The sequence below is a fragment of the Thiohalorhabdus sp. Cl-TMA genome (genome assembly GCF_041821045.1).
Lineage (GTDB): Bacteria > Pseudomonadota > Gammaproteobacteria > Thiohalorhabdales > Thiohalorhabdaceae > Thiohalorhabdus > Thiohalorhabdus methylotropha.
The window spans coordinates 55,214-112,884 of the sequence record NZ_JBGUAW010000005.1 but is presented as its reverse complement, the minus strand read 5'-3'; the positions used below and the strand labels follow the sequence as shown (position 1 = coordinate 112,884).

The window sequence follows — 57,671 nt, the reverse complement described above, 5'->3', positions numbered from 1 at the left end:
CCGGTGAACAGGCGCTCCACCTGCGGCCAGCTCACGATGTGCGCGGTATTGGCCGAGAACACCCCGTCCGCGGCGGCGACGGGCCAGTCCGTCTGACCGAGGTCCAGCACCAGCGGCTCCCGCACATTGGCCACGCCCGCCTCCGCCAGCCAGGCCCGGATACCCGGCAGGTTCTCCGCGACGTCCGTGGGCTGCCAGGTGAGATGCGGCAGGTGGCGGCCGAAATGGACGGCGTGCTGCCCGGTGCCGCTACCGATCTCCAGGATGGTGCCCGGCTCACGGAATACCTCGGCGAGCACCTCCAGAATGGGCGCCTTGTTGTTTTCGCAGGCCTGCGAGAACGGCTTGGCCATGGGCTGTTTTTCCTCCGATGGATGAATTCGGGAGCCCTGGTAGGGAATCCACGCGGCAGCGGCTTCCCGCGAGCGCCCCGCTAGCCGCCCGTTCCCAGTATGAAAGCGCCCAGCAGGTACAGGGAGAGCACCACAACGCTCTCCAGACCGATACGCCCCGGCCCTACCCGCTCCCGCCGGAGCAGACCGAGCACCAGAACACCGGCCATGAGCAGCGTCAGGGCGGCCAGCGCCGGCTCCAGGGGGCTCATGGCGTGGTAGATGGAACCTTCGGGATAGGCCATGTCCGCGACGGCGGCAAAGAGCGTATCAAAGGCGTTGCCCCCCAGCACGCCGCCCACCGCCAGGGTCAGGGCACCGCGCCGCACGGCCGCCACGGAAGTCACCAGCTCCGGCAGGCTGGTGACCACCGCCACCATCAGCGCACCCACGAAGCTCTGGCTCAGCCCCGTCTGCATGGCGAGGGACTCCCCGGCCCGGGTCACGCCCCACCCGGCCACGGACACAGCCAGCGCCGAGGCGGCGAATCCCGCCCACAGAAAGGCGAGCGAGCCCCGTTTGACGGTCTCGGGGTCCGGCTGGTCCGTGCGGGTCGCCGCGGTGCGCCGGGGGTGCCACATGGGCTCCTCCCGGCTTTCCGCCACCAGCCGGGCCCCGTAGCCATAGGCGATCAGCAGCAGGGGACTGATGGGGTGCACGCCCAGGAAGGTCACCTCCGGAGCCTGGGAGGCCAGAAGCAGGCCCCCGAGCAGGATTACCAGGAGCACGCCCCACATCATGTTCGGCAGGGAGGCGGCGGCATGCTCCAGGTTGGCCCGGCGATAGGCGATATCCGCAATGGCGAGGAAAGCGGTCTGAACCGCGATGCCGCCCAGGGCGTTGGACATCGCCAGCGACGGATGGCCGTTCCAGGCGGCGGTCACGGAGGCGATGATCCCGGGCAGGGAAGTACTCGCCCCCAGGAACACCGCGCCCACGAAGGCCTCGCCGAGGCCGGTCCGGTCGGCCAGCCGATCGGCCAGGCTGGCCAGGCGCACCCCGACGAAGGCGATCACCAGGGCGCCGAGGACGAAGACGGCCACACTGGGGCCCACGGGCCAGATCTGATCGGTCACGCGTAACTCCGGTTCGGGAAGCCGGCGGCAGGCGACGCTTTTTGCCGAGAACGGGCGACTTCCAGGCTCATGATGGAAGGTTTATGCTGGCCGGGGACCTCGGCGGCGGCTGGATGGTCCCCGGACGGCCGCCAGGACCAGGAGCCGGTTTCACGGGCACCACACCCGTCAGCCGGGGCGGGTCGATTCAAGGCACGCCCTTTCCATGATCGATGTTCGCTCAGGAGCCCTCCAGCGTGATCACCATCGCCACCTTCGACAACCAGGCGCTCGCCCATATCGCCAAGGGCCGGCTGGAGGCGGAAGGCATTCCGGCGCGTCTGGCGGATGACCACCTGGTACAGACCGACTGGCTCTACGGCGCCGCCCTGGGCGGCATCAAGATCCAGGTACCCGAGGCCCATGCGGCCCGTGCCCGCTCCATACTCGCCGAGGATCATTCCGGCGAGCTGGATCTCGACCGGGAGGAGCCGGAGCCCGTGGTCGAATCCCCAGGGCAGGGTACCTCCTCCGCCCCCATAAGGCGGGTGGACGTGGCCAAATGGGCCGCGCTGGTCCATTTGGCCGCCTTTGCCGGCCTCCTCATCCCCCTGGGCCACCTCCTGGGGCCATTGCTGGCCTGGCTCGGCCGCCGCGCCACGGACCCACGAGTGGACCGGGAAGGACGGGAGGCTGTCAACTTCCAGCTGAGCGTCACCCTCTACGCCCTCGCAGCCCTGGCAATGGCCAGCCCCGCCCTCGCCTATCCGGCCATCCTGGCCCTGTTCGTGGCGGACACCCTCCTGGTGCTCTACGCCGCCTTGCGCGCCAACCGCAACCAGCCCTTCCGCTACCCCCTCACTATCCGCGTCCTCTCCTGAAATCCGGGCGCCTCCGGCGTCGCCCCGCAGCAATGGGCCGACCGGATTGATCAGGATCATGGAAGGCCCCGGAAGTTGCATCCAGGATACCCCTAAACAATTTCCACGGGAGCGCGCGCCATGTCCTGGTCTTCCATGGCCGGACCCCGCCCGAGCCGGCGGGACCGGCGCCTTTCGGGAGGGGATATCCATGAGTGAGGCATTCACCAAGTCCATGGCCCGGAACATCTTCTACGGGGGCAGCCTGTTCTTCATCCTCCTGTTCCTGGCCCTGACCGTCGACACCCATACCGCCGTCCCCGAGCGGTCCAACGCGGACCAGCTAACGCCCAAGGTGGCCAAGGGCAAGGAGGTCTGGGAGGAGCACGACTGCATCGGCTGCCACACCCTGCTCGGCGAGGGCGCCTATTACGCGCCGGAGCTGGGCAACGTATACACCAGGCGCGGCCCCGCATTCATCAAGAGCTGGATCAAGACCCAGCCAACCGGGGCTCCGGGACGCCGGCAGATGCCCCACTTCGACCTCACGGAGGCGGAGCTGGACGCCCTGGTGGCCTTCCTGAAATGGACGGACGAAATCGACACCGCCGAATGGCCGCCGAACGTGGAGGGGTAAGACACCATGCAGTACGCCTCGCAATCCGTAGCCAAGCCCTACTTCATCGCCGCCATCGGGCTGTTCCTGGTGCAGATCCTGTTCGGCCTGATCATGGGCCTGCAATACGTGGTGGGGGATTTCCTGTTCCCCGCGATCCCTTTCAACGTCGCCCGTCTGGTCCATACCAACGCCCTGATCGTCTGGCTGCTGTTCGGCTTCATGGGCGCCTCCTACTACCTGGTTCCCGAGGAGTCGGAAACCGAGCTCCACAGCCCCCGGCTCGCCATCGGGCTGTTCTGGACCTTCCTGGGGGCGGTTCTCCTGACGGTTCTGGGCTACCTGCTGCTGCGCTACTCCACCCTGGCCGAGATCACCGGCAATCACCTATGGCCCACCATGGGCCGGGAGTTCCTGGAGCAGCCCACCATCATCAAGGCCGGGCTCGTCGTCATCATCCTGGGCTTCATCTACAACCTGGCCATGACCGTGCTCAAGGGCCGCAAGACGGTGGTTTCCTCGGTACTGCTCATCGGCCTGGTGGGGCTCGCCGGCCTGTTCCTGTTCGCCTTCTTCAATCCCGCCAACCTGGTGCTGGACAAGTTCTACTGGTGGTGGGTGGTCCACCTCTGGGTTGAAGGCGTCTGGGAGCTGATCATGGCCTCCATCCTCGCCTTCGTGCTGATCAAGATCACCGGTGTGGACCGCGAGGTGATCGAGAAGTGGCTCTACGTGATCATCGCCGTGACGCTCATCACCGGGATCATCGGCACCGGCCACCACTACTTCTGGATCGGTGCCCCCGATTACTGGCAGTGGTGGGGCTCCATCTTCTCGGCCCTGGAACCGATCCCGTTCTTCATGATGGTGGTGTTCGCTTTCAACATGGTGAACCGGCGGCGGCGCGACCATCCCAACCAGGCGGCCACGCTGTGGGCGCTGGGAACCGCGGTTATGGCCTTCCTGGGGGCCGGCGTCTGGGGCTTCATGCACACCCTGGCCCCCGTCAACTACTACACCCACGGCACCCAGATCACCGCCGCCCACGGCCACCTGGCCTTCTTCGGAGCCTACGTGCTGGTGGTGCTGACCATGATCTCCTACGCCATGCCGCACCTGCGCGGCCAGGGCGAGGCGGCCAGCAACAGGGCGCAGGTGCTGGAGATGTGGTCCTTCTGGCTCATGAGCGTGTCCATGGCCTTCATCGTGCTGTTCCTGACCGCCGCCGGCATCCTGCAGGTATGGCTCCAGCGCTACAGCGCCGATCCGCAGCCCTTCATGCTCGTGCAGGACAAGATCGCCCTGTTCTACTGGGCCCGGGAGCTCGCCGGCGTGGTCTTCCTGACGGGCGCGGTGGTCTACGTCTGGAGCTTCTTCGCCAAGGGCGCCACGGTAAAGGACAAAGCCGCCGCCGAAGCCGCGGCCTGAGCACCGACAAGCCGGAAGCGGGGCTCCGTCCCCGCCCGGCTCCATCATGGCTGGCTTACCGCAGGGAAGCGGGAACCTCGGGGGCACCCCGCTAGACCGGAGAACCCGTATCCCCGCCGGCTCTGCGGCAAGCCCGCCTCCCACTGGGGGACCCATGCACGCCACTACGGAAACCGAAACGGGGCCTTCGGATCTCCGGAGCCAGCCGCCGGGGGACCTGGCCATGTGGGTGTTCATTCTCGCCGAGCTGCTGGTTTTCGGCATCTTTTTCGCCGCCTACGCCTTCGCCCGGGCCCAGAATCCGGCGCTTTTCGACCACTACCAGCAGACCCTGAGCCGCGCTTCGGGGCTGCTCAATACGGTCGTGCTGATAACGGCCAGCTATTTCGCGGTCCGCGCGCTGGACGCCATCCGGGCCGGAAGCCGGGACCGCTGCGTCCGGTGGCTGGCCGCGGCCCTGGGCATGGGCGGGGTGTTCCTGGCGGTGAAGGGGGGCGAATTCGTCCACCACTTCGGGGAAGGGGTGCGGCTGTCCTCCAATACCTTCTATATGTTCTATCTGTCCCTGACCTTCTTCCATTTCATGCACGTGATCATGGGAATGGTGATCCTGGCCGCCGTGGCCGCGAAGGCCCGGGCCGGGGCCTACTCCGTGGACGAGCACACCGGCGTGGAGACGGGCACCGCCTACTGGCACATGGTGGACCTGGTGTGGCTGATCCTGTTCCCGCTCGTCTATGTCATGCACTGAGAATGTCCGGCATCCCCGCTCAGGAGACCCGCCATGCACGCAGGAACCTCCGCCACCCGGATCTGGCTGCTCCTCCTGGCCCTCACCGGGATCACCTTCGCCGCCGGGAAAGCACACCTGGAAGGTCCCGCCCTGGTCCTGTCCGTGCTGGGCATCGCCCTCTACAAGGGCCGTCTGGTGGCGTGGCACTTCATGGAGCTGCAACGGGTCCGGCCCCTGTGGCGCGGGATCCTGGGCGGTTACCTGGCCATGGTGGGACTGCTTGTCGCCGTTGCCTTTCTGATCACCACCGCTTGAGGTAGGCCCATGAAGCCGAGCGCCGTATCCGCCGACAATCTCCCGCAAGCCCCCTACTACCTACCGCAGGGCCGGGAGGTGGAGCTCTTCCGGCACGCCCACCACAACCAGCTTCCGGTGCTCCTCAAGGGGCCCACGGGCTGCGGCAAGACCCGCTTTATCGAGCACATGGCCGCCGTCCTGGACCGCCCGCTGTACACGGTGGCCTGCCACGACGATCTGTCGGCCTCCGACCTCGTGGGACGCCACCTGATCGGCGACGGGGCCACCTACTGGTCGGACGGCCCGCTCACCCGGGCGGTGCGGGAAGGGGGCATCTGCTACCTGGATGAGGTGGTGGAAGCCCGCAAGGACACCACCGTGGTCCTCCACCCGCTCTCCGACGACCGGCGCATGCTGCCCATCGAGCGCACCGGGGAAACGCTGCAGGCGCCGCCGGAGTTCATGCTGGTGGTGTCCTACAACCCCGGCTACCAAAACCTCCTCAAGGGCATGAAGACCAGCACCCGGCAGCGTTTCGTGGGCCTGCGCTTCGACTTCCCCGATCCGGAGCGGGAGCGGGCGATCGTGGCGGCGGAAAGCGGTCTCGACGACGAGCGGGTCGGCCCGCTGGTGGAGCTGGCGCGCGACCTGCGCAACCTCAAGGACCACGACCTGGAGGAGGCCCCCTCCACCCGGCTGGTGGTCCATGCGGCGGTGCTGGTCCGGGACGGCTTCCGGCCCGCGGAGGCCGCGCGCTCCGCGCTGGTGGAACCGCTCACCGACGATGAGGAAACGGCGATGGCGTTGATGGAGGTGGTGGATGCCGTACTCGGCCAGTAAAAGCATGCGGGACCCCGCTCCCGACCGGAATATCGCGATCGCCGCGGAGTCCCTCTACCTGATCAATCTGCTGCCCGCGCCGTTGGTCGGCTTCCTGGTGCTGCTCTGGCTGTACCGGAGGCACCACGCAGGCGCCTCGCCGGTGACGCGCTGTCATTTGCGCCAGACCCTGGTGGTGAGCATCTGGGCGGGAATCCTGATCGCCCTGGCTGCCGGGGCGATCCTGGTGCTGGGCGGGCTGGACAATCCCGCCACCTGGGTCCTGATGATCCTCTACGTGGTCTGTGTCCACTCCGCCTTCATCCTGTTCGGCGTGGTGGCCCTGAGCCGGGCGCAGGCCGGCCTGCCCTACCGGTATCCGCTCGTGGGACCTCGGTGCGAGGCGGGTTGACGGGGATCCATCCTTAGCACGAGGGGGAGTCCGGACATGACCAAGCTGCAGGACAAACGCTTCCTCATCCGGCTGGGCTTCTTCGCCCTGTTCGTTCTGGCTCCGCCCCTGGACATTTTCCGCATCGACCTGACCCTAGGACACCCGATCCTGTTCGGGCGGGACTGGACGCTGGGCCTGACGCCGTTCCTTCAGGGCGAGGCCGGGGTCCTCGACGCCGCCTGGAACCTGTTGTGGCGGGGATTCCTTCCCCTCTTCGGCGGAGCCGCCCTGTTCCTTCTGGTGGCCTGGCGGTGGGGACGGCTATACTGCGGCTGGCTGTGCCCGCATTTTTCCGTGGTGGAGACCATCAACGGCCTCATGGAGCGCACCATCGGCAAGCCGAGCCTGTGGGAGCGCAGCCCCCTCCCCGCCCGCAGGGCGGACGGCAGCCTGCGCCGCACGACGGGCGCCTGTGGCCTCTGACCCTGGCCGCTGTCGCCTTCTTCGCCTTCCTGTGGGCGGTGGTGCTGCTGACCTACCTGCTGCCGCCGGCCACGGTCTACGGCAACCTGCTCGGCGGCTCGCTCACCCGCAACCAGGGCATCTTCCTCGCCGCCGCCACCGCCGTATTCCTGGTGGAGTTCCTGGCCGCCCGCCACCTGTTCTGCCGCTACGGCTGCGCGGTGGGTCTGTTCCAGAGCCTGGTGTGGATGGCCAACCGCCGGGCCATGGTGGTGGGCTTCGACCGCACGCGCGCGGCTGCCTGCGCCTCCTGCAACGCGGCCTGCGACAACGCCTGCCCCATGCGCCTCAAGCCGCGCACCATGAAGCGGCACATGTTCGCCTGCACCCAATGCGGCCAATGCGTATCCGCCTGCGAGACCGTTCAATCGAACAATCCGGAAGGCTCGCTGCTGCGGTGGGTGGCCGGGGACTGCGCTCTGGACGTATCCGCCCACGATTTCGGCCGCAAGCCCGAGGTCCCGGCGGGCTGCTTCACCCGGGGCGGCAAGGTGCGGAAGGCCCCTCGGATCGTGGTGCAGGAATGAGGTATCCGAATCCGGATGCCCCGCTCGGGCCGGGCCAGCGGTCCCCACTCCGCACGCCAGCGGAAGCCCAGGAACCACCGCCCAGGAAGAGCAAGCAATGGATCCGGAAGAGCACGTAGGCAAGGCCTGGGACCGCCTCATACGGCGGGCGGCCCGTAACGACCACCCGGAGGCCGCCGTGGCCCTGGACGAGATGCGGCCCCGCCTGGGACCGCTGTTCCGGGCCCTGGGCGGCGACGATGGGCTGCGCATCGAGCCCGCCCCCGCCCTCCCGCACGGCGCCCGGCGGACCCTGCTCCAGAGTATCGCCGGCAGCCACCGCCGCGCCGAGCTGGCCTGGACGGACACCCAGGCCCTGTACCTACCGGGCCGGTTGGCGCTGTTCCCGGAAACCGCCCTTAACCGGGATCTCTACCTGTGGCTCGCCGCCCTGGCAGCCCTTGGGGACGCCTTGCCCGCCGGCTCCTCCTGGCTGGCCCGCGGTCCGGAGCTGGCCCATCGGGCCCTCCGGCGGCTACCCGGAATGCGGCCCCGCTACGAGCGTCTGGTCTCCGCCTATCTGCCCCTGCGCCCCGACCCCGGCAAGCTTCCAGCCGGGGAGGCCGCGGCGGAGCAAACCGTCCGCGCCGCCCTGACGGACCCCGGGACCGCCGTTTCCATCCCCGCGGCCAAGCGTCCCCCCGCCCCGGTGGCCCTCTGGCTGCACCCCAGCCCGCCCGAGGAGCAGGCCCCGGTTGCAGCAAGCGATGCCGGGGAGGGCGCCGAGCCGTCCAGCGAAGGGGAAACCCGGGACCTGGAGGACCGGAGACGCCGGCGGGGTGAACGGGTGGCCATGCCGGAGCGGGACAAGGGCCTGCTGCTTTTCCGCAACGCGGAGAGCATCTGGAGCTGGTCGGAGTTCGTCAACGTGGATCGGCCCACCGAGGAGGACGAGGACCTGGAGGCCGCCGCCGACGCCGCGGACGACCTGGACCTGCTCAGCCTCTCGCGGGACAACAAGCGCACCGCCAGCCGCCTGCGCTTCGACCTGGATCTACCCTCCGAGGCCAACGACGACACCCCCCTGGGCGGCGGCATCCTGCTTCCGGAGTGGGATTACCGACGGGACGCCCTGCGGCCCGATTTCTGCCGGCTGCAGCCCATGGTGGCCGAGGACGCCCCGCCCGCCGAGCTCCCCGAGGGCCTGCGCTCCACCGCCCGCCGCCTGCGCGGCCAATTCCGGCAGCTTACGCCCACCCGAACCTGGCTCGCGGGCCAGCCGGAGGGCACCGAGGTGGACCTGGACGCCTACCAGCACTTCGTGGCGGAGCGCGCGGCGGGCGCCGCAACGGAGGATCCGGCCCTGTACCGGGACCTGCGCCCGGGGGACCGCGACATCGCCTCGCTGCTGCTCGCGGATCTTTCACTGTCCACGGATACCTGGGTCAACAGCCGAGCCCGGGTCATCGACGTGATCCGCGACAGCCTCTATCTGTTTTCCGAGGCCCTTACCGCCACGGGCGACCGCTTCGCCATATACGGCTTCTCGTCCCGCAAGCGGGAGCATGTGCGCTACCACGTCCTCAAGGAGTTCGGGGAGCGGTACGGGGGACGGGTACGGGGCCGGCTGGCTGCGCTCAAGCCCGGATTCTACACCCGGATGGGCGCCGCCATCCGGCAATCCATCCGGCTACTGGCCGGACAGCCGGCGAGCCACCGCCTTCTACTGCTGCTCACCGACGGCAAGCCCAACGACATGGACCGCTACGAGGGCCGCTACGGCGTGGAGGATACGCGCATGGCCGTCCGTGAGGCCCGCCGCATGGGCCTCCAGCCGTTCTGCGTGACCATCGACCGGGACGCGGAGGACTACCTTCCCCATCTGTTCGGCAGCAGGGGGTACGTGGTAATCCGGACCCCCGAGGAGCTGCCCCGGCGCCTGCCCCACCTCTACGCGCAGCTCACCCGCTAGCCCGTTTCCCGGTGCACCTCCCGATCCCAGTAGGGCCGCCCACCGAAGGTCTCCGCCAGGAAATCCACGAACGCCCGCACCTTCACCGGCAGGTGGCGCCGCTCCGGGTAGACCACGTAGATGGACAGCTCACGCGTCCGGTAGCCGGGCAGGAGCGCCCGCAGCCGGCCGTGGCACAGGTCCTCGCCGACGATAAAGGTGGGCAGCAGGGCGATGCCCAGCCCCGAGACCGCCGCGGAGCGTAGCGCGTCGCCGTGATTGACCTGCAGGTTGCCGGCCACACGTACCGTTTCCGGGCCGTTCGGCCCGTCGAAGGGCCACTCGGGTCCGTGGCTGGCATAGGCGTAGGTCAGGCAGTTGTGCCGGACCAGATCCGCGGGACTGCGCGGCTCGCCTTGCCGCTCCAGGTACTCCGGGGCGGCGCAGACCACGTGGCGCGCCGGGGCAAGCCGCCGCGCGACCAGGCTCGACTCGGGCAGCTCGGCGATGCGCACGGCCACGTCGAAGCCGGCCTCCACCAGGTCCACCACCCGGTCATCCACGGTCATGTCCACGTGCACGTCCGGATGGAGAGCGAGAAAGCGGGATATGGCGGGCGCCAGATGGAGGCTGCCGAAGGAGACGGGGGCATTCACCTTGAGCACCCCCCGCGGCTCTTCCTGGAGCCGGGTGACCTCCTCCTCGCCGGCCTGGGCGGCCTCCAGGGCTTGCCGGCAGTAGCCGTAGAAGGTACGCCCCGCCTCGGAAAGGCTCAGCCGACGGGTGGTCCGGTGCAGCAGGCGCACCCCCAGCCGCTCCTCCAGGCGGCTGATCCCCTTGCTCACCGCGGACTTGGACATGCCCAGTTCCCGGGCGGCGGTGGAGAAGCTCTGGGCCTCCACCACCCGGGCGAACAGTACCATGTCGTCCAGCCGCGGCAGGCCGTTTCCGGAGTTCGTTTCCATAAGTAAACAGAGTTTTTATTTTTACCCGGATTGTCAACCGAAGTATCCGGCCCCATTATTTTCCCCGACGCATTTCGAGCAAACAGCGAGGAGAATGCCGGATGGCGACCAAGGTTCTGGTTTTGTACTACAGCATGTACGGTCACGTGGAAACCATGGCGGATGCCGTGGCGGAAGGCGCCCGAGAGCAGCCGGGCGCCGAGGTGACGGTCAAGCGGGTTCCGGAGACGATACCCGCGGAGCAGCTGCGGGAGATGGGCGCCGAGCGGGAGCAGGTCCATTCCGTGGCCACCGTGGACGAGCTGTCCGAATACGACGCCGTCATCTTCGGTACGCCCACGCGCTTCGGCAACATGGCCGGCCAGATGCGCACCTTCCTGGACCAGACCGGAGGACACTGGGCCAACGGCAACCTCATCGGCAAGGTGGGCAGCGTGTTCACCAGCACCGCTTCCCAGCACGGCGGCCAGGAGACCACGCTCACCTCCTTCCACACCACGCTCCTGCATCACGGCATGGTGGTGGTGGGCGTGCCCTACTCCGCCGCGGAGCTGGTCAACATGAACGAGATCACCGGCGGCACCCCCTACGGCGCCAGCACCCTCACGGGCGGCGACGGCAGCCGCCTGCCCTCGGAGAACGAGCTGGCCATCGCCCGCTTCCAGGGCCGCCATGTGGCGGAGGTGGCCGGGCGCTTGCGGGCCGCCTAATCCGGCCGGGCTAATCTCCCCGCCGAGGTTGATCGCCATAGCCGGGCTTCCCCCGAACGGAGCCTGGCCTCATGGCGATCAGGCCGGTGGAAGCAGGTTGACGATAGGGACGGATGCCCTGAAGGAAACGCCCTGGAGGGGGCAAATAACATTCAAGGGAGTCGCAAGCGAATCTATATTCGGTAGCGTGTGATTACAAAGCCGTTACCTTCAGTCCGACAACCAGCCGAACCGACCTCCTTCCTCATCCTCCCCATCGTCGTCCCGGCTCCACCACCACGGCCAGTGGGAACCGGGGTCTTCTTCCTTTTCCTCCACTTTCAAGTAACCGGGTGCCACATCGGTTACCTGCCACGTTCCGTCATAGATACGGGCGACTATGCGGTATTTCCCCGGCTCCATGTCGGGGATGCGCCACATATGGAGGTCACCACGATGGTCACGGTCCTCGGGAATGCCGCTGGCGATCACCGTCTCTCCTTCGTCACTACCCATGGACCGATAAGCCAGTTCGATCCGGGCATTGCTATCGGCATCTAGGTCCCGCCACCGGATAATCAGGCGCTCACCCGGCTTCTTTTCCCGTTCCCCGCGCGGGGCGCGCATCCGGATATGGGGCTGGCCGCCGCCGTCGCCGATGACCACGGCATTGGGGGCATAGACGGTCTCCCGAGAATTACCGTCGGTAATAACCGCATGCGGGTAGTAAACGCCGGCGCCCAGTCCGGAGAGGTCCCAGATGTGCCAGTCTTCGCGGCCATCCGGATCCTCTTTCAGATTCCGGGCAATCACTGTGCGGCCGGTACCGTTGCGATCCCGATCGTACTGCAGAGTGATATCGGCCCTGCTGTCGGGGTCGCGGTCGTACCAGTGGATTAGGGCGCGGGAGGGAGCATCGCGCCAATGGCTCCGGCCGCGGGTCCTGTCATCCATGCCGTCATCGCGGCCGGAGTGGTCCCGGTCCCAGTGCACGCGGCCGAAGCGGCGGTCGTGGTCGCCCTCGTCTTCGTCACGGAGCCGATCCCAGACCCGCCACAGGGTCGGGGGCAGGCGGTAGACCACCCGATCCATACGCAGCACCGGCGGATCGTTGAGGCCGTCGGCGTCGGCGTAGAAGACCACCAGGTTCATCCACCCGGAGGCCTTGCCGTGCTCGTCCACGGCCCGGGCCCGCCAGTAGAACCAGCCGCTCTCGGCCATCTCGGAGGATACGGTCCAGCTCTCGTTATCCGACTGCCCGGCGGCCACCCTACGACCCATTGCGCCTTCGTCGCCCGGGGCGTAGACCTCGAACTCGTAATGCAGGGCGTCGCGGTCCACGTCGGAGGCGGGGTTCACGGCCAGGGTGGGCTGCAGCGTCCCCATCCAGGCGCCCTGCCCCGGGTTCGCGGCGGTGGGCGTGGTAGGGGCGTCGTTGAAGCGGTTGACGAAGAAGCTGCCGCCGACCCAGGCACTGTCGGCGCGGCCGTCGGTGGCCTTGGCCCGCCAGAAGTACTCAGTGTTGTCGGCCAGGCCGTCCACCGCCCAGGCGGTGGTCTCCCCGGCGCCTTCGGTAAGCTCGCCGGATTCGCGCCGGTCGGGGGTGTCGAAGGTGGCGACGCGGTCGAGCTGGAAGACGTAGCTGACCGGCTCGGCCTCGGGATCGGTGGCGTTGGTCACCGTCAGGCCGGCACTCAGGGCGGGGATCTCCGCGCCGTCAGCAGGGGCCGACAGGACGGGCTGGGTCGGGGCGTCGTTGCGGGTGTTGACGAAGAAGCGCCCTGCCGGGCCGTCGGTGGCCAGACCGTGCTCGTCCACGGCGGTGGCCCGCCAGTGGTACCAGGTGTTCTCGGCGAGCTCGGTGGGCACGGTCCAGCGGGTGGTGCCCTGGGCGCCTTCGGCGATACCCGTGGTAGCGACCACCTCGTCGGTGAGGGCGACATCACGGTAGACGCCAAAGTCGTAGGCCACGGCATCCTCGTCCACATCAGTGCTGTTGGTCACCTCCAGCACCGGGGTGAAGGTGTCAACGAACACGTTGTCGCCCGGGCGGCTGATGGCCGGGGCGACGGGAGCCTCGTTGGCGGTGTTGACGAAGAAGGCGCCGGTGACCCACTCGCTCTTCTGCCCGGCCCCGGCCGCGCGCGCCCGCCAGTGGTACCAGGTGTTGTCGGCCAGGGCCGGGTCCACGGTCCAGGCGGTGGTGTCGGGGGTCTCGGGGATATCCAGCCCGTGAGCGACGCGCTCGGTCATGCCGGCGTCGGCGTAGACCTCGAATTCGTAGGTGACCTCGTAGAGGTCGGAATGCTCGGCGTTGGTCAGCGTCAGCGCGGGGGTCAGGCTGGCCGCCTCGCCGCCGTCGGCCGGGGCCTCCGGCACGGGCTCGCTGGGCCCGGGCGGCCGGGTGGGATCCATGCCGCGCTTGTATTCCTCGAGGTCGGAGATCCCGTCGTTGTCGTAATCTCCCGTGCCGTCGCGGTCGAGGGTGCCGAAGTGCTCCATCTCCCAGTCGTCCTTCATGCCGTCGCCGTCGCGGTCGTGGATCCAGCGCACCGTGACGCCCACGGAGAGGGAGCTGGTGAGATTGCCGTCGGAGGCCTGGAACCGGATGGCGTAGTCGCCCTTCTGCCCCTGGACCGGGGGCCATTCGAAGGTGCCGGTGCCGTCGCCGTGGTCGGTGAAGCTGGCCCCGGCGGGCAGACTGGCGGCGGCCAGGGTGATGGGATCGCCGTTGGCGTCGGCGGCCTGCACGGTGAAGGCCAACGGCTCGGTTTCCACCGTGACCTGGTCGGGAATGGGGACGATCTTGGGCGCAACCGGCTCCCGGTCGGGGGCCTTCATGATCACGGTGTAGGTGCCGGTGGTGTTGGCGTCGAACAGGTTGAGGTGGTAGTTCCAGCCCTGGCTATCGTTGCGCCTCTGGGACAGCCAGGCGTTGCGGGCGCTGATCTTCTTGCCGTCGGAGCGGTAGACCGCCTTGATGGCCTTTTCGCCCAGATAGGGATCGTCCACCCGGGCATAGACGAACCCGGGCTGGGCGGGGAAGGTCAGTCGGTGGTGGGCGATGTCGCCGTCCGTTTGAGTCCGCTCGATGGCGGTATCGGCGGAGAGGTCGGTCACCTCGTTGTCGTTGCCGTTGGACTCGAAGACCTTGAGAAAGTCGCCATCCCGGGCCAGGAAGTCGCGCACCCGGTCGCGGCCGGGCTGGGCCACGCGCACGTCGCGCACCAGCAGATGGGTGTCGATGGTGTCGATGATGGAGGTGGCGGCGCCGCCCAGCTCATCGGCGTGACTGAAGGAGGCTGAGAAATTGGTGAAGCGCCCGGAGAGGTCGGTGACCATGCGCCAGCGGCCCACCTTGGCCGCCCCGGCGTCGATGGTGCCGAAATTCAGCAGCAGGCTGGGCTTGGCCGGCTGGGCCTGCACAAAGCTCTCCAGGATGCGGAAGCTGATGTCCAGGCCCTGTTCGCTGGCAACGATCTCGGGCTGGGCGGAGTCGATGCTGACATCCCCGGCCGGACCGTTGCCGTTGTTGCGGATGCGCACGCCCAGGGTAAACGGCCGCGCTGGCTCCTTTTCGTCGGTGAAGGGGTCGTCGGCGTAGACCTGGCGCTTGAGGAAGTAGTCCAGGGACAGCAGAGGCAGGGGCCGGACGGTGATGGAGTCGGGGGCGACGTCCGTCTCGTGGTGCTCGCCGGCAAGGTCGTACGCCAGGGTGGCGCCGACGAAGTACAGCTTGCCGCCGCTCACCTGCCCCGCCGCTCCGGGCGAGGGAATGATGCGCCAGTGGATGTCGGCGGCGGAGGACGGCATGACCGTTCCCGAGCCGTCCACGGCGTCGATGCCGTCCATGGAGGCGGTACGGAGGAAGAAGGTGGCGTCTTCGTCGTCGGGATCGGAGGTAGCCACCACCCCGTTGCCGTCCTTATCGGTGAAGCGGACGGTGACGGCCACGTTCTCCAGGGGATCGGTGTCCAAGCCATTCTTGATGCGCATGTGCGCATCGAAGCCCTGGCGCTCCAAGGTCAGTTCCTGCTCGATCTGGATCTTGACCTGGGCGCAGAGGGATTCCTGGGCTTGGGCATTACCCATCTGGGCGAGGAGGCCCAGAAAGCAAGCAAGCGAAATGGCTACCGTTTTGGGAATCATCAACCCCCCTACCCCGGGAAACTGACCGAAAAGCTAAAAACCGTCCAAACCGATCAAAAATTACAAGACCAGACCGGGAAATCCGCTCCACTTATCGGGCTACCGGCGGCAGATGTGGTGCGGGATGCGGGAATCCATCCGCAACCACCCGGGCCAATCTAGCCATGGACCAAGCTCCGATCCCGGATAGCGGGAATTAAGTGAGGCATCCCCGGAATACACCTTCTACAGACTTCCCTTGCCTCCACCACCTTTTTTAAAAAACTCATAAGGATCAAAACATATTCCATTCAAAAGGAAATACCTGCCATCCTTTAATGAAATCTTATAATTTCTCCTGTTGCCCGTGAATTCATATCCACTTAACAAAGTAAAATAATAACGCCAGGAGGCAATCCGAAATTCTTCAATACAATCTACATCATTAATATTTATATAATATAAAGGGAAAAAGTACCTTATAACCCAAACCTCCTCTCCATCCTTAATAAGCTTTCTTGCGACCCACATTCCCTCTAGCGCTCTAACAAAAGCAGACAAAAGCATATAAATAAAAAGAAAAGATCCAAATAACAAAAAAGAAAATTTCCCAAATTCCTGCAGGCTTGGGTTTTCTATAAAAATTATAAAAGTATCCACCAAATCACTAACAGCCACAACAAATCCAAGCATAGGAACAGGGAACGCCCAATTAATCCAGGCCATAAACCCACTTGGCCCCCAGGTTTTATCCTCCTGCACATCCAGGTTACTTTTTGAAAAAGTATCCAACGACATACCTCTTATTCCCCCACATCCTGCCCTATTGCCGCGGCGGTCAAATCAAATTTAATGGTGACTGCCCCTAACAGGCTGATGAAAAACTCCGGTTTTGGCACCATGCCGCCGTACCCACAAACCTGAAGGAGGCCCGGCGTGCGGGGCATCGAGGATCCGCAGGACAACCTGTTCAGCTACGTTTCTCTGGAAGACCGGATTCCCGCGGACCATCCGCTCCGTCCCATTCGCCGGATGGTGGACGATGCTTTGGAGCGCCTCTCCGAGCGGTTGGATGCCCTCTACGCCGGAGAGGGGCGCCCCTCGATCCCGCCGGAGCGGCTGCTCCGGGCCTCCCTGCTCCAGATCCTGTATTCCGTCCGCAGCGAGAAGCTGCTGATGGAACAGCTTCAGTACAACCTGCTGTTCCGGTGGTTCGTGGGCCTCGGCATCGACGATCCGGTCTGGAACCCCTCCACCTTTTCCAAGAACCGGGACCGGCTCCTCGATGCCGAGCTGTCCCAGGAGCTGCTGCAGGCGGTACTGGCGCCCGCCCGGGATCAGAATCTGCTGTCCACGGACCACTTCAGCGTCGACGGCACCCTGGTGGAGAGCTGGGCTTCCATGAAGAGCTTCCAGCCCGTGGACACCGACGACGAGGACGACAGCGGTTCCGGCGGCGGCCGCAATACAACCCGCAACTTCCGGGGCGAGCGCCGCACCAACGAGACCCATCGCTCCACCACGGACCCGGGCGCCAAGCTCTACAAGAAGGCGCCCGGCCAGCCGGCCCGGCTGGCCTACATCGGCTGCCCATCGCCGTCGAGAACCGCCATGGCCTGGTGGTGGCCACCGAACTAACCGAGGCCAGCGGCACCGCCGAGCGCGCGGCTGCCCTGGCCATGCTGGAGCGCATCCCCGGTCGCCACCGCATCACCGTGGCCGCGGACCGGGGGTATGACGCCCGGGATTTCGTCGAGACCCTGCGCCGGGAATTCAACGCCACGCCCCACGTGGCGCAGAACAACACCAATCGGCGCTCGGCCATCGATGCCCGGACCACCCGACATTCCGGCTATGCCGCCAGCCAGAAGCTCCGCAAGCGCGTGGAGGAGCCCTTCGGCTGGAGCAAGGCTGCCGGCTTGCTCCGCCGCCCCATGCTCAGAGGCACCAAGGCCCTGGCGGGCTGGTTCAACCTCCATGCGGTGGCCTACAACCTGATCCGGCTGCGCAAGCTGATGGCGCCGGATCCGGCCTGAGGCCGGCCCGGGGCCCGTGTGTCGAGCCCCCAGGCAGACCCCCCGGTGACGGGGCGGAAACGCCCGGTCGCCGGAGGTAAAAAGCAGGATTCCTGCCCCCTTTGAACGCTTTTTCGGCCTTCAAAGGGGCAATGGGGCCGATGGAGGCCCGTTTTTCATCGTCCTGTTAATGGCGTGATCCGGATACTGGTGGTATGGCAGTGCGAGGGATAAACCATGGCTCAATCGGTCATGCGAATGGCGACCGAATCCTGCTCGGTCTGGTAGAAGGATTGGGTGGTAAACCCCGGGCTCCGGGTCTCGCCGGGTAATAGGAGACGGAAGGCTATGTAGCCGGGGATGCCTTCTTCCAAGCGTTCGTTAACCGGGTCTGTTATCCAGAAGCTCTTGCCAGGCCAAACCATGGCCCAGTTGTGGAAGCCCTCAGGGTGCAGGACCTGGCTTTGGGTAGTGGGGAACCCGGCAACGCCGAGTGCTGGTATCTCATTGGCCCGAAGCAACGCCAGAACCAAGCTCATTGCCTCGGTGCAATCTCCAGTTCCCTGGTCGAGCGCGTACAGGGCGCCCCGGTCTTCAGCGAGGTAGCCCTGGTAGGCAATGTTGTTCACCGCCCATCGCTGGGTGCCGCGAAGGGTTTCAATCGAACTGGACCCGGCCAGCCTTTGTGCCAACTTCATTAACCGAGGATGATCAGCGGGAGCCAGAGGCGAGGGCTTTAGGAGATCCTCACGCCCTGCGAGCTTTTCCATCCGGTTGGGCTTTTCCGATAACCGCAAATGGACCGTAATGCGGACAATTACCTGGCCATTGGGCGGAATATCCTTAAGCCTGAAGCGCAGGATTCGGTTGCCCAGGGAATCCGTTTTCACCTTGTAGGGATGTGAGGCTTCCAGACCGACCAGCTTCTGGGTGGGCGTCAGTTTGACGGGTGCATAAGTGCGGAACCGCGCCACTTCCAGGGGACGGGATTTGGTGTTCTCGACGGTGAACCCGTAACGGATGGTGCGCTCAAGGGGGTAGCCCGGTTGGGCCAGCCCGGACAGTCCCAGGACATACAGCCCGACCCCGGACGTCCCCAGGATGGCCAGTAGTGCAAGGATGCCGAATGCCCGTCTATTCATGCGGGAGTTTCGGCAGCAGCCGGGTCAAACCGAGGGGGTTTGCTCGACGGATCGGCCCGGGAAAGGAATTCAGCCCAGGAGTAAGGGCTGCATGGGATTCGGGGAGTGCAGGTGCAGACGGATAGTGGGATCCGAAGCAGGTTCCAGGCCCACCGGGAGGGATCAGCCCGCTGATAGCGCGGACAAGTTGTGAGCAACGGGCAATCCGAAGCGGACATTTGCCCCGTGGCTTTTTGCCAGATCCAGGAATATGGCGCTGGCAGCCGGCGGCATCCAGCCGCTTCTGGAATGTCCAGAAACGTGTAGACATATTTGTCCTACCCCCTTTGGCGTATTTCCTGCCACGGGGGATAAATGCCTGTCAAACAATCTTTTGGATCAAAAATGCCCGGGAGTGGGTGCTTAAGGTTGGGAGACAGAGGGTTTCTTGAGGTGCGATTTTTTTGGGAAGGCCATTGCGGCGAGGACGCCGCTCCTACGGGATAGTGATTTGAGGGTAAAAGGGGAGCACCCTTTGGATCCTGGATAGCCGTGGGGCTATACAGGAAGGGTATAGGGTATCAACCCCCCTCCACCAATTCGGCGCCCTCTTCCACCGAAACGGACACCATCCGGCTCACCCCCGGCTCGGCCATGGTGACGCCCACCAGCTGGTCCGAGGCCTGCATGGTGATCTTGTTGTGGGAGATGACGATGAACTGGGTGCTCTCCGCCATCTCCTGCAGGAGCTCCCCGTAGCGGCCCACGTTGGCGTCGTCCAGGGGCGCGTCCACCTCGTCGAGCACGCAGAAAGGCGCGGGGTTAAGCTGGAACATGGCGAAGGTGAGGGCAACGGCGGTGAGTGCCTTCTCCCCGCCGGATAGCAGGTTGATGGAGCGCACCTTCTTCCCCGGAGGCTGCGCCATGACGTCGATGCCGGCATAGAGGGGATCCGCCTCGGCCTCCGATTCCTCCGCCTCGGATTCCTCTCCGCCCCGGCTGGATCGGGTATCGGTCATGGCGAGATAGGCCCGGCCCCCGCCGAACAACCGGGGGAACAGGCTCCGGAAATTGGCGTCCACGGCCTCGAAGGTTTCCCGGAAGAGGTTGCGGGTCTCCGCGTCGATGCGCTGGATCGCCGATTCCAGGGTCCCCAGGGCCTCCTCCAGGTCCGCGGCCTGCTCGTCCAGGTGCGTCTTGCGCTGGCTCACCTCTTCGAATTCCTCGATGGCGGCCAGGTTGACGGTTCCCAGGGCGTCGATGCTTTTCTGCAGCTCGCCCCGGCGCCGCTCCAAGGCCTTGGCATCCGCGTCGTCGGCGAGGTAGGCCAGGCATTCCCGGGGCGTGGTGCCCGCCTCCTGGATACGGGATTCCACCTCCTCCAGCCGCACCTCGGCCTTGTTGAGGTTCTGGCGCTCCTCCTCAAGCGCGGTCCGGCGGCTCTCCACCTCCGCCTCGGCCTCGGTGCGGCGCTGCTGCGCTTCGCTCAGCGCCGCCTGGACCTCCTCGGCAGCCTTGCGGCGCTCGCCGAGCTCCTGCTCCGCCTCGGTGCGCGCTTCCAGGGCGGCCTGCAAGCGCTCGCGGACATCCTCGGTGGGCTCGCCGCGCTCCGCCAGGCGCTCCTCCAGCTCCCGGTGGCGCTGGCGGCGCTTTTCCAGCTCCTCGGTGGCCCACTGGGTATGGCGCTCCGCCTCGGCGCGGGCCGCCTCCAGGCTCTGTAGGCGGGACCGGGCCTGACCAAGCTCCTCGCGGGCTTCCCGCTCCCGGGTCTCCGCTTCGGCGGCGGCCGCCTGGGCCTCGCTGCGCTCCCGCTGGTACTGCTCCAGGGAGCCGCCCAGCTCGCGCTCGCGCTCCCGGGCCGCGGCCGCCGATTCGGCGGCCTCCTCCTTGGCCAGCCGCTCGTTCTCCGCTTCCTCGGCCAGCTGCTTCAGCTCGCTGCGCAGGTGCCCATCGCGCTCGGCCAGGCGGTCGGCCTCGGCTTGTTGGCGGCTTTCGGCGTCCCGGGCCGCTCGCACAGTCTCCTCGGCCTCCTGGAGCTCGGCACGGGCGCTTTCCAGGTGCTCGCGGGCACCCTCGTAAGCACCCCGGGCCTCCTCCAGCCGCTCCTCGGCCTCCGTGGTGCGGGCCTCCTCGCCGGCCAGCCGCTCCTCCAGGCCCTCGATCTCCCGGCGCCGCTGCAGCCAGGAGGTGCTGGCGTCGCTCTCGCCACGGTGCACCACCACCCAGTCGCGGCCCACCCGGTCGCCGGCCGGTGTGACGAAGTATTCCCCGGCATCCAGCGTACTCGCCTGCTCCAGGGCAGTATCCAGATCGTCGGCGGCATGGACACCGGCCAGCCACTCCGCCACCACCGGGCGCAGCTCGGGCACACACCCCACCAGCTCCATGAGGGAGCCGACGGCCCCGGAGGCGCTATCCCGGCCTTCGCTTGGACGCACCGCCGGGAAGCGCCCGCCCTCCCGCTCGCGCATCCAGCCCAGCAGGTCGTCCCATTCGGCGCCCTGCGCCACCAGGGCATTGAGACGCTCCGCCAGCACCTCTTCCACCGCGGTTTCCCAGCCCGGCGCCACGCGCAAGCGGCCCCCGAGCAGCTGATCGCGGTCGTGATTCACCCGCTCGAGCAGCTCTCGGGCGGCCGCATCGAGATCCTCGCCGCGGCGCTCCAGGGCCCGCAGCGATTCCAGCTGCGCGGCGGTCCGCTCGCGCTGGTGGCGTTCCTCGCTCACCGCCTCGGCCACCTCGTCGCGCTCCCGCTCCCGGTCCCGCAGGGCCGTTTCGGCCGCCTCCACGCGCTCCCGGAGGGCATCGCGGCGCTCCTCGGTGGCCTCACGTTCGCTGGCAGCGCTCTCGGTATCCACCTCGGCCGCTCGGGACTCCAGCTCGGCCAGCTCCCGCTCGCGCGCGGCCCGGCGCTCCGAGACGGCCTCCAGGCGACGTTCCGCCTGCTGCATGCGCTCTTCCTGGAGACTCGCTTCCCGGGCGGGCTCCTGCACCGCCTCCCGGGCCTGCTGCTCGGTCTCTTCGGCGGTGCGCTGCCGCTCCCGGGCCGCCTCCAGGGCCTCCGACGCCTGCTCATGGCGCTCGACGAGGCGCTCCACTTCCTCGTTGAGCCCCTCCTGCTCGCCGGCGGAATCCTCGATCCGGGTCTGGTGCTCGGCGAGGCGCTCCTCCAGCTCGGCGATCTCCGCGGCGGCGGCGTCCCGCTCCTCCTCCAGGCGCTGCTGCTCGCGCCGGGCGTGCTCCTGCTCGCGCTCCAGGGCGGCGATCTCCGATTCACGGGCGTAATAGCGGCCCTGGGCCTCGTTCACCGCCTCGCTGGCCTCCTCGTAGGCCAGCCGCTGGCGCTCAACCTCGCCTTCGGCCTCCGTAACCTTGCGGCGGGCCGCCTCCAGCTCCGTCTCCAGGTGGCGCACCTCGCCCTGCTTGGTCTCCAGGGCCCGCTGCTGGTCGCGGTAGCGCGCGCCCAGCAGCTGGTGGTCAACCTCGCGCTGCTCCTGCTTGAGCGCCTTGTACTTCTTGGCCACCTCCGCCTGCTCGCCGAGCTTCTCCAGGCGATCCCCCAGCTCGCCGCGCAGATCCTCCACGCGGTCCAGGTTCTCGCGGGTCTGCTCGATGCGGCGGACCGTCTCCTTGCGCCGCTCCTTGTAGCGCGTCACGCCCGCCGCCTCCTCGAGCATGAAACGGCGGTCCTCGGGGCGGGCCTCCACGGTCCGGGCGATCATGCCCTGCTCGATGATGGCGTAGGCCCGCGGACCCAGCCCCGTGCCCAGGAACAGGTCGGTGATGTCCTTGCGCCGGCAGCGGCTGCCGTTCAGGTAGTACTCGGAATTGCCGTCCCGATCCACCGCCCGCTTGACGCTGATCTCGTCGTAGGCGGCGTAGGGGCCGCCCATGGTCCCCTCGCGGTTATCGAAGACCAGCTCCGCCACCGCCCGGCTCACCGGGGCGCGGTTGTCGGAGCCGTTGAAGATGAAATCGGTCATGTGGCCGCCGCGCAGGTGCTTGGCGGAGCCTTCGCCGAGCACCCAGCGCACCGCGTCGACGATGTTGGACTTCCCGCAGCCGTTGGGCCCCACCACCGAGGTGATGCGGGACGGCAGGGGAATGGTGGTGGGGTCCACGAAGGACTTGAAGCCGGAAAGCTTGATGCGCCGCAGCTTCATGAGCGGGGACGGTCCTCCCTTTTCGGATACGGATTGCGCATGCCGGCCCCGTTGGGGCTTCCTTCAGCCGGCCATACGCCCATGGGCCGCGTTACCGGATGCAGCGAACATTGCCCGCCGAGGCTACCGCCGAAAGGCGGGCACGGACGGGGCACGCCCTGCGCCTCAATCCTCCCCTTCTTCCGGCGGCTCCCCGTATTCGATGCGATGCAGCTCCTCGTCGTCGAAGCCGAGGTAATGGCCGAGCTCGTGGATCAGGGTATTGCGAATGCAGTCGGCCACCTCCAGGGCGTTGTCCCGGGAATAGAGGAGAATGGCCCGGCGGTAGAGGAAGACCTGGTCGGGCTCGGCTCCGGCGTAGTGGCTGCCCCGATAAGGAAGCGGCAGTCCCCGGTACAGGCCCAACAGCTCCAGCGGATGGCCGAGCGCTATCTCCCGGCACGTTTCCCGGTCGGCTTCCTCTTCCACGAGGATGGCCACGTTCTCCACGGCCGCGCGGAGCTCGGGGGGAAGCTCGCCGATGGCAGCTTCCACCTGCTCCGCGAACCAGTCCATGTCACTGCCCTTTTCGACCATCCCGGATGGTAGACTCCTTGTCCCGATTACGGAATCCCGCCCACTCCCGGAGGAGTCATGGCCCCCGCGTCCCGCCCCGAGCCCCGCGTTTCCCTGCTGCGCCGCCTGGCGGCGGCACTCTACGATGCCCTGGTCTGCGCAGCCATCGTGCTCGGAGCGGGCATTCTGTTCACGCTGCTCATGGGGGGCGCCACCAGCGATCTGCACGGCCCCGGTCCCGCCGGGCGAGCCCTCCTGCTAACCGCATCGGCGGTCCTGCCGCTGGGCTATTTCCTGCTTTCCTGGTCCCGGGGCGGCCAGACTATCGGCATGCGCTCGTGGCGGATCCGCCTGGTAAGCGACGACGGCGCCCCCGTTTCGCCGCGAGCAGCCTTCATCCGCACCATTTCGGCCCTGCTCTCCTGGCTTCCCGTCGGCCTGGGATTCTGGTGGTCCCTGGCGGATCCCCGGGGTCGCGCCTGGCACGACCGGATCTCGGCCACGCACCTGGAGCGCGTCGCGAAAGCGCCTCAGCGCGCCCGATAGAGCAGCACGCCGCCTGCGGTGCCGAACACCAGGATGGGCAGCCAAGCGGCCGCCGCCGGCGGTAGGGAGCCGGCGGTGCTGAGCTGGCCCGTAAGCACGTTGCTGGCGTGGAAGGCGAATCCCAGGGCGATGCCGGCGAGCAGACGACCCACCCTCCCGCCGCCCCGCGAATTCAGCGTCACGAAAGGAGCCGCCACCAGCACCATGATCATGCAGGCCAGCGGCATGGTGACCTTCTGCCACAGGCTGAAGGCAAGCCCCCGCACCGGCTGTCCCTGGTCCTTCAGCTTGCCCACATAGTCCCAGAGCCGGGCGAAGGACATGCGCTCCGGACTCTTGCCGAGGTCGGCGAGCACCGAGGGCTGGATGCGGAAAGGTACCGCCAGATCCCGCTCCTCGCGGGGGACCAGCTCTTCGGTGGAAATGCCCTGGACCTTCCGGAGCCGCCAACCACCCCCTTCGTACACCATGCGCTCGGCCTCCACCATCTCCCGCAGCATACCCGACTCGCCGCGGCGGAAGAGCCGAACGCCGCGCAGCTCGCTTCCGGAGCTCGCCACCCGCGTGGCGGAGACCACCCACTGGCCGTCCTGGAACCAGATCCCGCCCCCGGGAAGCCAGCGGCCCTGCTGCCGTCCCTTGACCTGCTGCTCGAGGTAACGGTCGGCGATATAGCTGAGCTGACCCGCCACGCTGTCGTTCAGGATGAAGGTAAGGGCGGTTACCACCAGCCCGCCCAGCAGCAGCGGCCGGGCCACCCGGGGCAGGCTCATGCCACCCGCCCGCAAGGCGGTAAGCTCGGCATGGCGAGCCAGCTCGCCCAGGAGCACCAGGGTGCCCAGGAGGGCGCCGAACGGCGCCATCTCCACGAGGATGCCGGGCACCCGCATGGCCAGATAGAACAGCAGCTCCACGAAGCCGAAGCCGCCCTCGCCCAGCTTACCGCTGTAGTTCAGGGTCTCCGAAAGCAGGTAGATCCCGGTCAGGAGGAACAGCATGAGCGCTGAGCGGGCGAAAAAGCCGCCGATCAGGAAACGGTCTACGGTCTTCACGACTGCGGGGCCCCTGCCCGCCTGCCGCCCCGGCGTCCCGCGCGGGGGTGGGGCAGAATGGGCTTGGAATGGACGCGCTGACGCAGGAAGTAGGCGGCGAGCAGCAGTGCGGGCACCGGCATGGCCCATAACAGCCAGTGGGGAGGCACCGCCCCGCGTCCCGCCCATTCCTCCACCACGATCAGGCCGTTGTGGTAGGCGAGCACCAGAAGGGCCCCCCAAAGAACCCCGAAAGAGCGGCCCTGCCGACGGTTCTCCATCCCCAGGGGAAGCGCCAGGAGCATGAGAATCGGCAAGCTGAGCGGCAGGGCCAGCCGACGATAAAGCTCCGTGCGGAACTTGCCCGCCTCCTTCCGCCCCCAGGAAGCGGCGATCAGTCTAGGGGTGGGCAGGGCCTCCCGGCCCAGCTCCCCACTCTCCACCTCCCCGAGTGATTTCCGCACCCGGTAGCGCTCGAAATGCATGAGCCTCCCGTATTGCTCACCCGCGAAACTGGCCTGAAAGCGGACGCCGTCATGGAACACCGCCTCCACCTGACCCTCCTTGTTCTGGCGCAGCTCCCCCTTCTCGGCGGTCACCGTGGCGGCCGGCTCCGATCCGGAATCGTAGAAGAAGACCGGGCGCATGTGGCCGTTCCGGCCACGGTGATCGAAATACAGCACCCGGCCGCCCGGAAACTCGTTGAACTCCTGGGGCCGAACCAGGCTGGTGAGGGCCTGGCGCTGGAAATCGGCCGTAGCCCGCTCCAGCTTCGCCTGTCCCGCCGGCTCCGCCCACAGGGTGAGTCCGGTTTCCAGCACGGCGCCCGCCGCGGCGATCACCGCCACCATCGGCAATAGATTGTAGAGCCCCACGCCGGCGGCGCCGAGTGCATCCATCTCGCTGTCCATGCAGAGCCGGGAGATGGTGGTCAGCAGGCCGAAGAAAAGCGCCAGCGGCAGGGCCAGGCTGAGGATCTTGGGTACCGCCAGGCCCAGCAGCGCCACCACCGCCTCCCCAGGCAGCTCGCCCTGGGCCATGTCCTTGAGGAATTCCAGCCCTTTGGCCAGCAGCATCAGGAGGGTGACGAGGGCCAGGATCAGGAAGGCGCGCCCGATGACCTCCAGCCCGACATAGCGATGCAGGACCTTCACGAAAGCCCTCCCCGGCTGCTCTTTTTCCGCGCCCCGCCCTTCCCATTACCTTGATTCCCAGGCCCCTTGCTCTCCGGCGAACCGGAAGAAAAGTGCCTGGGAATAGCCCTTAGGAGCTTAGGGCGAAGGACTGAAAATGGATGCTCGGCTAGATTCAAGGGGCGACCCGTCGGATTACTGAACAGAATTTAAAAAAGCCGGGCTTTACCGCGATGCTACGGAAAGATAAACTGAATCCCCAATTTTCCCCCAAAAGTCCCGTCCTACCCGGAGGCGGGAAAGGAAACTCCTTGCCTTCCTTCCGGGCCAGCGGAGGAGCCAGGCGATGGAAGTCTTCATTAAGAGCGGAAGCCCCGAAAAACAGCGAACTGCATGCGTGGTGGTAGGCGTTTTCGAGCCCCGGCGCTTATCCCCGGCGGCCCGCGACATCGACCGGGCCACCGACGGCTACCTGACCAAGCTGCTTCGCCGCGGAGACCTGGAAGGACGCCAGGGGCAGTTCCTGATGCTGCACAACCTGCCCAATATCCTACCGGATCGCGTCCTGCTCGTGGGCATGGGCAAAGAACGGGACCTGGACGACAAGCGCTACCGGGAAACGGTGGAGTCGCTGGTCAAGCACCTGGACGGCACCGGCTCCATGGAGGCGGTGGTCTATTTCCCCGAGCTCCACGTCAAGGGCCGGGAGATCGAGTGGAAGGTACGCGCCGCCACGGAATCCGGAGCCCTGGCCCTCTACCGCTTCGACCAGTACAAGTCCAAGACGGAAAAGCCCCGCCGACCGCTGCGTCGTCTGACCTTCTGTGTCCCCCGCCGAAGCGACCTCCGCGAGGGGCAGGCCGCCGTGGACCGGGGGCTCGCCTACGCCAACGGGGTGACGCTCGCCCGGGACCTTGCCAACCAGCCGCCCAATGTGGCCACCCCGGTCTACATGGCCGAGCAGGCAGAGGCCCTCGCCAACGAGTGGAACCTGGGCCTGACCGTGCTGGACGAGAAGCAGATGCAAGAGCAAGGAATGGGTGCCTTCCTGGCCGTGGGTCAGGGCTCTGTGAACCCGCCCCGGCTGATGGCCATGGAGTACCAGGGCGGTGCCAAGGGCGACAAGCCCTACGTACTGGTGGGCAAGGGCATCTCCTTCGATTCGGGCGGCATCTCCATCAAGCCGGCGGCGGCCATGGACGAGATGAAGTATGATATGTGCGGCGCCGCGGGAGTATTCGGTATCATGCGCGCCGTGGCCGAGCTGCAGCTCCCCATCAACGTGGTGGGCGTGGCCGCCGCGGCGGAGAACCTGCCGGACGCCAACGCCTACCGGCCCGGCGACATTTTGACCTCCATGTCGGGGCAGACCATCGAGGTCATCAACACCGACGCCGAGGGCCGCTTGGTACTCGCGGACGCCCTGAGCTGGATCCAGCGCTACGACCCCCGGGTGGTGATCGACATGGCCACGCTCACCGGCGCCTGTGTGGTGGCGCTCGGCAAGAACGCCGCCGGCCTGATGGGCAACAACGACCGGCTGGTACGCGAGCTCATGGACGCCGGGGACGAGTCCGGGGAGCGGGGCTGGCAGCTGCCCCTCTGGGACGACTACCAGGAACAGCTCAAGAGCAATTTCGCCGACATGAAGAACGTGGGCGGCCGCGAGGCCGGAACCATCACCGCCGGCTGCTTCCTGTCCCGGTTCACCGAAGATTACGAGTGGGCCCACGTGGATATCGCCGGCGTGGCCTGGAAGAGCGGTGACAACAAGACCGCCACCGGCCATCCCGTGCGCATGATCAGCCAGTACCTGGTGGAGCGCGCGACTGGATGAGCCCGCGGGTGGATTTCTTCCGCATCCAAGGGGACGGGGAAACCGCCGTCCTGCAGGCTGCCTGCATGGTGGCGGGCAAGGCCTACGGATCCGGGTACCGAGTACTGCTGTTCGCGGCTTCCGAGGCCCTTCTCGATGACCTGGATAACCGCCTGTGGACCTATCGGGCCGGCAGCTTCGTGCCCCATGCGCGCCGGGAGCGCCTCGACGCGGCGGCTCCCGAGCCCGTGGTCCTGTCCCGGGACTGCGCCGAAAGCGGCGATGCCGAGGTTCTGGTCTGCGTCAGTCCGCCGCCGCCGGATTGCCTCTCCGGATTCCAGCGGGTGGCGGAGTTCGTTCCCACGGAACAGGCCGGACGGGATGCGGCCCGGCGGCGATACAGCGAGTACCGGCAGGCCGGCTACGAGCTCCACACCCACGATTTGCGCGTCAATTGACAGGCGGCACGAGCCGACCCGATACTGAACGGCCAATTTCCCGGACCGCGGCGCCAAGGGACCAAGCATGGCGGAACAAGAGCGCAACCAATCCGCTTCCTCCGAAAGCCTGAGCCCCCAGGGCAACGGCTCGGATGTGAGCATGGACGAGATCCTGACCAGTCTCCGCAACATCCTCGAAGAGGATCAGGAGGAGACGGAGGCCGCGAGCCAGGCGGGCAGCTCGGAGCCCGGCGATCAGGCGGGCCCTTCCTCCGACGACGAGCTGCTCCTGACCGAGGTGGTCGAGGAGGGAAGCACCACGGACAACGATTCCGATAGTACCGCGGAATCCAGTCCCCCGACATCCGGCACCCCAGAATCCGACACCCCGGAAACGGGAGCGGAAACCGCCGAGGTGCCCGGGCACTTCGCGGTAGACGATTTCAACCTCGACGAGGACGAGACCGCCGGCATTCCCGCGGAGGCCTCCGAGTTCGACGCCCTGTTCGGCCGTTGGGAGCGCGAGGAGGCCGAGCGGGACATCCTGGAAGGCGCGGAGCCTGAGGAAGACTCCGCCGCCCCCGCCGGCGGGGAGGAGAACGGCCCCGCACCGGAGCCGCCCGAGGAGGCGACCGCCTCCCATGCTGAGCCGGCCCCCGAGCCGGAAGCCGCGCCCGCCCCGGAGTCCGGGCCCGAAGCCTCCGAGCCCGAAACGCAGGAGCCAGCGCCGGAAGCCTCCGATTTCGAGCCCGACCCGGCGCCTGCCGCAGCCGAGGAAGCCGCCCCAGCGGTCCCGGAGCCATCCGCGGTCCCCGGCCCCGAGCCGGCCCCGGAGCATGCCGTTCAGCAGGAAGAGGACACGGCGGAGGAGGCGACCGAAACCACGGAGCCGGCGCCCTCGGAACAGCCCGCCCCCGCCGCGGCGCCGGAGGTGGACGAGGAGGCTCTGAGAAGCACCGTCCAGGAGACCGTCAGTGAGCAGGTGGCCAAGGCCACCGCCGACCTGGATTCCGCCTTGGCGGCCGCCCTCGAGCCCAAAATCCGGGAAGCTCTGCAAGGATACCTGGAAGAGCGGCTGCCCGAGCTGCTCCGCGAGCTGGCCGAGGCGGAGATCGAGCGCATCAAGAAGGGGGAGTGACCGGGCCCGACCCGCCCTCCGCCACATCGCCTTCCGAGCCCCTTGATCCGCTGGGTCGGGGGGTTTTTTGGTTTTTCCCGCCGGGGTTCGCGGCCGCTCCAGCCCTTCCCCGGAATCGCCACGACGCATCGGTGCGGGTGCCCAGACGAGGATTTCATGACGCAGCCATCCGATTCCCTGCCCAAGACTTACGATCCCGAGGACGTGGAGACCCGGTGGTACGCCCACTGGGAGGCGAACGGCTACTTCAGTCCCGACATGGAGGCGGACGCCCCGCCCTTCGCCATCATGATCCCGCCGCCCAACGTCACGGGCACCCTCCATATGGGACACGCCTTCCAGGACACGCTCATGGATGCCCTGACCCGGTACCACCGCATGCGGGGCCACCGCACCCTGTGGCAGCCCGGCTCCGACCACGCCGGCATCGCCACCCAGATGGTGGTGGAGCGTCAGCTGGAGCAGGAGGGCCGAACCCGGCATGACCTGGGACGGCAGGCCTTCATGGACCGGGTCTGGGAATGGAAAGAGACGTCCGGCAACGTCATCAGCCAGCAGCTCCGCCGCATGGGCGCCAGCGCCGACTGGTCGCGCGAGCGATTCACCATGGACGCCGGCCTGTCGCAGGCGGTGAACGAGGTGTTCGTGCGCCTGTTCCGGGAAGGTCTCATCTACCGCGGCCAGCGCCTCGTGAACTGGGACCCGGTGCTCCACACCGCCATCTCCGACCTGGAGGTGGAGTCGGAGGAGGAAGCCGGCCACCTCTGGCACTTCCGCTATCCGCTTTCCGACGGCTCCGGGCACGTGATCGTGGCCACCACCCGCCCCGAGACCATGCTCGGCGACCAGGCGGTTGCGGTGCACCCCGAGGATGAGCGCTACACGCACCTCATCGGCAAGACCATCCTGCTGCCCCTGGCCGAGCGGGAGATCCCCGTCATCGCCGACGAATACGTGGACCCCGAGTTCGGCAGCGGCTGCGTCAAGATCACCCCGGCCCACGACTTCAACGACTACGAGATGGGCCGGCGCCACGACTTGCCGCAGCTCAACATCCTCACTGACGACGCCCGCATCAACCAAAACGCCCCGCCCGCCTACCAGGGCCTGGACCGCTACGAGGCCCGCGAGCGGGTCGTGGCGGACCTGGAGACCCGGGGCCTCCTGGAAGCCGTGGAGGAGCACACCCTCATGGTGCCCCGCGGCGACCGCTCCGGCACGGTCATCGAGCCCTTCCTCACCGACCAGTGGTTCGTAAAGGTGGACCCGCTCGCCGAACCGGCCATCGAGGCGGTGGAGAACGGCGACATCCGCTTCGTCCCGGAGAACTGGGCCAAGACCTACTTCGAGTGGATGCGCAACCTGGAGGACTGGTGCATCAGCCGCCAGATCTGGTGGGGCCACCGGGTGCCGGTCTGGTACTGCGCCGAATGCGACGAGAATCACCTCAAGCTGGCCGCCCACGACCTGGAGCTCGACGGCGTCAAAGTGGGGCCCGCCTCCCCGGCCTGGCTCAAATACCACGAGTTCGACCTGGCCACCGTCCTCGACCAGATCGAGCACGTCAGCGTGGGCTCGGAGGCCACCCCCATCGTTCCCGGCGACGGCGAGCAAACGCCCAGCCAGTGCCCCCACTGCGGCAGCACCCTCCTGATCCAGGATCCGGACGTCCTGGACACCTGGTTCTCCTCCGCCCTGTGGCCCTTCTCTACCCTGGGCTGGCCCGCGGACACCAGGGAGCTGGCCACCTTCTACCCCACCTCGGTGCTGGTCACCGGCTTCGACATCATCTTCTTCTGGGTGGCCCGCATGATCATGATGGGGTGCAAGTTCATGGGCGACGTGCCTTTCAGGGAGGTGTACGTGCACGGCCTGGTGCGCGACTCCGAGGGCAACAAGATGAGCAAGTCCAAGGGCAACGTCCTCGACCCCCTGGACCTCATCGACGGCATCGACCTGGAGGCGCTGGTGGAGAAGCGCACCAGCGCCATGATGCAGCCGGCCAAGGCCAAGGCCGTGGAGAAGATGACCCGCAAGGAGTTCCCCGAGGGAATACCGCCCTTCGGCGCCGACGCCCTGCGCTTCACCTTCGCCTCCCTGGCCACCATGGGCCGCGACATCAAGTTCGACCTGGGCCGAATCGAGGGCTACCGCAACTTCTGCACCAAGCTCTGGAACGCCGCCCGCTTCAACCTCATGCACGTCTCCGAGCCGCCCGCCGCGGACACCGAGCTGCGCTGGGCGGACCGCTGGATCATCTCCCAGCTGCAGCGCACGGAGGCGGAGGTGGTCGAGGCCATGGAGGCCTACCGCTTCAACGACGCCGCCCACGCGGCCTACGACTTCATCTGGCACAGCTACTGCGACTGGTACCTGGAGCTGGTGAAGCCGGCGCTGAACAGCGGGGAGCAGACCGCCGCCGAGAGCGCCCGACGCACCATGATCCGCGTGCTCGAAGCCAGCCTGCGCCTGCTGCACCCCTTCATGCCCTTCATCACCGAGGAGATCTGGCAGAAGGTTGCGCCCCTGGCCGACAAGGAAGGGGCCACCATCATGCGGCAGCCCTATCCGGAGGCCGACGAAGGGCGCATGGACTCCGAGGCCGAGGCCGAATTCGAATGGCTGGAAGGATTCGTGGGCGCGGTGCGCTCCATCCGGGGCGAGATGAACATCAATCCGAACCGGGCCATTCCCCTGCTGCTGCGCGGCGGCGGCGATGATGACCGGGCGCGGGTCCGCGACCAGCGCGCCCTGATCGACGCCCTGGCGCGCCCGGAATCCCTGGACTGGGTCCCGGAGGGTGAAGAGCCGCCGCAGTCGGCCACCGGCCTCGTCGGCGACCTCCAGATCCTGGTGCCGCTGGAGGGGCTCATCGACGTGGAAGCGGAGATCCAGCGCCTGGACAAGGAGCTGGAGAAGGTGGATGCGGACCTGGAGCGCAGCCGCAAGAAGCTCGATAACCCCAGCTTCCGCGACAAGGCCCCGGCCGATGTCGTGGCCAAGGAGCGGGAGAAGCTCACCGAGCTCGGGGACCGGCAGCAACAGCTCCGGGACCAGCGGCAGCGCCTCGCCTCCCTGCGGGCGTGAGCGGCACCGCAGGGAGTGGCCGCGCGGGCCGCGAAGCGCGCGCTCCCCTTCCGGCAAGCAACCGAAGCCGTTACCGGCCCGTCGTGGCGGCCCTTCCGGCCGCCATGGCACGGGCAACCATTTTCCGAGGTTCCCGCCATGCCCATTCCGCTTCCGCAGGCCGTCGTCCATGACAACGTCGCCCGCGCCCTCGCCGAGGATATCGGCCCCGGCGACCTGAGCACCGCCGCCGTCCCCGCCGATCGGGAGGTGGAGGCCACCATCATCGCCCGGGAAGCGGGCTTGCTGTGCGGGCGCCCCTTCGTGGAAGCCGCATTCGCCCAGCTGGATGCCCGAATCGTCATCCGCTGGCACACCCGGGAAGGCGAGCGTCTGGAAGCGGACGGACAGATCGCCACCCTGCGCGGAACGGCGGGCCCCCTGCTTACCGGCGAGCGCACGGCGCTGAACTTCCTGCAGACCCTTTCCGGTACGGCCACCGCAACCGCGGAGCTGGTGGCGGCCGTATCCGGCACCGGCGCGCGGATCCTGGATACCCGCAAGACCCTGCCCGGGCTGCGCAGCGCGCAGAAATACGCGGTCCGCGTGGGCGGCGGCCACAACCACCGGCACGGCCTGTTCGACGGCATTCTGCTCAAGGAGAACCATCTAGCCTGGGCGGGGGGCCTGGAGCCGGCCGTCCGGGCCGCCCGCGAATCGGCGCCGCATACCGTGGGCGTGCAGGTGGAGGTAGAAAGCCTGGAGGAATTCCGCGCCGCCCTGCGCGCCGGCGCGGACGCGGTGCTGCTGGACAACTTCTCCCCGGCGGACCTGCGCGCCGCGGTGGAGAGCAACCGCGAGGGCTGCTTCCTGGAGGCCAGCGGCAACATCGGCCCGACCAACGCCCGCGAGGTAGCCGAAACCGGCGTCCACGCCATCAGCTCCGGGGCCCTGACCCGGGATCTGGTGAGCCTCGACCTGTCCATGCGCTTCCGGGATACCCATGGAGGCTGAGGCCGCCTCGCGGCCACGCTCGGGCGCCGCCTCCCTGGGCCTGCTGGCCCTGGTGATCCTGATCTGGGGCGCCAACTGGCCGGTCATGAAGATGGCGCTCACCTACATGCCGCCGCTCACCTTCGCTGCGGCGCGCATGGTCATGGGCGTGGCCATCATGTTTCCCTTGGCCTGGGCCACCGGGGCGTTGCGCTGGCCCACCGCCAACGACTGGCGGCTGGTGGTCATGGTGGCGCTCATGCAGATGGCGGGCTTTACGGCGCTGGTCATCACGGCCCTGCAATACGTGCCGGCCGGCCGCTCCGCCATCCTCGCCTACACCACGCCGCTGTGGGTCACACCCGGCGCGGTGCTGCTCCTGGGCGAGCATATCGGCCGCATGAAGGCCGCCGGCCTTGGCCTGGGGCTGGCCGGGGTGGGCGTGCTGTTCAATCCCTTCGGCTTCGATTGGGGGAAGCCGGAGGTGCTGGTGGGCAACGGGCTTCTGCTGCTGGCCGCCTTTCTGTGGGCCGCCCTGATGCTGCGCATCCGCGGCCACCGCTGGGACGGCTCGCCGCTCTCCCTGATGCCCTGGCAGCTCGCCATCGCAGCCGCGATCCTGGTCCCGACGGCGCTCATCGTGGAAGGGAGCCGCCCCATCGACTGGAGCTGGCCCCTCGGCGCCTTCCTGTTCTACAACGGGCCCCTGGCCACCGCTTTCTGCTTCTGGGCCATCATCACGGTCAACCGGTCCTTGCCGGCCATCACCACCTCCCTGGGTACGCTCGGCGTCCCCGCCTTCGGTCTGGCGGTTTCGGCCCTGGCTCTCGGCGAGCCCCTCACATTCACCAACACCGGCGGCCTGGCCCTGATCCTCTCGGGACTGGTGCTTGTCACCCTGGCGGATCGCAGGCGGGCGGCCGGCTGAAGCCGGCCGCCGGCTCCGAGAGCCTCCTTCCCCGGCTTGACGCTCTTCCGGTCCTCCGACAAGCTCCCGGCACCGGACAACGGTAGGCGCCGTCCCGGACGTCACCAGTGTCCCACGGCTCCGCCGGAGACCCGTTGGATGGATTCCCCGAGCCCCTCGGTGATACACCATTGCGGAAACGGTTTCCCCGCGGACCGCTCTCCGGACCACGCAACACGGCCACCAGAGGCACGACATGTACTACAAGCTGCTGCTTGCCCTTGTCCTGCTGATCCTCGTGCTGATCTTCGTCCTGCAGAACACGACCATCGTCGACATCAACTTCCTGGTCTGGAAGTTCACGCTCTCCCGGGGGCTTCTGGTCCTGATCGTGCTGCTGGTGGGGATGCTGATCGGCTGGCTGGGCCGCGCCCAGATGGCCCACAGGAACCGCAAGCGGCACAGGCTCTAGGCGGGCGGCGGCCCCGCCTTGGGCGCCAGCGGGGCCCCGATGCCGGAGGCGCAAGGCGGGCTCAGCCGGCCGCTTCTCCGGTACCCGTGTCCGCATCGTTCGCGCCCTTCTCCCTGGAGCCCAGGGCCTCGCGGGCCTGCCGCATCACCCGGTCCACCATGGGGCCTGGAAGCTGCCGATTGCGGGCCGCTTCGCGCAGGCCCTTCGCCAGCCCGGTACGCGCCAGGGCCTGCCAGACGCCCTCGGGACTCCGATCCCGGCGGATAATGCGGGACTGGTTGACGGCAATGTCCCCGCCGCGTTTGAGGATCGCCTCCAGGTCCGCCTTGTCCAGGCTGGCATCCTCGCCCTCGGTCAGCCCGGGTCCCAGCTCCGCGCGCAGGTGGCCGATGCGGGACTTCACGCGCCGCGCCAGATCCGCCCGCGCCTTGCTCTCCGCCCGGCTGCGCCCGGCCAACGGACCCGCACCTTCTTCCTCTTCCGCCTTCCCGAAGCCGAGGACGAGCCAGTTCTCGCCGTTGGCCTCCGCGACGAGGTCCCGCCACTCGGCGGGCAGATTGTCGGGAGCCGGCTGCGCCACATAACGGGGGCCACCCCCGCACCCGGCCAATAGTCCCGCCACCATCAGACCAAGCATCCAGCGCCCTGCACAGGCCATGTTTCCTCCTTTCGGCACCAAGAGACTCTATGGCCCGTAGTCTGCCGGACTGTCCGTGGGTGTCCAGCGTTATCCCTGGGCGACCAGGAGAATGTTCAGGTCCATTACGTTGGTTCCGGTGGGTCCGGTGACCAGGCGGTCGTTCAGAAGCTCCAGAACCGCGCCGCTGTTGTGCCCATCCAGGGCCTCTCCTATCGAACGTCCCGCTTGCGCCGCGCGCTCCCGGGTGGCGCCGTCCACCCAGCCGCCGGCCGCCTCCGTGGGCCCGTCCGTGCCGTCGGTACCCGCGCACAGAGCGCCGACGCCGGGTATGCCGTCGAAATCCCCGGCCATGGCCAGGGCCATTTCCTGGCTGCGCCCGCCCTCCCCCGGATCCGCTCCGAGGGTCACCGTGGTCTCCCCGCCCCAAAGCAGGGCGGCCGGGGCCGCCAGGGGGGTGCCGGAATCCGCCGCCTCCAGGGCCACCGAGGCCAGCGCCCGGGCAGCCTGCCGCGCCTCTCCCTGGAGGCGGCTGGTGAGTATCAAGGGCTCGTAGCCGCGCCGTCGGAGCGCATCCGCGGCGGCCTCCAAAGCGCTTCGGTTGTTACCGACCACCACGTTGCGGCTGTTGCCTAGCTCGCCGGACTTCGGGGTCTCGGCATGGGTGCCGGCCCGTCCGGCCTCCAGGTGCATTCGCAGGGAGGGGGGGAAATCCGGCATCTCGGGGAGAAACGCCAGGCCGTCGGCGTAGGTGGTGGGATCGGGTGCCGCGGGGCCAGAGCCGATAACCGCCGGATCGTCCCCTACCACGTCGGACAGCAGCAGGGCCGTCACCTCGGCCGGGGCGGCGGCCCGGGCCAGCTGACCACCCTTAAGCAGGGAGCAGTGCTTGCGCACGGCATTGATGGCCTGGATGGGCAGGCCCGCTCCCACCAGGGCGGCATTGGCGCGGAACCAGTCCTCGGGATCGAGGCCGGGGGGCAGGACATCGGCCAGGGCGGAGGCGCCTCCGGATACCAGCAACAGGAGCCCATCCCGGGGCCCCAGCGCCTCGACGCGGTCCAGAATGGCGGCGCCGGCGTCCAGCGACCGCGCGTCGGGCCGGGGGTGGCCGGATTCCAGGACGGTCACGCCCGCCGGACAGGCCGCCCCGTGGCCGTCCTTGGTCACCACCAGCACCTCTTCCGGGCGCACCGGCAGCACCTCCATGGCCCCGGAAACCATCGAACACGCACCTTTGCCCACGGCAATTACCAGGGTCCGTCCAGCCGGCGAAACCGCCCCGGGGTGGTCCCGCAGCCATCCGGCCACGAGACGGTCGGGCTCCGCCGCCTCCAAGGCGCTCCGGAAGGCCGCCTCGGCGTCCGTCTTCAATCGCTCCTGCCGTTCCATGGAAGCTCCTCCGCATCGGCGGTGATCGGGGGAGGTGGGCCCCTGGACAGGGCCCGGGATTTCGGTCGGTCGGGAATATGTGCTGGCGCTTCCGCGCCCGGAGGGCGTAGCGGGTCCGAGGCGACGCTATCCGCTCAGACCAGGCCGGCGGTCACCAGCGCCTGCTCCAGATCGGCCTTCAGATCCTCGGCGCTCTCGAGACCCACGGAGATCCGCACCAGGCCCTCGGTAACGCCGCCGGCCTGCCGTTCCGCCTCGGAAACCCGGGAATGGGTGGTGCTCGCGGGGTGGGTGACCGTGGTCTTGGTATCGCCGAGGTTGGCGGTGATGGAGGGGATCTTCAGGGCATTCACGAAGCGGAAGGCGTCCTCGCGGCCGGCGGGCAGCTCGAAGGCCAGCAGCCCCCCGAAGCGGCTCTGCTGCCGTTTGGCCAGCGCATGGCCGGGATGGTTGGACAGGCCGGGGTAGCGGACGCGCTCGGCGCCCAGGCGCTCGGCAAGGTAAGCGGCCACTTCCTCGGCGTTGTCGCAGTGGCGCTCCATACGCAGGGAAAGGGTTTCCAGCCCCTTGAGGAAGACCCAGGCGTTGAAGGGGCTCATGGTGATGCCGGCGGAGCGCAGGATGGGGAAGATTTTTTCCCCGGCCAGCGCCTCCGGCCCCACCACGGCGCCGCCCACACAGCGTCCTTGGCCGTCCAGATACTTGGTGGCGGAATGGACCACCAGGTCCGCGCCCAGCTCCAGGGGACGCTGCAGGGCGGGGGTGCAGAAGCAGTTGTCCACCACCAGCCAAGCCCCGGCGCGATGGGCCCGCTCCGCCAGATCGGCGATATTGGCCACGGCCATGCCGGGATTGGAGGGGGTCTCCAGGAAAAACAGCTTGGTGGCGTCGGTGGCCGCGTCCGACCAGGCCTGACCGTCGGCGGGGTCGACGAAAGTGGTGGCCACGCCGAAGCGGGAGAAGATGTTGTTGAGCAGCCCCGTGGTGGAGCCGAACAGGCTGTTGGAGGCCACCACGTGCTCGCCGGCGTTGAGGAGACCGAGAAGCGTCGCGGTGATGGCGCCCATGCCCGAGGCGAAGGCGACACCCCGCTCACCGCCCTCCAGGCTCGCCAACCGCTCCTCGAAGGCGCGCACCGTCGGATTGGTGAACCGCGAGTAGATGTTGCCGGGGCTCTCGCCGGCGAATCGGGCCGCAGCCTCCTCGGCCGTATCGAAGACGAAGCTGGAGGTGGGGAACAGGGCCTCGCTGTGCTCCTTCTCCCCGGTGCGGTGAATGCCCTCGCGGATGGCGCGGGTCTCGAAGCTGGGGTCCTCGCTCATCCCGTCTCCTCGCGCAGCAGGCTCATCTGCGGCGTCTTCTCCTCGGGTGCAACGGGGTAATTGTCGGAGAAGCAGGCATCGCAGTAGCCCGGCTCCCGGCCACCCATGCCGCGGTAGAGGCCCTCCAGGCTCAGGTAGGCCAGGGTCTCGCAGCCCAGGCTGGCGCGAATCTCCTCCTGGGTATAGTTGGCGGCGATGAGCTGCTCGCGGTCCGGCGTATCGATGCCGTAATGGCAGGGGCCGATGGTGGGCGGGGCGCTGATGCGCATATGCACCTCCTCCGCCCCGGCGGCCTTCACCATGCCGACGATCTTGGCACTGGTGGTACCGCGAACGATGGAGTCGTCCACCAGGATCACCCGCTTGCCCTTGAGGATCTCGCGCACGGCATTGAGCTTCACCTTCACGCCGAAGTGGCGGATGGCCTGCTTGGGCTCGATGAAGGTACGGCCCACGTAGTGGTTACGGATCAGGCCGAGCTCCATGGGCAGCCCCGACTCCTCGGCATACCCCATGGCGGCCGCCACCCCGGAATCGGGGACGGGCACCACCACGTCCGCCTCCACCGGATGCTCGCGGGCGAGCTCCCGGCCGATGGCCTTGCGGGCATTGTATACGTTGATGCCGTCGAGGGTGCTGTCCGGACGCGCGAAGTACATGTACTCGAAGACGCACATCCGCCGGGCCTGAGGCTCGAAGGGAAAGTGGGAGCGGACGCCCTCCGGGGTGATCACCACCATCTCGCCGGGCTCGACGTCCCGGACCAGGTCGGCACCGATCAGGTCCAGGGCGCAGGTCTCCGAGGCGAGCACGTAGGCGCCGTCGATCTCTCCCAGCACCAGGGGCCGGAATCCGAGCGGATCGCGGGCGCCCACCATGCGCGACTCGGTCAGGGCCACCAGGGTATACGCTCCCCGCACCTCCCGGAGGGCGTTGGCCAGCCGTTCCTCCACGCTGGCGCCCTGCGCCCGGGCCACGAGATGGATGATGACCTCCGTGTCCATCTCCGTCTGGAAGATGGAGCCCTGACGCTCCAAGTCCTCGCGGAGCTGGTTGGCGTTCACCAGGTTGCCGTTGTGGGCCATGCCCAGACCACCGTGCTGATAATCAATAACCAGCGGCTGGGCGTTGCGCTCCACGGAGGCGCCGGAGGTGGAATAACGCACGTGGCCGATGGCGTGGCGGCCCTTGAGCCGGGATATATCGTCGGGACCGAAGACGTCCGCCACCCGGCCCATGCCCCGATGGGTATGGAAGAGCGTACCGTCGCAGGAAGTGACGCCCGCCGCCTCCTGGCCCCGGTGCTGGAGGGCGTAGAGGCCCAGATAGGTGAGGTTGGCCGCCTCTTCGTGGCCGAATACCCCGCAGACGCCGCACTCGTGCTGGAAGGCGTCATTGTCGATGGTCACCGCATGATTCATGAAATCACTCGTCGCTGTCCAAGCTGTTCTGGATTATGCGCTCCAGGCCTTCCCGGTCCAGGGCGTCTTTCCCCATCTCCTCGGCCTGTTCCTTGATCTGATCGAGGGGCAGCATACCCGCGTTGAAATAAGCGCCGTACTCCTCCGGAAGCAGGCGATGCAGGAAATTGGCCACGGGATCGAATCCGGGGCGCAGGGCCGATTCTCCATACACCGGAAAATCCCGTACGGGGGTCCCTCGTACCACTAGGACCACAACACCGACGATAACGATTCCCCGGAGCACGCCGAAAAATAATCCCAGGCTTCGATCGGTGGCCTTGAGCCCCGCGGAATGGACCATACGGTAGGCGAAAATGCCCACCAGGGAGGCCAGTAACAGGGTGACGAAGAATAACAGCAGGAAGGCGGTAACGGCACGTACCTGCGGATCCGCAATGGTACCGTCCAGGGCGTTTGCCAGCGGGGAGCCGAGCCGGGCGGCCACCACCACCGCCAGCACCCACGCCGCCAGCGAGAACACCTCCCGCACGAATCCCCGCCAGACGCTGATCACCGCGGAAACGCCGATTATCAGCAGCCAGATCACGTCGAGGAGCGTCACGGGAGCGGGTTCCTTTCTCGGCGTTTCATGGAAGCGGGGCCGGCGACCCGATCGCGGCCTAATCCAGCCTCAGGACCAGGAGATCGCCGAAGCCCGCCTGCTCCAGGGAGGAGACCAGGGACTGAACGGCCTCGCGGGATTTGCCGTCACCCACGACAACCCGGTTCCACTCCTCGCCTTTTACCGTGGCCGTCACGATCGCGGCCTCGAACCCGTTTTCCCGCAGGCGGTCCCGAAGGCTTCCGGCATTGGCCGGATCCCGGAAGGAGCCCACCATGACCGTCCAGAAAGGCCGCTCGGGCTCCGCCTTGGCGACCTCCTCCGCGGCGGGCGCGTCGGCCTGTTCCTCGCCGGCGGGCTCCGGAGTGGGGGCAGATTCGGTTTCGGCCTCGTCTTCGGCCACCTTGCTCCCGGAGCCGGTATCCGGATCGGACCCGGCCTCCGTTGCACCGGCGCCCGGGTCTGCTTTTCCGGCGGCGGACGGCTCCGGCTCGGAAGCGGAGGAGGCGTCGGAGGTTTCCTGCTCCGTGGAGGCTTCTTGGATATCCGGACTCGAGCCGGAATCGTCCTCCGCGTCAGCGGAGCGCCACCACTTCTCCTGTCCTCCGACGCCCTTGTCTGTCGCTTGATCCGGCGAAAAACCGCCGTCCTCGCCGGAGGCGCCGAACGAGCTGTCCGATTCCCGTTGGGTGCGGGACTGCAGGGATTCGGGCTGAATCTCCACCACCCGGGAGCGGTCCGTTTCCTCTCCGCCGAACCAGAGCGGCAGGACTACCACACCCACCACAAGCAGAACCACCAGGGCACCGACGAATTTGTAGAAGCGGGCCGGTTTGTGGCCGCCACCGGAGCCGCTCGCTTCCCCGTCGCTCATCTCAGCGACCCCTCTTCCAGATGCGGCTCTCGCTCTTCATGGACGGACGTGACATCCAGGGCCTCCAGGGCGGCAGCCACCATGAGGAAGCTACCGAAGATCACGATTCGATCCCGTTCCGGGCGGGCGTCCTGGCGGGCCGCGTCGAGGGCGTCCGCGGGCTCGGGGAACGGCCCCTGCCTGCTGGGCCCGGACACCGGCAGGGTCTCGGCCAGCTCGGCCCCGCTCATGCCGCGCGGAACGGGCACACCGCAAGGGTACCACCGGTCGACGACACCGGCCATGGCGGCCGCAACCGCTCCGACATCCTTGTCCTGCATGCTGCCATACACGGCCAGCGTCCGTCCCTCGGGGGGAGACGCGCTCAGCAGGGCGGCAAACTCCCGGGCGGCGGCGGGATTGTGGGCCACGTCCAGCCATATGGGGACCGCTCCCGGAAGGCACTGCCCGCGCCCCGGCAGGGCCACCCGGGCCAGAGCCACGCGCCAGTGCTCCTCCCGGAGGCGGAACGGCTCCGGGAGGAGAAGGCCGGCGGCGATGGCGGTGGCCGCGTTGCGGATCTGGTAGTCACCCGCCAAGCGCGGCTGCGGGAGCGGCCCCAGAGTCTGCCCGCACCCGGACCAGGACCACCAGCCGTCCTCGGCAGCGGTGCCACGGAAATCCCGATCCTGCACCCACAGACCGCCGTTGGGAGCCCGGAACAGGCTCTCGGGCGGCTGGGGATCACCGCAGAGGGCCGGCGTCTCCGGGCGGAAGATCCCGGCCTTCTCGGCCCCGATGGCCTCCCGGTCCTCTCCGAGAAAGGCCTGGTGGTCCAGGTCCACCGAGGTCACCACGCTCAGCAGCGGGTCCCAGATATTCACGGCATCCAACCGCCCCCCGAGACCCACCTCCAGCACGGCGATATCCACCTCTTCACGGAAGGTGGCCATGGCCACCAGGGTGGTGAACTCGAAATAGGTCAGCGGGGTATCACCGCGCGCCTCCTCCACCTCGGCGAAGCCGGGCAGGAGGCCCTCATCGGAAACGGGGAGGCCGTTCTTCCGGATCCGCTCATTGAAGCGGAACAGATGCGGGGAGGTATAGGCGCCGACCCGATGGCCGGAAGCGATCAGCGCCGATTCCAGGAGGCTCACCACCGAGCCCTTGCCGTTGGTGCCGCCCACCAGCACTATCGGCATGGGCGCCTGGCGCAGACCCATACGGGCGGCAACGGTGCCGACCCGGTCCAATCCGAGTGCGATGTCACCCGGATGTCGGGCTTCCACCCGCTCCAGCCAGGCTCTGAGCTCCGGCGATTCCGTCACCGCTTGCGCGCCTCCAGCCTCAACCGGTCGCGGGCAGGTGGTTGAGGGTTGCCAGTATGTCGGCGATGGACTCGCGCATATCCCGTCTGTCCACGATGCAGTCCACGGCGCCGTGCTCCTGCAGGAATTCCGCCTCCTGGAAGCCCTCGGGCAGGGTTTCCTGCACGGTCTGCTGGATCACCCGCGGGCCGGCGAACCCGATCAGGGCCTTGGGCTCCGCCACGATCACGTCGCCGAGCATGGCGAGACTCGCGGAGACTCCGCCCATGGTGGGATCCGTGAGCACAGAGACAAACGGCAGACCGGCATCGTCCAGCTTGGCCAAGGCGGCGGAGGTCTTGCTCATCTGCATGAGCGAGTAGAGCCCCTCCTGCATGCGCGCCCCGCCGGAAGCAGAGAAATTCACCAGCGGCACCCGGTCGTTGACGGAGCGATCCACGGCCCGTACGAAGCGCTCCCCCACCACGGAGCCCATGGAGCCGCCCATGAAGTTGAAGTCGAAGGCCGAGGCTACCACCCCTTGCCCTTTGACGTAGCCGCGCATGGCCACCAGGGCGTCCCGCTCGCCCGTCTTCTTCTGGGCCAGCACCACCCGGTCCCGGTACTTCTTGGAATCCCGGAAGCGCAGGGGGTCGTTGGAATTCAGCCCGCCGCCGATCTCCTCCCGACCCTCGGGATCGAGGAAGAAATCGAGCCGCTGCCGGGCGCCGAGGCGATGGTGATGGTCGCATTTCGGGCATACCTGGAAGCCGCGCTCCAGATCCTTGCGATAGAGAATCGCCTGACAGCTGGGGCATTTGTCCCACAGACCCTCGGGGGTGGTTCCTCCCTTGTTCTGCTTCTCCTTGATCTTGGGAGGCATGATCTTCTGAAACCAGCTCATGTTCTGCCCGTCCTTCCCCTTTGCGGCACCTGCCGGTCGCCCCGCAGACGCCGGCGGTTGGTTCTTGTATTCGTGCGCGTCTCGCCGGCGGAATGCCGGAACACCTCCGCGCTCATTCAGCTCGGCGGCACGGCCTGGCGGTCCACCCCCTGGCGCAGATCGGCCACCTGCTCCGCAAGCGCCGCTCGCAGGGCCCCGGGGTCCGAGCCCCCCACATGCGCTTCCACGGTCCGGATCAGGGCGCTGCCCACCACGACGGCATCGGCAGCGCCGGCAACCGCAGCGGCGGAATCGGCATCCCGCACCCCGAAGCCCACGGCCACGGGGAGATCCGTGCGGGCCCGGATGGGTGCCACGTGCTCGCCGACGGAGGCCACGTCGAGGCCTCCGCCACCGGTCACGCCGGTCATGGAGACGTAGTAGACGAATCCCCGCGCCTGCTCCAGGGTCTCGTCCAGCCGCTCCTCGGAAGTGGTGGGCGCCACCAGCATGATCGGCGCCACGCCCGCCTCCGGCAGGGGCCCGTACCATTCGCCGGCCTCCTCCGGGGGCATGTCCACAGTTAGCAGACCGTCCACACCCGCCGCGGCGGCGCGCTCCGCGAACCGCGCCGGTCCCATGCGCTCCACGGGATTGGCGTAGCCCATGAGCACCACCGGGGTATCGGGATCCTCGGCCCGGAAGCGCCGCACCATCTCTAGAACGTCGTCGAGGGTAACATCGTGGGCCAGCGCCCGTTCCGAGGCCCGCTGGATCACGGGACCGTCGGCGAGCGGATCGGTGAAGGGTATGCCGAGCTCGAGCACGTCCACCCCGGCTTCCACCAGGCCGTGCAGCAGCGGCACCGTCTGGTCCGGATGCGGATCCCCCGCGGTCAGAAAGGTGATCAGCCCCTTGCGCCCTTCCCGGCGGAGCCGGTCGAAAGTGGTCTCGATGCGGTTCACGACGATCCTTCCGTTTCCGCCACCGTGTGAATGTCCTTGTCGCCGCGCCCGGAGAGGTTGACCAGGACGGCCTGGTCGGCGCGCATGGTGCGCGCCAGGCGCATGGCGGCGGCCACCGCGTGGGAGGATTCCAGTGCGGGGAGGATGCCCTCGGTGGCCGTGAGCTGCTTGAAAGCCGCCAGGGCCTCCTCGTCGTCCACGGTCTCGTAGGCCACCCGGCCGAGATCCTTGAGGTGACTGTGCTCGGGCCCCACCCCGGGATAGTCCAGACCGGCGGAGATGGAGTGCGTGGGCAGGATCTGGCCGTGGTCGTCCTGCATCAGGTAACTGCGCGAACCGTGCAGGATACCGGGCACGCCCCCGGTCAGGGGCGCGGCGTGGTGGCCGGTAGCCACGCCGTAGCCACCCGCCTCCACGCCCACCATGGCCACCTCCTCGTCCGCCAGGAACGGATAGAACAAGCCCATGGCGTTGCTGCCCCCGCCCACGCAGGCCACCAGGGCGTCCGGGAGCCGACCCAGCTTCTCGCCGATCTGCGCCCGGGCCTCGCGCCCGATCACCGCCTGGAAATCCCGCACCAGCATGGGGTAGGGATGCGGGCCGGCCACGGTCCCGATGACGTAGAAGGTGTCGGCAACATTGGTGACCCAGTCGCGCATAGCCTCGTTCATGGCGTCCTTGAGGGTGCGCGAACCGGCCTCCACGGAGCGGACCTCAGCCCCCAGCAGCCGCATGCGATATACGTTCATGGCCTGGCGGCGCATGTCCTCGGCGCCCATATAGATCACGCACTCCAGGCCGAGGCGGGCGGCCACGGTGGCGGTGGCCACGCCGTGCTGGCCCGCACCCGTTTCGGCGATGATGCGCCGCTTGCCCATGTGCCGGGCGAGCAGGCCCTGACCGATGGTGTTGTTGATCTTGTGGGCCCCGGTGTGGGTCAGGTCCTCCCGCTTGAGGAAGATCCGCGCCCCGCCGGCCTCGGCGCCGAGCCGCTTGGCCTCGTAGATCGGCGTGGGCCGCCCCACATAGTCGCGAAGCTCGTCCGCCAGCTCGGCCTGGAAGGCGGGGTCCTCGCGCAGCTCCCCATAGGCCCGCTCCAGCTCGAGGATGGGCGCCATCAGCGTCTCGGAGACGTAGCGCCCACCGTAGATACCGTAATGGCCGTTGCCGTCCGGCAGATTATCCTCGGTCCGCATCCCGGACTCCTTGTATGAAAGCCGCCACCCGGACCGCCGATTTGACGCCCGGACGCTCTTCGACCCCGCTGCTTGCATCCACGGCATAGGGCCCCACCGCACGCACGGCTTCGCCCACGTTGTCCGCATCCAGCCCCCCGGCCAGCACCACCCGCGAGGCCAGCTCGGCCGGGATCAGGGACCAGCGGAAGGTTCGCCCCGTTCCCCCGGCCTGTCCCGGCACGTAGGCGTCGAGGAGGAGCCGGTCCGCCCCGTAACGCTGCGCGGCCTCCCCGAGGTCCGTATCGGGCCCCACGCGTACCGCCTTGATATAGGGCCGGTCGAAGGCGCCGCATAGCCCGGGGGATTCCCCGCCGTGGAACTGCAGCAGGTCCAGGGGGCACGCCGCCAGGGTCTGCGCCACCTGCTGCCGGTCGGGATCCACGAACAGGCCCACGGCGGTAACAAAGGGCGGCAGGGCGGCCCGTATCTCCGCCGCCCGCTCCGGCGTCACCGCCCGGGGGCTATCGGGGTGGAACACCAGGCCGACGGCATCGGCCCCCGCCGCCGCGGCCATGCGGCCGTCCTCGGGCCGGGTGATCCCGCAGATTTTCACGCGCGTTCGGCCCAAGCCCTTCCCCAAGTCGTGCCGTTGGCGATCCAGTGGCAGTTCGCGCCGCGGAGTTCCCCCTGGCTAGAAGCCCGCCGGATCGAAACCGCCCGGCCCGCGGGTCGGCGGCGCGGGCGCGCCCCATTCGGGGGGATAGTGCACGGCGGCGAAATACAGCCCCTCGGGACGGGCGGTGGGCCCGGCTCGCTCACGATCGCCACTGGTCAGCACTTCCCCGATCCAGGCCGGATTTTGCCTGCCCAGGCCCACTTCCACCAGCGATCCGACCATAATCCGCACCATATTGTACAGGAATGCGTCGGCACGCACTGCCACCTGAATCTCCTCGCCCAAGGCGCGAACGGCGAGGCGCTGGACCTCGCGCACGGGGTGCGCCGCCTGGCATCCCGCCGCCCGGAAGGCGGAGAAATCCCGGCGGCCCTGCAGCCACCTTCCCCCCTCGGCCATGGCCTCCGCGTCCAGGGGGCCGCGCACCCAGGTCACACGGCCCTGCTCGAGTCCCGGCCGCCCCGGACGGGCGAGCAGTCGGTAGAGGTAGGTCCGCGCCCTGGCCTTGCGCCGCGCATCGAATCCAGCGGCCACGGGCACGGCCTCCACCACGGCGGCCCCTTGCGGCAGGTGCGCATTGACGCCCCGGATCCAGGCCTCGGCGGGCCGCTCCACCGGCGGGTCGAAATGCACCACCATGCCCAGACCATGGACCCCCGCGTCGGTTCGGCCCGCCGCCACCGCCCGGACGGGGGCGTCGGCCACCCGGGAAAGGGCGGTCTCCAGGGCCTCCTGGACGCTCATGGCGTTGGTCTGCCGCTGCCAGCCGTGAAACCTGGAGCCGTCGAATTCCAACAAGAGGGCCATTCGCCCGGCCATGTCTACCTCTCGCTCCGGAGCACCGTCAGGACCCGGCCAGCATCACGCTCCAGGCACCCGCCGCCGCTAGCAGCAGCCCATCCCGGCCCCGTAGCGGGCCGGGCATTCGAATCCCTCCGGCCTGCCGCAAGTACAGCGCTTCGGCATTGCGGTCGGCGGCCTCGCGGGCGCGGCGCAGCACCATGCGGGCGGCGATAATCTCCTGGCGCAGCTTGCCCGCCACCCCCCGCCCGCCCCGGCGGCGCAGGCGCAGGGCGTCGCGCACCGCGGCCGTCTCGCGGCGAACCGGCTCCACCCGATCCACCGTCCAGGCCAACAGCCGCCCGAAACGCTCCACGGGAACACCGAGCCACCCCAGTGGCCGCAGCACCCAGGACACGCCACCGGCCAGCTCGGCAATGGGGGTCGTTCGTACCAGGGCGGCCACCAGAGCCGCCATCAGCGCCACCACCCCCAATAGTCTGGCTCCCTCGATCAGGCCGGCTCGGACCGGGGACAGAGCCCCCAGCTCGGGCAGAAGCGGAGCGCCGGGCGTGAACCAGCCATGGAGCACCAGGATGAACAGGAAAACCAGCCGCAGACGCCGTAACAGCCGCAGACAGGCCTCCAGCGCCCCGGGCGAGCGCCCGAGGGCGAGCGCCGCGGGGAGGACGGTCGCGGCCATACCCGCGATCCGCTCCCCCAGGGTCAGCCCCGAGGCCAACAGCAGTACGGCGAGCACCTTGGCCCCGGCGTGATGCCGGGCCACCGCGGGCTGGGCACGCTCCACTTCGAGATCCAATCAGGTTATGAAACGGGCCGGACACGGAGGGAACGCATCTCCGAATACTGTGCCGGAGCCGCGGTTCCGCAAAAAAGTTGGCGCCCCGCCGAAGCGGGGCGCCGCAAGTCCGCGAGCCGGCGATTCAAGCCAGGGTCGCGAGCAGCTTCCGGGCCCGCTCCTGCTGGCCGCTCCCGCCGCGGGCCTCCACCTCCTGCAGAAGCCCCTTGGCGGATTCCTGGTCGCCCATGTCGATCCAGGCCTGCGCAAGATCCAGCTTGATCTCGAACTCGTCCTCGTCCTGGCCGTTGCCCCCGAGCCCCTCCGAAGCGGCATCTTCCGGGTCGGTATCCAGCTCCGTCCAGGAATCGTTCTCACCCCAAGTATCGGAACCGCCGAGATCCAGATCTTCCTCGGAAAGACTGAGATCCAGCTCTCCATCGTCCTCCTCCGCCGTGCCGGCTTCGTCCCCGAAAGCGCTCCGGGGTTCCCCGGTCCCGGAGGAATCTTCCGGCCCTTCCGATTCCGTGAAGAGCTCGTAGCCGGTCTCCCCCTCTGGCTCGGGCAGCTCCAGGTCCAGCTCGCCCCCGTCTTCGGCTTCCTCCGGCCCGGGGGTATCCGGCGTCTCCGGCGTGGAAGGCTCCTCTTCTTCAGTACCGGGCCATTCCAGCCCTTCCGCCATGCTGAAGTCATTCTCAGAGGCGATGGCGTCGCTTTCCGACTCCGATTCTCCGGTCCCGGCTTCCGGCTCCTCGGTATCCGAAAGGCTGAGATCGAATTCCAGGTCCCCTTCGGGCTCGTCGGCGGAGAACTGTCCCCCTTCGGACGATTCATCCGGGAAGGACTCCGGGGAATCCTTTTCCGACTCTCCGTTCGGGGCGGGCATTTCGGGCGTCGTTTCCCCGCTGTCGCCCGTCGCCTCGGCATCCAGGCTCAGATCGAGCTCCAGATCATCGTCCTCCTCCGCCGTGGAGGCCGCCGGTTCATCATCCGCTTCCGCTTCTTCTGCAGTCGGTTCGGTACTTTCCTCGTCGAGGGAGAAGGTCAGGTCCTCCTCCGATTCCGGAGCGGATCCCGTAGTGTCCTCTTCCAGAGCAGCGACTCCCTCCGGGGCGTCCGCCTCCGCCGCTCCGGCAGCCCCTGAATCGGCTTCCAGGTCGAAGTCGAAGGCACCCTCACCCTCGTCCTGCTCCGCTGCTTCCCGTCCCGGATCCGCTGCGGCCTCCTCGGGGTCCGTCTCTTCCGTCACGCCCAGGTCGAAGTCATCCATATCGAAGGTGGGCACATCCGACCCGTCCCCGGGCTGATCCCCCAAAGCGGCGAACAGGGTGCTCTCCGGTTTGAGCTGGCGACCCCGGCCGCGAACCTCCTCCTGCCATTCCCGGTGCTCGCCGCCGAGCTGGGCGAAGAGGCGGCGCGCGACCTCCTCGAACTGGTCCGCGTCCCCTTCCTGCTCGTACAGGTCCAGCAACCTTCCATAGAGCGCCCAATTTCGAGGGTCCACCGCCAGCGCCTCCCAGAGGGTGGAGCGGGCCTGCTTGAGCTCGCCGGACGCCACCTGGGCATTGGCCTCGCTCAAGGGATCCAGCTCCGCGGTATCGGCGGCGGGCTGCGGCGTCTCCCCGCCGCCCCCGGCCGGCGCCGGAGTCGTTTCAGTGCCCCGGATCCTGCGCCAGAGGGCGAGAATGGCCAGCAGCATGAGCAGATTAATACCCGCGAGCATCCAGAGTACGTAGCGATCCCGGCCCGGCATGCCCCCGGATCCGTTGTTGCTCCCGGTGGCGATCCGGGACATGGCCTCGCTCTGCTTGGCGATCAGGCTCTTCTGCTGGTCCACCTGGTCATTGAGGGAGGTGATCCGATTCTCCAGGGACTGGACCGTGGCCTTCATGGTGCTCCGCCGCGCGTCCAGGGTCTCGCGCATGCTCTCCAGGCTGGCCTGGACCTCCTTCGCCACCTTCAAGCCGGAAGGCTCCTCTCCCTTCCCTTCGGCAATGGCTTGGCCGGCCGCCGCGGCGGCCTCCTTCAGGTCGGGCTTTTCCCCGGAGGCGCCCGAAACCGGGTTTCCCGCATCGGCCTTATCCGAGGCGGCAGCCGCCGTCCGCGCCCCGGACTCACCCTGCTGTTCGGCGGTTTCCGGCCCGTCCTCGGCCTGCTTCCCCTTTTCGGACTGGTCCAGGGCCACCTTGAGGCGGTAGCGTTCATGGCCGGGATTGGTCTTCACCTGCGGGCGCCCGCGAGCCGTCCATTCCCGGCGCTGTTCCAGAATGGTCTTCTGCGCCTCGGCAACCGGAATCCGCCGGATCCGCTGCTCTTCCGGCATTTCCAGTACCGCCCCCCGGCGGAGCAGATTCATGTTGTTGTCGATGAAGGCTTCCGGATTTTCCTTCCAGACGGCCACCACAGCGGATTCCTCGGGTACCGAGGGATCCCGTCGGACGCGTTGGACAATGGTGGCGAGCGTGTCCCCTTCGCGGACGGGGCCGTACCGGTTCCGCTTGGACCAGCCCTCCGTGACGGCTACCTTGGGGCGCTCCACCGCCGGGCCGACCTTGCGCGGCACGGAGCCGCCACCGGAGGTTGCACTGTTTGTGCGCCGGTCCTGCGCCTGCCGGGCTCGGGAGGGCTCCGCCTCCGCGGACCGGCTATTGGCGGCAGAGGGCGGCGGGGTCGCCTTGGCGGGATCCAGGGCCACGGTGTACATCTTGAGGACCTGGTTGTCCCCGTCCCCCACCCGGATCATCACCTCGAACAGGGGGTCGGTCACCGGCCGGGAGCTGGAAATGACAATGCGGGGACTGGCGTCGCCCACCAGGCGGACCTGGATCTGGTTTACAACGGGCGAAGGGGATTTCCCCACCATCTCGTAGTCCGCCGGAGCGGCCAGGGTGGCTTCCAGGGGCGAACCGGATTCCCCCCCGCTGAGGTGAATCGGCGCCTCAGCGTGCAGCGGGCTGCCCAGCTTGGACTCGACCTGAAGGTCGCCCAGTCCAAGGGCCATCGTGGCCGGGGACACGGCCATGAATCCACCGAATACCACGGCGGCCGAGCCGGCCTTGGCGGACGAAGTCGGACGGGCCCGAGATGGGTTGCGCAGGCGCCCTGGGTGGGCGGATTTCGGCATGTGGGCTCTCCTGTTCGGGCCTGACGGGGCCTTTTTTACCGCAAACCATCCCGGATCGGCAACTCTGCGAGTGGGATTGTGTACTATGCAGCCCCTTTTTCAAAGCAGGTAGGAACAAACCAAAGATTTCCACCTTTGTCGAGGATGATTTTCGCTCCGTCCCCGCGTCCGGTGTGCCCTTCCTTCCGCGGTGCGGCGGGGCAAACGGAATTTATCCCGGCCAGTCAAAGGCTTTTGCCCATCGCCCCGTTTCCGCCGATATTTCCCCGACATTGCCGCATGGCGGGGCCGGCCGGAGGGCCTCGCTCTCGGCCTGTCCCGGTGCACAAATGGACACAGTCGCCCGCCTTGGACTCGGCGGAAAGCCTTGGATTTTTTGGGTACTCCATCGGGATCGGTCCGGTACGCCCGTAAATGGCATGCACATGCCCGATACCAGCCCGGCCGGGTCCGAAGCTTCCGGAAACAAAAAAGGCCTCCGGAGTCCGGAGGCCCATAGGCGGGTATAACGGCTGCCGGTGCGTGGGGGCTAGCTCGGCACCAGGATACCCAGCATGCGCCGAACGGGCTCGGCGGCCCCCCAGAGGAGCTGGTCCCCCACGGAAAAGGCGTTCAGGTATTCGCCACCCATGCGCATCTTGCGCAGCCGGCCAACGGGCACCTCCAGGGTACCGGTGGCAGCCGCGGGGCTCAGGCTTTCCATGCTGGGCTCTTTCTCATTCGGCACCACCCGCACCCAGTCATTGGCGGAGCCGAGGAGGCTTTCCACCTCCGCCACCGGCACGTCGCGCGTGAGCTTGATGGTGAAGGCCTGGGCATGGGAGCGCATAGCCCCCACCCGGACGCAGGTGCCATCGATAGGAATGGGGGCGTTCCGGCGTCCGAGTATCTTGTTGGTTTCCTCGGAGCCCTTCCATTCCTCCTTGCTCTGGCCATTCTCCATGGGCTTGTCGATCCAGGGGATGAGGCTGCCGGCCAGCGGCACGCCGAAGTTCTCCACGGGGAAGTCCCCGGCGCGCATTGTCTCGGTCATGGCACGGTCGATTTCCAGGATGCCGCTGGCAGGGTCATCCAGGCGCGCGCCGGCCGCGTCGCGGAGGGTGCCCATCTGGCGCACCAGCTCGCGCATGTTCTGGGCACCCGCGCCGGAAGCGGCCTGGTAGGTCATGGAGGTCATCCACTCCACCAGACCCTCGCGGAATAGCCCGCCCAGGGCCATGAGCATGAGGCTCACCGTGCAGTTGCCACCAACGAAGGTCTTGGTGCCCTGCTCCAGGGCGGCGTCGATGCGGTCGCGATTCACCGGGTCGAGGATGATGAGGCTGTCGTCGGCCATACGCAGGGTGGAGGCCGCGTCGATCCAGTAGCCCTTCCAGCCGGAATCCCGCAGGGGCCCGTATACCGCCTCGGTGTAGTCGCCGCCCTGGGTGGTGACCACAGCATCCATCTCCCGCAGGGCGTCGAGGTCATTGGCATCCTGCAGGGCCGGCACCTTCACGCCCACGTCGGGACCCGGCTGGCCGGCCTGGGAGGTGGAGAAGAACACCGGCTCGATCCCCTTGAAATCGTCTTCCTCGCGCATGCGCTGCATGAGCACGGAGCCCACCATGCCCCGCCAGCCGACGAATCCGATCCGCTTCACACTGCCTCCCGCCATTGCATCCGTACCTGTTTGGGTTGCGTCCAACCTGGCGCCCCCTCACCGGGAGCCCCTGAAAAAACCGCAAGCCGCCGCGAGGCGCGGCAAGGTCGCAGGGCGACTGAAGGGATGCCCGAAGGGCAGGGCCCCTTGGAGCCCGGAGGCCTTGCCGCGCCTCGCGGCGGCCACCACTAGCCGCGCAAGGCCGCCACCACCGCGTCGCCCATCTCGGCGGTGCCGATGGCCTGCTCGCCCTCGGCGGCGATATCCGGGGTGCGCAGCCCGTCCTCCAGGACCTTCTCCACGGCCCGCTCCACCCGGTCGGCCAGCTCGCTCTCGTCCAGGCTGTAACGGAGCATCATGCCCACCGACAGGATGGTGGCCAGGGGATTGGCCTTTCCGGTGCCGGCGATATCCGGTGCCGAGCCGTGGATGGGCTCGTACATCCCGGCGCCTTCGGTATTCAGGGAGGCGCTGGGCAGCAGACCGATGGAGCCGGTGAGCATGCTGGCCTCGTCGGAAAGGATGTCGCCGAACATGTTCGTGGTCACCATGACGTCGAACTGCCCGGGTGCCCGGACGAGCTGCATGGCCGCGTTATCCACGTACATGTGAGACAGCTCAACATCGGGAAATTCCCGAGTGCCCACATCGGTTACCACCTCGCGCCATAGCTCGGTGGACTCGAGCACATTGGCCTTGTCGATGCTGCACACGCGGCCGGAGCGCTTGCGGGCGATATCGAAGGCCACCCGGGCGATGCGCTCGATCTCGTCGCTGGCATATACCAGGGTGTTCACGCCCTTGCGCCGGCCGTCGGGCAGCTCCTCCACACCGCGCGGCTCACCGAAGTAGATCCCGCCGGTGAGCTCCCGCACCACCATGATATCGATGCCGGCCACCACCTCGGGCTTGAGCGCGGAGGCCCCCGCCAGTTCGGGAAAGACCTTGGCGGGCCGGAGATTGGCGAACAGGTCCAGCTCCTTGCGCAAGGCCAGCAGGGCCCGTTCCGGACGCACGCTGTAATCCAGGGCCTCCCACCGCGGACCGCCCACCGCGCCGAGGAGCACGGCGTCCGCCCCCCTGGCCAGCTCAAGGGTGGCCTCCGGCAGGGGGTGGCCGGACTGGTCGTAAGCGGTGCCGCCCACCGGCGCCTCTTCCCAGGCCATGTCCAGGCCGAAATTGGTGCGCAGGGTCTCCAGGACCTTGCAGGCCTCGCGGACGATATCGGGGCCGATACCGTCACCGGGTAGAACGGCGAGCTTATGCGTCATGGGATTCCTTTCTTGCTGCCTTGGAGGTAATGGCGCGCCACGTCGCCGGAGCCTCCATGGCGCGCTCCACCGGACCGCGACCTACCTCAGCCCTGCACGGGCACCCCGAACACCCAGGGCGCCCGCCGGCCATATTCCGACTCGAAACCGCCAATGGCGGCATCGCGCTCCAGCGTCAAGCCGATCTCGTCGAGACCCTCCCAGAGCATATGCTTCTTGTGCTCATCCACCTCGAAGAAGAGCCGCTCGTCATGGGGTGTCGTAATGGTCTGAGCGTCCAGATCCACATGCAGCTCATGGCCCGGCAGCTCCTCGACCTCCTTGAACAGCTGGTCCACGGTGGCCTCGTCCAGGGTGATGGTGAGGATGCCGTTCTTGGTGCAGTTGTTGGCGAAGATGTCGGCAAAGCTCGGCGCGATGATCACCCGGATGCCATAGTCGGCCAGCGCCCACGGGGCGTGCTCCCGGGAGCTGCCGCAGCCGAAGTTCTCCCGGGCCAGCAGCACCTGGGCCCCACGGTAGCGGGACTGGTTGAGGACGAAGTCGGGGTTCTCCGGGCGGGCGCTATTGTCCTTGCCCGGCTCCCCCTCGTCCAGGTAGCGCCATTCGTCGAACAGGTTCACCCCGAAGCCGGTTCGCTCGATGGACTTCAGGAACTGCTTGGGGATGATGGCGTCGGTGTCCACATTGGCGCGGTCCAGCGGCGCCACGAGACCCTTGTGACGGGTAAACGGTTCCACGGCCCTACTCCCTTACGAATCAGAACAGCGAAGACGGACTAACCGCCGAGTACGCCAAGCGCGCCAAGAACGGCAAAAGACACTAGAAAAAACAACCTTATCGCAATGCCCTTTTCCGATCTGGGCATGTTGTTTGGTTTTCTGCTTTCCTTGGCATCCTTGGCGGTCCGCGGTCTTTAGTTCTCGCCGGTGACCTCGCGCACGTCCTCGAAGTGCCCCGCGATGGCTGCCGCGGCGGCCATGGCCGGGCTCACCAGATGGGTGCGCCCGCCGCGGCCCTGCCGGCCCTCGAAGTTGCGGTTGGAGGTGGAGGCGCAGCGCTCGCCCGGAGCGAGGCGATCGTCGTTCATGGCCAGGCACATGGAGCAGCCCGGCTCGCGCCACTGGAAACCGGCGGCGGTGAATACCTTGTCCAGGCCCTCTTCCTCGGCCTGCTGCTTCACCAGCCCGGAACCGGGCACCACCATGGCCTCCACACCCTCGGCCACGCGCTTGCCGTGCACCACCGCCGCGGCGGCACGCAGATCCTCGATGCGGGCGTTTGTGCAGGAGCCGATGAACACCTTGTCCAGGGCGATCTCGCGCATGGGGGTGTTGGGCCGCAGGCCCATGTACTCCAGGGCCTTCTCCATGGCCGAGCGCTTCACCGGATCGCTTTCCCGGGCCGGATCCGGAACCTCCCCGCTCACCGGTACCGTCATCTCAGGCGAGGTACCCCAGGTCACCTCGGGGATGAGCGCCCCGGCCTCAAGTACAATCTCGGCATCGAATTCCGCATCGGCATCCGAGGCTATGCCCCGCCAGTAGGCCTCAGCAGCGTCCCAGGCTTCGCCCTCGGGGGCGTAGGGGCGGCCGCGGAAATAGTCGATGGTTTTGTCGTCCACCGCCACCATGCCCGCGCGGGCGCCGGCCTCGATGGCCATGTTGCACACGGTCATCCGCCCCTCCACGGAGAGATCGCGGATGGCCTGGCCGGCGAATTCGATGGCATAGCCGGTGCCTCCCGCGGTGCCGATCCTGCCGATGATGGCCAGGATCACGTCCTTGGCGGTCACCCCAGTGGGCAAGGGCCCGTCCACGGTCACCCGCATGGACTTGGGCTTGCGCTGCGGCAGGGTCTGGGTGGCCAGCACATGTTCCACCTCCGAGGTGCCGATACCGAAGGCCAGGCAGCCGAAGGCGCCGTGGGTGGAGGTGTGGCTGTCGCCGCAGACCACCGTCATGCCGGGTAGCACGATGCCCTCCTCGGGCCCGATGACGTGGACGATGCCCTGGCGCGGGTCGTCCATCTTGAACTCGGTAATGCCGAATTCTTCGCAGTTGCGGTCCAGGGCCGCCACCTGCTTGGCCGAGACCGGGTCGCTGATGCCTTCCGAGCGGTCGGTGGTGGGCACGTTGTGGTCAGGCACGGCGTAGGTCAGCTCCGGGCGCCGCACCTGGCGCCCGGCCAGCCGCAGGCCTTCGAAGGCCTGCGGGCTGGTCACCTCGTGCACCAGATGGCGGTCGATATAGAGCAGGGAAACGCCATTCTCGTCGGTTTCCACCACATGGGCGTCCCAGAGCTTATCGAGGAGGGTCTTTCCGGACATTTCGGTTTCCGATTTCTGAAAGAGAAAGACTTAAAAACAGGGATCCGCGCTCAAAGCTGCGGATGCTTGGCCGGCGGCTCGCCCATGAGCTTATTCAGGGCATGCACATAGGCCTTCACCGAGGCGGCGACGATGTCGGTGTCGGCGCCCTGACCGTTGACGATGCGACCGCCGCGCTCCAGGCGCACGGTCACCTCGCCCTGGGCATCGGTGCCGCCGGTGATGGCGTTCACCGAGTAGAGCTTGAGCTCGGCGTCCAGGTCGGTGATGGTCTCCACGGCCTTGAAGGCCGCGTCCACCGGGCCATCGCCGGAGGTGGTGGCCGATTGCTCGGCGCCGTCCACTTCCAGGGTGAGCTGCGCCTCCGGCGTTTGCCCGGTGTCGGAGCAGACATGGAGCCTGGCCAGCTTGAAGCGCTCGGCCACCCGGGTCACTTCGTCGTTCACCAGGGCCAGCAGGTCCTCGTCGAAGATCTCCCGTTTGCGATCGGCCAGGGCCTTGAAGCGCTCGAAGGTGGCCTCGAACTGGTCGCCGTCCAGGTGCACGCCCAGCTCCTCGAGCCGGGTACGGAAGGCGTTGCGGCCCGAGAGCTTGCCCAGGACCATGCGGTTGCGCGACCAGCCCACGCTCTCTGCGGTGATGATCTCGTAGGTCTCGCGCTCCTTGAGCACGCCGTCCTGGTGGATGCCCGACTCGTGAGCGAAGGCATTGGCGCCGACGATGGCTTTGTTGTTCTGTACGGCGAAGCCGGAAACGGTGGCCACCAGGCGACTGGTGGGCACGATCTCGGTGGTCTCGATGCGCGTGTCCACCCCGAAGTGATCGGAGCGGGTACGCAGGGCCATGACCACCTCCTCCATGGCGGCGTTGCCGGCGCGCTCGCCGAGGCCGTTCACCGTGCACTCCACCTGGCGGGCACCGTTCTCCACAGCCGCGAGCGAATTGGACACGGCCAGGCCCAGGTCGTTGTGGCAGTGCACCGAGAAAGTGGCCCGGTCCGAATTGGGCACCCGCTCGCGCAGCATCCGGATGCGCTCGCCGAACTCGTGGGGGATGGCGTAGCCCACGGTGTCCGGGATATTGATGGTGGTGGCTCCGGCGTCGATGGCCGCCTCCACGATCCGGCACAGGAAATCGGAATCGGTGCGTCCGGCGTCCTCGGCGGAGAACTCGACGTTGTCGGTGTATTTGCGGGCCCGCTTTACCGCCGCCACCGCCATTTCGTGCACCTCGTCGCGGCTCATCTTGAGCTTGGCGCGCAGGTGGATGTCGCTGGTGGCGATGAAGGTGTGAATGCGCGGGTCGGCGGCACCGGCCAGCGCCTCCCCGGCACCATCGATGTCCGCCTCCCGGGCCCGGGCCAGCCCGCAGATCTGGGAGCCGCGGATCTCGTCGGCGATCGCCTTCACGGAGGCGAAATCGCCCTTGGAGGCGGACGGGAAGCCCGCCTCGATCACATCCACCCGCAGCCGCTCCAGGGCGCGGGCGATCTGCATTTTCTCGTCCTGATTCATGGAAGCGCCGGGGCTTTGCTCCCCGTCACGCAGGGTGGTGTCGAATATCAGTACTCGATCGGCCATGGGGCAGTCTCCGCTCGTCCAACCGGCCTCGACGGAAGGCTACGGACAAATTGGGGAAACGGGCTGAAATCAACGACCTGCTCGGTGCGCCTCGTTCTGAGGACGGCGCACCCGGCCGGATTCCGCGGATTTGGAAACGGGGGTGCGGGTTAGCCGC

General features: G+C 67.7%; 46 protein-coding genes and 2 pseudogenes (1 of these 48 cut by a window edge). 19 read left to right on the top strand and 29 right to left on the bottom strand.

Features of this window, described 5'->3' with window-relative positions; all coding sequences use genetic code 11:
* Both ACERLL_RS08345 and ACERLL_RS08340 read right to left on the bottom strand, forming a co-directional pair.
* Positions 1-353, bottom strand: partial view of a DUF938 domain-containing protein gene (locus ACERLL_RS08345; RefSeq protein ID WP_373655619.1) — the 5' portion only. It extends 241 nt beyond the left edge of the window; the window shows 353 of its 594 coding nt (coding positions 1-353); it begins with the start codon at positions 351-353; its stop codon lies off the left edge, out of view.
* Between the two features lie 80 nt (positions 354-433).
* A complete protein-coding gene (locus ACERLL_RS08340; protein ID WP_373655618.1) occupies positions 434-1,468 on the bottom strand; it encodes a sodium:calcium antiporter in 1,035 nt (344 codons plus the stop codon).
* 236 nt (positions 1,469-1,704) lie between these two features.
* Here ACERLL_RS08340 and ACERLL_RS08335 point away from each other — a divergent pair, with 236 nt between their 5' ends.
* From ACERLL_RS08335 to ACERLL_RS08295, 9 genes and pseudogenes are all read left to right on the top strand, one after another.
* Entirely contained in the window at positions 1,705-2,328 is a 624-nt protein-coding gene (locus ACERLL_RS08335) for a magnetosome magnetite crystal formation protein family (protein ID WP_373655617.1), read from the top strand.
* 190 nt (positions 2,329-2,518) lie between these two features.
* A complete protein-coding gene (locus tag ACERLL_RS08330) occupies positions 2,519-2,944 on the top strand; it encodes a c-type cytochrome (protein ID WP_373655616.1) in 426 nt (141 codons plus the stop codon).
* A gap of 6 nt (positions 2,945-2,950) precedes the next feature.
* Positions 2,951-4,351, top strand: a complete 1,401-nt coding sequence (locus ACERLL_RS08325) for a cbb3-type cytochrome c oxidase subunit I (protein WP_373655615.1) — start codon at positions 2,951-2,953, stop codon at positions 4,349-4,351.
* 154 nt (positions 4,352-4,505) lie between these two features.
* Positions 4,506-5,102 carry a cytochrome c oxidase subunit 3 family protein gene (locus tag ACERLL_RS08320; RefSeq protein WP_373655614.1) on the top strand — a complete coding sequence of 199 codons (597 nt, stop codon included), beginning with the start codon at positions 4,506-4,508 and terminating at the stop codon, positions 5,100-5,102.
* 33 nt (positions 5,103-5,135) lie between these two features.
* The gene (locus tag ACERLL_RS08315; RefSeq protein ID WP_373655613.1) at positions 5,136-5,399 is read left to right on the top strand and encodes a cytochrome C oxidase subunit IV family protein; all 264 of its coding nucleotides are present in this window, start codon (positions 5,136-5,138) and stop codon (positions 5,397-5,399) included.
* Between the two features lie 9 nt (positions 5,400-5,408).
* Positions 5,409-6,221 carry a CbbQ/NirQ/NorQ/GpvN family protein gene (locus ACERLL_RS08310; protein ID WP_373655612.1) on the top strand — a complete coding sequence of 271 codons (813 nt, stop codon included), beginning with the start codon at positions 5,409-5,411 and terminating at the stop codon, positions 6,219-6,221.
* Entirely contained in the window at positions 6,202-6,612 is a 411-nt protein-coding gene (locus ACERLL_RS08305; RefSeq protein WP_373655611.1) for a magnetosome magnetite crystal formation protein family, read from the top strand. The genes ACERLL_RS08310 and ACERLL_RS08305 overlap by 20 nt, the downstream gene beginning before the upstream one ends.
* Before the next feature lie 36 nt (positions 6,613-6,648).
* Positions 6,649-7,643: pseudogene (locus tag ACERLL_RS08300) on the top strand (4Fe-4S binding protein).
* Positions 7,644-7,740: 97 nt separating this feature from the next.
* Positions 7,741-9,594 carry a nitric oxide reductase activation protein NorD gene (locus ACERLL_RS08295; RefSeq protein WP_373655610.1) on the top strand — a complete coding sequence of 618 codons (1,854 nt, stop codon included), beginning with the start codon at positions 7,741-7,743 and terminating at the stop codon, positions 9,592-9,594.
* Here ACERLL_RS08295 and ACERLL_RS08290 read toward each other — a convergent pair.
* Positions 9,591-10,538 carry a LysR family transcriptional regulator gene (locus ACERLL_RS08290; protein WP_373655609.1) on the bottom strand — a complete coding sequence of 316 codons (948 nt, stop codon included), beginning with the start codon at positions 10,536-10,538 and terminating at the stop codon, positions 9,591-9,593. The genes ACERLL_RS08295 and ACERLL_RS08290 overlap by 4 nt on opposite strands.
* A 101-nt stretch (positions 10,539-10,639) precedes the next feature.
* Between ACERLL_RS08290 and wrbA the strand changes: the two genes are divergently transcribed.
* Positions 10,640-11,248, top strand: a complete 609-nt coding sequence (gene wrbA / locus ACERLL_RS08285) for an NAD(P)H:quinone oxidoreductase (protein ID WP_373655608.1) — start codon at positions 10,640-10,642, stop codon at positions 11,246-11,248.
* Between the two features lie 210 nt (positions 11,249-11,458).
* Here the strand turns inward: wrbA and ACERLL_RS08280 are convergent, their stop codons facing one another.
* Both ACERLL_RS08280 and ACERLL_RS08275 read right to left on the bottom strand, forming a co-directional pair.
* On the bottom strand, positions 11,459-15,376 hold the full coding sequence (locus ACERLL_RS08280; protein WP_373655607.1) for an Ig domain-containing protein: 3,918 nt from the start codon (positions 15,374-15,376) through the stop codon (positions 11,459-11,461).
* A gap of 225 nt (positions 15,377-15,601) precedes the next feature.
* On the bottom strand, positions 15,602-16,153 hold the full coding sequence (locus tag ACERLL_RS08275; RefSeq protein ID WP_373655606.1) for a hypothetical protein: 552 nt from the start codon (positions 16,151-16,153) through the stop codon (positions 15,602-15,604).
* Positions 16,154-16,291: 138 nt separating this feature from the next.
* Here ACERLL_RS08275 and ACERLL_RS08270 point away from each other — a divergent pair.
* Positions 16,292-17,391: pseudogene (locus ACERLL_RS08270) on the top strand (IS5 family transposase).
* Positions 17,392-17,612: 221 nt separating this feature from the next.
* Here the strand turns inward: ACERLL_RS08270 and ACERLL_RS08265 are convergent.
* The 3 genes from ACERLL_RS08265 to ACERLL_RS08255 all read right to left on the bottom strand — a co-directional run bounded on the left by ACERLL_RS08265 (position 17,613) and on the right by ACERLL_RS08255 (position 23,230).
* On the bottom strand, positions 17,613-18,512 hold the full coding sequence (locus tag ACERLL_RS08265; RefSeq protein WP_373655605.1) for a transglutaminase-like domain-containing protein: 900 nt from the start codon (positions 18,510-18,512) through the stop codon (positions 17,613-17,615).
* A 560-nt stretch (positions 18,513-19,072) separates the two neighbouring features.
* Complete coding sequence (gene smc / locus ACERLL_RS08260) at positions 19,073-22,654, bottom strand: chromosome segregation protein SMC (RefSeq protein WP_373655604.1); 3,582 nt, start codon at positions 22,652-22,654, stop codon at positions 19,073-19,075.
* Positions 22,655-22,819: 165 nt separating this feature from the next.
* Positions 22,820-23,230: a metallopeptidase family protein gene (locus tag ACERLL_RS08255; RefSeq protein WP_373655603.1), complete on the bottom strand. Its 411-nt coding sequence runs from the start codon at positions 23,228-23,230 to the stop codon at positions 22,820-22,822.
* A gap of 57 nt (positions 23,231-23,287) precedes the next feature.
* Here ACERLL_RS08255 and ACERLL_RS08250 point away from each other — a divergent pair, with 57 nt between their 5' ends.
* Positions 23,288-23,755 (top strand): RDD family protein, encoded by a 468-nt coding sequence (locus ACERLL_RS08250; RefSeq protein WP_373655602.1) that lies wholly within the window; start codon positions 23,288-23,290, stop codon positions 23,753-23,755.
* Here ACERLL_RS08250 and lptG read toward each other — a convergent pair.
* The gene (lptG, locus tag ACERLL_RS08245; protein ID WP_373655601.1) at positions 23,740-24,807 is read right to left on the bottom strand and encodes an LPS export ABC transporter permease LptG; all 1,068 of its coding nucleotides are present in this window, start codon (positions 24,805-24,807) and stop codon (positions 23,740-23,742) included. The two genes, ACERLL_RS08250 and lptG, sit on opposite strands and share 16 nt — an antisense overlap.
* On the bottom strand, positions 24,804-25,940 hold the full coding sequence (gene lptF, locus ACERLL_RS08240; RefSeq protein WP_373655600.1) for an LPS export ABC transporter permease LptF: 1,137 nt from the start codon (positions 25,938-25,940) through the stop codon (positions 24,804-24,806). Before lptF ends, lptG begins: the two co-directional genes overlap by 4 nt.
* A gap of 325 nt (positions 25,941-26,265) precedes the next feature.
* Between lptF and ACERLL_RS08235 the strand changes: the two genes are divergently transcribed.
* The 7 genes from ACERLL_RS08235 to ACERLL_RS08205 all read left to right on the top strand — a co-directional run bounded on the left by ACERLL_RS08235 (position 26,266) and on the right by ACERLL_RS08205 (position 34,751).
* Positions 26,266-27,756, top strand: a complete 1,491-nt coding sequence (locus ACERLL_RS08235) for a leucyl aminopeptidase (RefSeq protein ID WP_373655599.1) — start codon at positions 26,266-26,268, stop codon at positions 27,754-27,756.
* A complete protein-coding gene (locus ACERLL_RS08230) occupies positions 27,753-28,193 on the top strand; it encodes a DNA polymerase III subunit chi (protein WP_373655598.1) in 441 nt (146 codons plus the stop codon). The genes ACERLL_RS08235 and ACERLL_RS08230 overlap by 4 nt, the downstream gene beginning before the upstream one ends.
* A gap of 67 nt (positions 28,194-28,260) precedes the next feature.
* Positions 28,261-29,313 (top strand): prolipoprotein diacylglyceryl transferase, encoded by a 1,053-nt coding sequence (locus ACERLL_RS08225; RefSeq protein ID WP_373655597.1) that lies wholly within the window; start codon positions 28,261-28,263, stop codon positions 29,311-29,313.
* A 177-nt stretch (positions 29,314-29,490) separates the two neighbouring features.
* Entirely contained in the window at positions 29,491-32,400 is a 2,910-nt protein-coding gene (locus ACERLL_RS08220; protein ID WP_373655790.1) for a valine--tRNA ligase, read from the top strand.
* Positions 32,401-32,538: 138 nt separating this feature from the next.
* A complete protein-coding gene (nadC, locus tag ACERLL_RS08215) occupies positions 32,539-33,393 on the top strand; it encodes a carboxylating nicotinate-nucleotide diphosphorylase (RefSeq protein ID WP_373655596.1) in 855 nt (284 codons plus the stop codon).
* A complete protein-coding gene (locus ACERLL_RS08210; RefSeq protein ID WP_373655595.1) occupies positions 33,383-34,300 on the top strand; it encodes a DMT family transporter in 918 nt (305 codons plus the stop codon). Before nadC ends, ACERLL_RS08210 begins: the two co-directional genes overlap by 11 nt.
* Positions 34,301-34,535: 235 nt before the next feature.
* Entirely contained in the window at positions 34,536-34,751 is a 216-nt protein-coding gene (locus ACERLL_RS08205) for a lipopolysaccharide assembly protein LapA domain-containing protein (protein WP_373655594.1), read from the top strand.
* A 61-nt stretch (positions 34,752-34,812) separates the two neighbouring features.
* On the opposite strand, the gene ACERLL_RS08200 is transcribed toward ACERLL_RS08205, so the two are convergent.
* From ACERLL_RS08200 to ACERLL_RS08110, 19 genes are all read right to left on the bottom strand, one after another.
* Positions 34,813-35,409, bottom strand: a complete 597-nt coding sequence (locus ACERLL_RS08200; RefSeq protein WP_373655593.1) for a hypothetical protein — start codon at positions 35,407-35,409, stop codon at positions 34,813-34,815.
* A gap of 69 nt (positions 35,410-35,478) precedes the next feature.
* Positions 35,479-36,780: a glycerate kinase type-2 family protein gene (locus ACERLL_RS08195; RefSeq protein WP_373655592.1), complete on the bottom strand. Its 1,302-nt coding sequence runs from the start codon at positions 36,778-36,780 to the stop codon at positions 35,479-35,481.
* Positions 36,781-36,914: 134 nt separating this feature from the next.
* Positions 36,915-38,102, bottom strand: a complete 1,188-nt coding sequence (locus tag ACERLL_RS08190; RefSeq protein WP_373655591.1) for an O-succinylhomoserine sulfhydrylase — start codon at positions 38,100-38,102, stop codon at positions 36,915-36,917.
* Positions 38,099-39,523 (bottom strand): amidophosphoribosyltransferase, encoded by a 1,425-nt coding sequence (gene purF, locus ACERLL_RS08185; RefSeq protein ID WP_373655590.1) that lies wholly within the window; start codon positions 39,521-39,523, stop codon positions 38,099-38,101. The genes ACERLL_RS08190 and purF overlap by 4 nt, the downstream gene beginning before the upstream one ends.
* A gap of 4 nt (positions 39,524-39,527) precedes the next feature.
* On the bottom strand, positions 39,528-40,127 hold the full coding sequence (locus ACERLL_RS08180) for a CvpA family protein (RefSeq protein ID WP_373655589.1): 600 nt from the start codon (positions 40,125-40,127) through the stop codon (positions 39,528-39,530).
* A gap of 58 nt (positions 40,128-40,185) precedes the next feature.
* Positions 40,186-41,001, bottom strand: coding sequence for an SPOR domain-containing protein (locus ACERLL_RS08175; RefSeq protein WP_373655588.1), 816 nt, complete (start codon positions 40,999-41,001; stop codon positions 40,186-40,188).
* Complete coding sequence (locus ACERLL_RS08170; protein WP_373655587.1) at positions 40,998-42,308, bottom strand: bifunctional folylpolyglutamate synthase/dihydrofolate synthase; 1,311 nt, start codon at positions 42,306-42,308, stop codon at positions 40,998-41,000. The genes ACERLL_RS08175 and ACERLL_RS08170 overlap by 4 nt, the downstream gene beginning before the upstream one ends.
* 19 nt (positions 42,309-42,327) lie before the next feature.
* Positions 42,328-43,191 carry an acetyl-CoA carboxylase, carboxyltransferase subunit beta gene (accD, locus tag ACERLL_RS08165; protein WP_373655586.1) on the bottom strand — a complete coding sequence of 288 codons (864 nt, stop codon included), beginning with the start codon at positions 43,189-43,191 and terminating at the stop codon, positions 42,328-42,330.
* Positions 43,192-43,307: 116 nt separating this feature from the next.
* Positions 43,308-44,135, bottom strand: coding sequence for a tryptophan synthase subunit alpha (gene trpA, locus ACERLL_RS08160; RefSeq protein ID WP_373655585.1), 828 nt, complete (start codon positions 44,133-44,135; stop codon positions 43,308-43,310).
* On the bottom strand, positions 44,132-45,331 hold the full coding sequence (gene trpB, locus ACERLL_RS08155) for a tryptophan synthase subunit beta (protein ID WP_373655584.1): 1,200 nt from the start codon (positions 45,329-45,331) through the stop codon (positions 44,132-44,134). The genes trpA and trpB overlap by 4 nt, the downstream gene beginning before the upstream one ends.
* Entirely contained in the window at positions 45,315-45,941 is a 627-nt protein-coding gene (locus tag ACERLL_RS08150) for a phosphoribosylanthranilate isomerase (RefSeq protein ID WP_373655583.1), read from the bottom strand. The genes trpB and ACERLL_RS08150 overlap by 17 nt, the downstream gene beginning before the upstream one ends.
* A 63-nt stretch (positions 45,942-46,004) precedes the next feature.
* Complete coding sequence (gene truA / locus ACERLL_RS08145; protein WP_373655582.1) at positions 46,005-46,808, bottom strand: tRNA pseudouridine(38-40) synthase TruA; 804 nt, start codon at positions 46,806-46,808, stop codon at positions 46,005-46,007.
* A 25-nt stretch (positions 46,809-46,833) separates the two neighbouring features.
* Positions 46,834-47,577, bottom strand: a complete 744-nt coding sequence (locus ACERLL_RS08140; RefSeq protein WP_373655581.1) for an energy-coupling factor transporter transmembrane component T family protein — start codon at positions 47,575-47,577, stop codon at positions 46,834-46,836.
* Positions 47,578-47,713: 136 nt separating this feature from the next.
* On the bottom strand, positions 47,714-50,692 hold the full coding sequence (locus ACERLL_RS08135; protein WP_373655580.1) for a motility hub landmark protein FimV: 2,979 nt from the start codon (positions 50,690-50,692) through the stop codon (positions 47,714-47,716).
* A gap of 529 nt (positions 50,693-51,221) precedes the next feature.
* Entirely contained in the window at positions 51,222-52,334 is a 1,113-nt protein-coding gene (asd, locus tag ACERLL_RS08130) for an aspartate-semialdehyde dehydrogenase (RefSeq protein ID WP_373655579.1), read from the bottom strand.
* Positions 52,335-52,522: 188 nt separating this feature from the next.
* Entirely contained in the window at positions 52,523-53,605 is a 1,083-nt protein-coding gene (gene leuB / locus ACERLL_RS08125) for a 3-isopropylmalate dehydrogenase (protein ID WP_373655578.1), read from the bottom strand.
* Between the two features lie 86 nt (positions 53,606-53,691).
* A complete protein-coding gene (gene leuD, locus ACERLL_RS08120; RefSeq protein WP_373655577.1) occupies positions 53,692-54,345 on the bottom strand; it encodes a 3-isopropylmalate dehydratase small subunit in 654 nt (217 codons plus the stop codon).
* A 176-nt stretch (positions 54,346-54,521) separates the two neighbouring features.
* Entirely contained in the window at positions 54,522-55,934 is a 1,413-nt protein-coding gene (leuC, locus tag ACERLL_RS08115) for a 3-isopropylmalate dehydratase large subunit (protein ID WP_373655576.1), read from the bottom strand.
* A 50-nt stretch (positions 55,935-55,984) separates the two neighbouring features.
* A complete protein-coding gene (locus tag ACERLL_RS08110) occupies positions 55,985-57,514 on the bottom strand; it encodes a 2-isopropylmalate synthase (RefSeq protein ID WP_373655575.1) in 1,530 nt (509 codons plus the stop codon).
* Between the last annotated feature and the right edge of the window lie 157 nt (positions 57,515-57,671).

Excerpts from the sequence above, each read along its gene's own strand:
- ACERLL_RS08330 (WP_373655616.1), top strand. The coding sequence starts at position 2,519 with ATGAGTGAGGCATTCACCAAGTCCATGGCCCGGAACATCTTCTACGGG.
- ACERLL_RS08325 (WP_373655615.1), top strand. The coding sequence starts at position 2,951 with ATGCAGTACGCCTCGCAATCCGTAGCCAAGCCCTACTTCATCGCCGCC.
- ACERLL_RS08320 (WP_373655614.1), top strand. The coding sequence starts at position 4,506 with ATGCACGCCACTACGGAAACCGAAACGGGGCCTTCGGATCTCCGGAGC.
- ACERLL_RS08315 (WP_373655613.1), top strand. The coding sequence starts at position 5,136 with ATGCACGCAGGAACCTCCGCCACCCGGATCTGGCTGCTCCTCCTGGCC.
- ACERLL_RS08310 (WP_373655612.1), top strand. The coding sequence starts at position 5,409 with ATGAAGCCGAGCGCCGTATCCGCCGACAATCTCCCGCAAGCCCCCTAC.
- ACERLL_RS08305 (WP_373655611.1), top strand. The coding sequence starts at position 6,202 with ATGCCGTACTCGGCCAGTAAAAGCATGCGGGACCCCGCTCCCGACCGG.
- ACERLL_RS08295 (WP_373655610.1), top strand. The coding sequence starts at position 7,741 with ATGGATCCGGAAGAGCACGTAGGCAAGGCCTGGGACCGCCTCATACGG.
- ACERLL_RS08290 (WP_373655609.1), bottom strand. The coding sequence starts at position 10,538 with ATGGAAACGAACTCCGGAAACGGCCTGCCGCGGCTGGACGACATGGTA.
- wrbA (WP_373655608.1), top strand. The coding sequence starts at position 10,640 with ATGGCGACCAAGGTTCTGGTTTTGTACTACAGCATGTACGGTCACGTG.
- ACERLL_RS08280 (WP_373655607.1), bottom strand. The coding sequence starts at position 15,376 with ATGATTCCCAAAACGGTAGCCATTTCGCTTGCTTGCTTTCTGGGCCTC.
- ACERLL_RS08275 (WP_373655606.1), bottom strand. The coding sequence starts at position 16,153 with ATGTCGTTGGATACTTTTTCAAAAAGTAACCTGGATGTGCAGGAGGAT.
- ACERLL_RS08265 (WP_373655605.1), bottom strand. The coding sequence starts at position 18,512 with ATGAATAGACGGGCATTCGGCATCCTTGCACTACTGGCCATCCTGGGG.
- smc (WP_373655604.1), bottom strand. The coding sequence starts at position 22,654 with ATGAAGCTGCGGCGCATCAAGCTTTCCGGCTTCAAGTCCTTCGTGGAC.
- ACERLL_RS08255 (WP_373655603.1), bottom strand. The coding sequence starts at position 23,230 with ATGGTCGAAAAGGGCAGTGACATGGACTGGTTCGCGGAGCAGGTGGAA.
- ACERLL_RS08250 (WP_373655602.1), top strand. The coding sequence starts at position 23,288 with ATGGCCCCCGCGTCCCGCCCCGAGCCCCGCGTTTCCCTGCTGCGCCGC.
- ACERLL_RS08235 (WP_373655599.1), top strand. The coding sequence starts at position 26,266 with ATGGAAGTCTTCATTAAGAGCGGAAGCCCCGAAAAACAGCGAACTGCA.
- ACERLL_RS08230 (WP_373655598.1), top strand. The coding sequence starts at position 27,753 with ATGAGCCCGCGGGTGGATTTCTTCCGCATCCAAGGGGACGGGGAAACC.
- ACERLL_RS08225 (WP_373655597.1), top strand. The coding sequence starts at position 28,261 with ATGGCGGAACAAGAGCGCAACCAATCCGCTTCCTCCGAAAGCCTGAGC.
- nadC (WP_373655596.1), top strand. The coding sequence starts at position 32,539 with ATGCCCATTCCGCTTCCGCAGGCCGTCGTCCATGACAACGTCGCCCGC.
- ACERLL_RS08210 (WP_373655595.1), top strand. The coding sequence starts at position 33,383 with ATGGAGGCTGAGGCCGCCTCGCGGCCACGCTCGGGCGCCGCCTCCCTG.
- ACERLL_RS08205 (WP_373655594.1), top strand. The coding sequence starts at position 34,536 with ATGTACTACAAGCTGCTGCTTGCCCTTGTCCTGCTGATCCTCGTGCTG.
- ACERLL_RS08200 (WP_373655593.1), bottom strand. The coding sequence starts at position 35,409 with ATGGCCTGTGCAGGGCGCTGGATGCTTGGTCTGATGGTGGCGGGACTA.
- ACERLL_RS08195 (WP_373655592.1), bottom strand. The coding sequence starts at position 36,780 with ATGGAACGGCAGGAGCGATTGAAGACGGACGCCGAGGCGGCCTTCCGG.
- ACERLL_RS08190 (WP_373655591.1), bottom strand. The coding sequence starts at position 38,102 with ATGAGCGAGGACCCCAGCTTCGAGACCCGCGCCATCCGCGAGGGCATT.
- purF (WP_373655590.1), bottom strand. The coding sequence starts at position 39,523 with ATGAATCATGCGGTGACCATCGACAATGACGCCTTCCAGCACGAGTGC.
- ACERLL_RS08175 (WP_373655588.1), bottom strand. The coding sequence starts at position 41,001 with ATGAGCGACGGGGAAGCGAGCGGCTCCGGTGGCGGCCACAAACCGGCC.
- accD (WP_373655586.1), bottom strand. The coding sequence starts at position 43,191 with ATGAGCTGGTTTCAGAAGATCATGCCTCCCAAGATCAAGGAGAAGCAG.
- trpB (WP_373655584.1), bottom strand. The coding sequence starts at position 45,331 with ATGCGGACCGAGGATAATCTGCCGGACGGCAACGGCCATTACGGTATC.
- truA (WP_373655582.1), bottom strand. The coding sequence starts at position 46,808 with ATGGCCGGGCGAATGGCCCTCTTGTTGGAATTCGACGGCTCCAGGTTT.
- ACERLL_RS08135 (WP_373655580.1), bottom strand. The coding sequence starts at position 50,692 with ATGCCGAAATCCGCCCACCCAGGGCGCCTGCGCAACCCATCTCGGGCC.
- leuB (WP_373655578.1), bottom strand. The coding sequence starts at position 53,605 with ATGACGCATAAGCTCGCCGTTCTACCCGGTGACGGTATCGGCCCCGAT.
- leuC (WP_373655576.1), bottom strand. The coding sequence starts at position 55,934 with ATGTCCGGAAAGACCCTCCTCGATAAGCTCTGGGACGCCCATGTGGTG.
- ACERLL_RS08110 (WP_373655575.1), bottom strand. The coding sequence starts at position 57,514 with ATGGCCGATCGAGTACTGATATTCGACACCACCCTGCGTGACGGGGAG.